Source organism: Nostoc sp. (assembly GCF_035638895.1).
In the GTDB taxonomy this organism is placed as follows: domain Bacteria; phylum Cyanobacteriota; class Cyanobacteriia; order Cyanobacteriales; family Nostocaceae; genus Nostoc.
On record NZ_DASQZC010000411.1, the window covers coordinates 1 to 56,614 of the forward strand.

The 56,614-nt window shown below is 42.2% G+C and carries 41 protein-coding genes and 1 pseudogene; 20 read left to right on the forward strand and 22 right to left on the reverse strand.

Translation table 11 applies throughout. From position 1 onward, the window contains the following. Positions 1-174 precede the first annotated feature (174 nt). Both tsaE and VE944_RS20320 read right to left on the reverse strand, forming a co-directional pair. On the reverse strand, positions 175-648 hold the full coding sequence (gene tsaE / locus VE944_RS20315; protein ID WP_324980983.1) for a tRNA (adenosine(37)-N6)-threonylcarbamoyltransferase complex ATPase subunit type 1 TsaE: 474 nt from the start codon (positions 646-648) through the stop codon (positions 175-177). Between the two features lie 46 nt (positions 649-694). Beyond that, the gene (locus VE944_RS20320) at positions 695-2,107 is read right to left on the reverse strand and encodes a gluconeogenesis factor YvcK family protein (RefSeq protein WP_324980986.1); all 1,413 of its coding nucleotides are present in this window, start codon (positions 2,105-2,107) and stop codon (positions 695-697) included. A 174-nt stretch (positions 2,108-2,281) separates the two neighbouring features. Here VE944_RS20320 and ruvC point away from each other — a divergent pair, with 174 nt between their 5' ends. Beyond that, complete coding sequence (ruvC, locus tag VE944_RS20325; RefSeq protein ID WP_324980989.1) at positions 2,282-2,773, forward strand: crossover junction endodeoxyribonuclease RuvC; 492 nt, start codon at positions 2,282-2,284, stop codon at positions 2,771-2,773. Between the two features lie 734 nt (positions 2,774-3,507). Here ruvC and VE944_RS20330 read toward each other — a convergent pair. The 14 genes from VE944_RS20330 to VE944_RS20395 are packed head-to-tail and all read right to left on the reverse strand — an operon-like array spanning position 3,508 to position 21,971. Then, positions 3,508-4,974, reverse strand: a complete 1,467-nt coding sequence (locus VE944_RS20330; RefSeq protein WP_324980992.1) for a serine/threonine-protein kinase — start codon at positions 4,972-4,974, stop codon at positions 3,508-3,510. Continuing rightward, positions 4,974-5,567: a hypothetical protein gene (locus VE944_RS20335; protein WP_324980995.1), complete on the reverse strand. Its 594-nt coding sequence runs from the start codon at positions 5,565-5,567 to the stop codon at positions 4,974-4,976. Before VE944_RS20335 ends, VE944_RS20330 begins: the two co-directional genes overlap by 1 nt. After that, positions 5,560-7,245, reverse strand: a complete 1,686-nt coding sequence (locus VE944_RS20340) for an ATP-binding protein (RefSeq protein ID WP_324980997.1) — start codon at positions 7,243-7,245, stop codon at positions 5,560-5,562. Before VE944_RS20340 ends, VE944_RS20335 begins: the two co-directional genes overlap by 8 nt. 22 nt (positions 7,246-7,267) lie before the next feature. After that, the gene (locus VE944_RS20345) at positions 7,268-8,431 is read right to left on the reverse strand and encodes a hypothetical protein (RefSeq protein ID WP_324981000.1); all 1,164 of its coding nucleotides are present in this window, start codon (positions 8,429-8,431) and stop codon (positions 7,268-7,270) included. Further along, positions 8,428-9,249, reverse strand: a complete 822-nt coding sequence (locus VE944_RS20350; protein WP_324981003.1) for a hypothetical protein — start codon at positions 9,247-9,249, stop codon at positions 8,428-8,430. The genes VE944_RS20345 and VE944_RS20350 overlap by 4 nt, the downstream gene beginning before the upstream one ends. Continuing rightward, entirely contained in the window at positions 9,246-13,544 is a 4,299-nt protein-coding gene (locus VE944_RS20355) for a hypothetical protein (RefSeq protein WP_324981006.1), read from the reverse strand. The genes VE944_RS20350 and VE944_RS20355 overlap by 4 nt, the downstream gene beginning before the upstream one ends. Further along, complete coding sequence (locus tag VE944_RS20360; RefSeq protein WP_324981009.1) at positions 13,537-14,580, reverse strand: hypothetical protein; 1,044 nt, start codon at positions 14,578-14,580, stop codon at positions 13,537-13,539. Before VE944_RS20360 ends, VE944_RS20355 begins: the two co-directional genes overlap by 8 nt. Positions 14,581-14,597: 17 nt before the next feature. Continuing rightward, on the reverse strand, positions 14,598-15,845 hold the full coding sequence (locus VE944_RS20365; protein WP_324981012.1) for a hypothetical protein: 1,248 nt from the start codon (positions 15,843-15,845) through the stop codon (positions 14,598-14,600). 9 nt (positions 15,846-15,854) lie between these two features. Further along, entirely contained in the window at positions 15,855-16,283 is a 429-nt protein-coding gene (locus VE944_RS20370; protein ID WP_324981014.1) for a type II toxin-antitoxin system VapC family toxin, read from the reverse strand. Beyond that, positions 16,277-16,504, reverse strand: coding sequence for a hypothetical protein (locus VE944_RS20375; protein WP_324981017.1), 228 nt, complete (start codon positions 16,502-16,504; stop codon positions 16,277-16,279). Before VE944_RS20375 ends, VE944_RS20370 begins: the two co-directional genes overlap by 7 nt. A 44-nt stretch (positions 16,505-16,548) precedes the next feature. Further along, on the reverse strand, positions 16,549-18,126 hold the full coding sequence (locus tag VE944_RS20380; RefSeq protein ID WP_324981020.1) for a restriction endonuclease subunit S domain-containing protein: 1,578 nt from the start codon (positions 18,124-18,126) through the stop codon (positions 16,549-16,551). Continuing rightward, positions 18,126-20,165 carry an HsdM family class I SAM-dependent methyltransferase gene (locus tag VE944_RS20385; RefSeq protein ID WP_324981022.1) on the reverse strand — a complete coding sequence of 680 codons (2,040 nt, stop codon included), beginning with the start codon at positions 20,163-20,165 and terminating at the stop codon, positions 18,126-18,128. The genes VE944_RS20380 and VE944_RS20385 overlap by 1 nt, the downstream gene beginning before the upstream one ends. 6 nt (positions 20,166-20,171) lie before the next feature. After that, the gene (locus tag VE944_RS20390; RefSeq protein ID WP_324981025.1) at positions 20,172-20,564 is read right to left on the reverse strand and encodes a hypothetical protein; all 393 of its coding nucleotides are present in this window, start codon (positions 20,562-20,564) and stop codon (positions 20,172-20,174) included. 21 nt (positions 20,565-20,585) lie between these two features. Next, the gene (locus tag VE944_RS20395) at positions 20,586-21,971 is read right to left on the reverse strand and encodes a restriction endonuclease subunit S domain-containing protein (protein ID WP_324981028.1); all 1,386 of its coding nucleotides are present in this window, start codon (positions 21,969-21,971) and stop codon (positions 20,586-20,588) included. Between the two features lie 485 nt (positions 21,972-22,456). Here VE944_RS20395 and VE944_RS20400 point away from each other — a divergent pair, with 485 nt between their 5' ends. Genes VE944_RS20400 through VE944_RS20420 form a run of 5 tightly spaced genes read left to right on the forward strand, consistent with a single transcriptional unit; the run spans position 22,457 to position 31,043 of the window. Next, complete coding sequence (locus tag VE944_RS20400) at positions 22,457-23,299, forward strand: TnsA endonuclease N-terminal domain-containing protein (protein ID WP_324981031.1); 843 nt, start codon at positions 22,457-22,459, stop codon at positions 23,297-23,299. After that, positions 23,296-25,491 carry a Mu transposase C-terminal domain-containing protein gene (locus VE944_RS20405; RefSeq protein ID WP_324981034.1) on the forward strand — a complete coding sequence of 732 codons (2,196 nt, stop codon included), beginning with the start codon at positions 23,296-23,298 and terminating at the stop codon, positions 25,489-25,491. Before VE944_RS20400 ends, VE944_RS20405 begins: the two co-directional genes overlap by 4 nt. Then, positions 25,481-27,064, forward strand: coding sequence for an ATP-binding protein (locus VE944_RS20410; RefSeq protein ID WP_322691586.1), 1,584 nt, complete (start codon positions 25,481-25,483; stop codon positions 27,062-27,064). The genes VE944_RS20405 and VE944_RS20410 overlap by 11 nt, the downstream gene beginning before the upstream one ends. A gap of 14 nt (positions 27,065-27,078) precedes the next feature. Then, positions 27,079-29,031: a TnsD family transposase gene (locus VE944_RS20415; RefSeq protein ID WP_324981043.1), complete on the forward strand. Its 1,953-nt coding sequence runs from the start codon at positions 27,079-27,081 to the stop codon at positions 29,029-29,031. Between the two features lie 41 nt (positions 29,032-29,072). Further along, the gene (locus VE944_RS20420) at positions 29,073-31,043 is read left to right on the forward strand and encodes a TnsD family transposase (protein WP_324981047.1); all 1,971 of its coding nucleotides are present in this window, start codon (positions 29,073-29,075) and stop codon (positions 31,041-31,043) included. Between the two features lie 35 nt (positions 31,044-31,078). Here VE944_RS20420 and VE944_RS20425 read toward each other — a convergent pair whose 3' ends face one another. Continuing rightward, positions 31,079-31,255: a ribbon-helix-helix domain-containing protein gene (locus VE944_RS20425; protein WP_324981050.1), complete on the reverse strand. Its 177-nt coding sequence runs from the start codon at positions 31,253-31,255 to the stop codon at positions 31,079-31,081. Between the two features lie 79 nt (positions 31,256-31,334). Between VE944_RS20425 and VE944_RS20430 the strand changes: the two genes are divergently transcribed. From VE944_RS20430 to VE944_RS20440, 3 genes are all read left to right on the forward strand, one after another. Further along, the gene (locus tag VE944_RS20430; RefSeq protein ID WP_324981053.1) at positions 31,335-31,985 is read left to right on the forward strand and encodes a hypothetical protein; all 651 of its coding nucleotides are present in this window, start codon (positions 31,335-31,337) and stop codon (positions 31,983-31,985) included. Continuing rightward, positions 31,982-32,284, forward strand: a complete 303-nt coding sequence (locus tag VE944_RS20435; RefSeq protein WP_324981056.1) for an RNA polymerase sigma factor — start codon at positions 31,982-31,984, stop codon at positions 32,282-32,284. The genes VE944_RS20430 and VE944_RS20435 overlap by 4 nt, the downstream gene beginning before the upstream one ends. A 104-nt stretch (positions 32,285-32,388) precedes the next feature. Then, positions 32,389-32,583 (forward strand): hypothetical protein, encoded by a 195-nt coding sequence (locus tag VE944_RS20440; protein WP_322690933.1) that lies wholly within the window; start codon positions 32,389-32,391, stop codon positions 32,581-32,583. Positions 32,584-32,775: 192 nt separating this feature from the next. On the opposite strand, the gene VE944_RS20445 is transcribed toward VE944_RS20440, so the two are convergent. Next, on the reverse strand, positions 32,776-35,544 hold the full coding sequence (locus VE944_RS20445) for a CHAT domain-containing protein (RefSeq protein WP_324981062.1): 2,769 nt from the start codon (positions 35,542-35,544) through the stop codon (positions 32,776-32,778). 128 nt (positions 35,545-35,672) lie between these two features. Between VE944_RS20445 and VE944_RS20450 the strand changes: the two genes are divergently transcribed. The 7 genes from VE944_RS20450 (at position 35,673) to VE944_RS20480 (ending at position 48,299) form a co-directional block, all read left to right on the forward strand. Further along, the gene (locus VE944_RS20450; RefSeq protein ID WP_324981065.1) at positions 35,673-37,973 is read left to right on the forward strand and encodes a caspase family protein; all 2,301 of its coding nucleotides are present in this window, start codon (positions 35,673-35,675) and stop codon (positions 37,971-37,973) included. 156 nt (positions 37,974-38,129) lie between these two features. Next, complete coding sequence (locus VE944_RS20455; RefSeq protein WP_324981068.1) at positions 38,130-40,304, forward strand: CHAT domain-containing protein; 2,175 nt, start codon at positions 38,130-38,132, stop codon at positions 40,302-40,304. A 138-nt stretch (positions 40,305-40,442) separates the two neighbouring features. Next, the gene (locus VE944_RS20460) at positions 40,443-41,090 is read left to right on the forward strand and encodes a tetratricopeptide repeat protein (RefSeq protein ID WP_324981071.1); all 648 of its coding nucleotides are present in this window, start codon (positions 40,443-40,445) and stop codon (positions 41,088-41,090) included. A 120-nt stretch (positions 41,091-41,210) separates the two neighbouring features. Next, on the forward strand, positions 41,211-43,937 hold the full coding sequence (locus tag VE944_RS20465) for a CHAT domain-containing protein (RefSeq protein ID WP_324981074.1): 2,727 nt from the start codon (positions 41,211-41,213) through the stop codon (positions 43,935-43,937). A 3-nt stretch (positions 43,938-43,940) separates the two neighbouring features. Then, positions 43,941-45,386, forward strand: a complete 1,446-nt coding sequence (locus VE944_RS20470; protein ID WP_324981077.1) for a tetratricopeptide repeat protein — start codon at positions 43,941-43,943, stop codon at positions 45,384-45,386. Beyond that, positions 45,383-46,636 (forward strand): tetratricopeptide repeat protein, encoded by a 1,254-nt coding sequence (locus VE944_RS20475; protein ID WP_324981080.1) that lies wholly within the window; start codon positions 45,383-45,385, stop codon positions 46,634-46,636. Before VE944_RS20470 ends, VE944_RS20475 begins: the two co-directional genes overlap by 4 nt. Before the next feature lie 622 nt (positions 46,637-47,258). After that, positions 47,259-48,299: a chemotaxis protein CheB gene (locus VE944_RS20480; RefSeq protein WP_324981082.1), complete on the forward strand. Its 1,041-nt coding sequence runs from the start codon at positions 47,259-47,261 to the stop codon at positions 48,297-48,299. Positions 48,300-48,386: 87 nt separating this feature from the next. On the opposite strand, the gene VE944_RS20485 is transcribed toward VE944_RS20480, so the two are convergent. The 3 genes from VE944_RS20485 to VE944_RS20495 form a co-directional block, all read right to left on the reverse strand. After that, positions 48,387-48,596 (reverse strand): hypothetical protein, encoded by a 210-nt coding sequence (locus tag VE944_RS20485; RefSeq protein ID WP_324981085.1) that lies wholly within the window; start codon positions 48,594-48,596, stop codon positions 48,387-48,389. A gap of 652 nt (positions 48,597-49,248) precedes the next feature. Continuing rightward, entirely contained in the window at positions 49,249-53,487 is a 4,239-nt protein-coding gene (locus VE944_RS20490; protein ID WP_324981088.1) for a chemotaxis protein CheB, read from the reverse strand. A gap of 439 nt (positions 53,488-53,926) precedes the next feature. Then, complete coding sequence (locus VE944_RS20495; RefSeq protein ID WP_324981091.1) at positions 53,927-54,211, reverse strand: response regulator; 285 nt, start codon at positions 54,209-54,211, stop codon at positions 53,927-53,929. A gap of 359 nt (positions 54,212-54,570) precedes the next feature. Between VE944_RS20495 and VE944_RS20500 the strand changes: the two genes are divergently transcribed. The 4 genes and pseudogenes from VE944_RS20500 (at position 54,571) to VE944_RS20515 (ending at position 56,171) form a co-directional block, all read left to right on the forward strand. Continuing rightward, positions 54,571-55,056 (forward strand): gluconokinase, encoded by a 486-nt coding sequence (locus VE944_RS20500; protein WP_324981101.1) that lies wholly within the window; start codon positions 54,571-54,573, stop codon positions 55,054-55,056. Positions 55,057-55,194: 138 nt separating this feature from the next. Continuing rightward, positions 55,195-55,518: a DUF1815 family protein gene (locus tag VE944_RS20505; protein WP_324981094.1), complete on the forward strand. Its 324-nt coding sequence runs from the start codon at positions 55,195-55,197 to the stop codon at positions 55,516-55,518. Between the two features lie 187 nt (positions 55,519-55,705). After that, positions 55,706-55,855: pseudogene (locus tag VE944_RS20510) on the forward strand (SDR family oxidoreductase); the annotation flags it as partial. A 172-nt stretch (positions 55,856-56,027) separates the two neighbouring features. After that, a complete protein-coding gene (locus VE944_RS20515) occupies positions 56,028-56,171 on the forward strand; it encodes a hypothetical protein (protein WP_324981097.1) in 144 nt (47 codons plus the stop codon). Between the two features lie 133 nt (positions 56,172-56,304). Here the strand turns inward: VE944_RS20515 and VE944_RS20520 are convergent. Continuing rightward, positions 56,305-56,614 (reverse strand): GNAT family N-acetyltransferase (locus tag VE944_RS20520; protein ID WP_324981099.1); only part of this gene is annotated, 310 nt, incomplete at its 5' end.

Below are 56,614 nucleotides of genomic sequence, written 5' to 3' on the forward strand. Positions count from 1 at the left end.
AATAAAGCTGCTGTTACAAAATTTTTTAATTTATTTTGGGTTGAGATAACAATGTTAGTGACTTACAGTGGTGAGCGTGGTAGTGGCAGATAGAACGAGTGTGGAGTTCTCCCTCGACTGTTTGCAAAAATTTTCTCCTATTGCATATTCTCAAGAAAGTGACATTTCTCATACTTAAGTCGGGAGATAAGCTGAAATCGCGGCAATAACTTCGCTAATGGCACAATTGAATGGGATGAGTTCGACTTGACGAGTGCCCTCATTCCCATAAGTCAAGCTCACACTTAAATAGCTATCTGGCTTGTAGGGCAATCGTTCTGCCCATTCAACTGCCACAATTCCTGGTATGACTTCAACACCTTCCCAGTAACTTTCTAAATTCAGGGCTGCAACTTCTTGTGGTTCTAAACGATATAAATCTAGGTGATAAAGGGGCAGGCGCCCTTCTGTATACTCATTAATCAGGGTGAAAGTGGGACTGACAATAGGTTCAGCGATTCCCAAACCCTTGCCAATACCTTGAACTAGGGTAGTTTTACCAGCACCTAAATCACCTTCTAGTAAAATTACACTGCCAGGAGTTAGAGATTCACCGAGAGTAATACCTAAGCGTAGGGTCGCTTCTGTATCTGCAAGAAGAATTTTCATAATTAGTGATTAGTCATTAGTCCTTTATTTAGACTAATGACTAATTTCATTTTCCTTCATTTTGAATTTTGAATTTTGAATTTTGAATTCCCCTAAGGGGCTGACCTCTACCGTACCACCGCAACAACACTTGTGCTAGTTTCTGCGGATTGTGACGGATAACACCCGTTTCATCTTCATACAAAACATTAGCTGGAACAATCCTTCGTCCAAGCTGAGTTACGGCTTCTCTGTCTAGGAAAACCGGATGGGAGTTTTGTTCGGCGTAGCGGATGAGTGATTGCTCTGAGGGGGATTTTTTGTGGATTAGTACAGCATCAAATAGCCGCCTTTCTCCACAAGCAGCATCAATTGCTCTGATGTGATCTGCAACGGTGTATCCTTCCGTTTCTCCTGGTTGAGTCATTATATTGCAGATATAAATACGGGGGGCATCTGTTTGAGCGATCGCATCGGCAATTTCTGGTACTAATAAATTAGGAATCAGGCTTGTATAAAGGCTACCTGGGCCAATAATAATGTAATCAGCTTCTTTAAGTGCTTTAATAGCTGCTGGTACTGCTGGAGGATTAGCTGGAATGCAGCCAATTTTGACAATTTTACCGCCAGCTTTGGGAATGCTAGACTCCCCATTAATGCGGCGACCATCGGCTAATTCTGCCCAGAGGCGAACATCACTGAGAGTTGCTGGTAGTACTTGTCCTCGTACTGCTAGCACTTTAGAACTGGCTGCAACTGCTTGTTCTAAATCTCCAGTAATATCACTCATTGCCGTTAAAAACAAATTACCAAAACTGTGACCCGTTAACCCATCTCCAGCCCGGAAACGGTATTGAAACAATTCTGTTAATAACTTTTCTTCATCTGCTAGTGCAGCTAAACAATTGCGAATATCCCCTGGTGGTAACACTCCAAATTCTTGACGCAACCGCCCAGAAGATCCACCATCATCGGCAACAGTGACAATAGCAGTAATATTAGCGCTGTAAATTTTTAATCCCCTCAATAACGTAGAAAGTCCCGTACCACCACCAATTACCACTATTTTTGGGCCTCGGTACAATCGATGATGTGCCAGCAAGACATCGATGAGTTCCTCTCCGCCTTCTGCTCTTAGTACCTTAGTAATTGAGCCTACAGTACGAGTTTGCCCCCAAAGCACTAACAGCAAGCCGCCAAGCAGCACCAAAGGCCCACTAACATAGTTGGGTAAAATGTTGGTGATTACTCCCAGGAAACCCCTAAACAACTCTATCGTCCAAAAAATTGGCGTGAGCTTAATCCAGATAGCTAACCCCAAACTCGCCAGCAGTACACCCCCAATACTGATCAACAACCAACGTTTTACCGATAGTCCAGGGGATAACCATTTGAACCACTGGTTAACCCGATAGGAAGTACGAGAGCGCGACTGCTTTTGCAGGGCGTTGAGGGCTTGTCTGAGAAAACCAATTGACATACCTGATTTACAGCAGTGCTACAAACAATAATTAACTGAAAATTTACACCACTTGGTTTAAAACACTTGGCGTGAAACTATTATATTTGTCTATCCCATTAGACTAAGAGCAAGTGGTCAAAATTGCCAGTATTCCTAGTTAAACAATACCCTAGCTTGATAAAAGTGAATTTAATGCAAAAACGAATTTTAGGATTAGATCCAGGACTGGCAATTTTAGGATTTGGGGCAATTAACTGCATACAAACTCCTAACAAAATACCAGAGACTACAGTAAATATGCTGGATTTTGGGGTAATAAAAACGTCGGCAGATGTAGAAATGGGACTGCGCTTATGTACTTTGTTTGATGATTTACACACCGTGATGGAGGAATTTAAACCAGATTTGGTTGCGATCGAGAAGCTATTCTTCTATCGGATGTCAAGTACAATTCTGGTTGCACAGGCGCGGGGTATAGTTATTTTAGTGTTGGGGCAGCGTCGTCTTCCTTATGTAGAGTTTACTCCTGCTCAAATTAAACAGGCTTTAACAGGGTATGGCAATGCCGATAAGTCGGAAGTGCAAGAAGCAGTGGCGCGGGAGTTGGATTTAGATTATATTCCTAAGCCGGATGATGCTGCGGATGCTTTGGCGGTAGCTTTGACGGCTTCTTATCAGCTGTAGATATTGTAAAACGAGAATAAACTTGGAAACTGAATAATAAACTTGGAAACTAGAGAATAAACTTGGAAACCAACTGGCACAGATGGGATCTTGGATCAAGAAATCAGAATTTTAGAATCTATGATGTAAAATTCTGATCTCAAGTAAATAGGTAGGCAGGATAAAACCAATATATGTTTAGTTTTGTCAAAACCGTGAAATAAGGAATTTCTAAGGTATTGCCTAAATTTATATTTCGTTACATACTTGAAATTCTCCAACACACTTACTTAGTAGCGATTATTGAAGAATAATTACCCTCTCTACTTACATTGGTGAGATGATAAGACGATATTACCTTTTGTCAATTAGAAATTATGCTGAAATTTTTGTCAAAAATGAGGTATTAACTTAACTGTTGTACTGAACTGATAGTTCAAGAATGAATGATGCCGATCAAGATGACGCGATCGCCTGCTCAACAATTCTGTTGAAAACCCCGATTTTTCGCAATATTTTAAGTACTATTGCTTATTGACAAATGGTATTCGACCTTAATCTCTCACGAATGCTCTACGTATGCCCAATAAATTAAGTAGCCGTCATCAACTGCGTTCACCAGAACGTATATGACGGCTATTTTCTATTTATTTAGGTAATGGCTCAGACTTAGGCATTTCTAAAAAATAATTTATTCAATCTTGTGCTGCGGGCATCTTGCCCACTTTTCTTTGTGGACGAAATTTATATAAAAGTTAAAGAACTCTGATAGCGTTGAGTTGATCCAGTTTGAGCCTCGCCCACTGGTCATTAGGTAGTATTTTTGCATACGCTTGCAAAAAAGCAACAGCTTTACCTGTATCTCTCAATTGCTCAAAAACCAACACAAGGCGTTTAAGGATAGCAGAATAGTTTGGGCGTTCGCGATTCAACAATAACAAAATCTTAGCGGCATCTTCATACCTTGCCTGTAAACCCAAAAGTGAAGCTTTTTTAAGTAACAGGTCTGGCAAAAAGCCCTCAATTGCTAAACACTTTTCTACCATTTCAAAAGCTTGATGAATTTGCCGCGTTTGCATGTATGCAGCTAATCCAATGCGACAAAGATCGCCTCTTAAAGGAGAATCGGCATTTAACAAGTATGGATGTGCTTCAATATCTCTTAGACAATCAAAATACCTTCCGTCTCTGTATGCTGCGGTGATCATCAGTAAGAAAGCATGGGGGTCAGAGCTACTTTCAAACTCTAAATGTGCTAAATTTTCTAGTTGAGAGTAGGCTCTTGCTTCTAATAACCGTAAAGCCTGGGTTGACCAATCTTCAGAAGGTTGCTGCCGATGTGACAAGGTACGCATGGGTTGATAATCTATTTGAGTATTAGCAACTTGTCTAAATGTGATCGCCATTGTTGAGACCGATTCCCAGCGATTTGTTGGTTCAAAGGCAAGGCAGCGTAGAATAAAATCTTCTAAAGTTGGTGAAACCGATGAATTAATCTCACGAGGACGGGGAAAAGGTGTATACCGAGCAACTTGACTGAGAGTATCGTGAGGTAGTCGCGCTGTGACTAAATGGTAAATTAATACACCCAAACTGTAGATATCAGCTTTAAAAAGGGTTTCAGCAGTACGCCCTTTTAAAGTTGAGCCTACTACTTCAGGTGCTGAATAAAGAACTGTTCCACCATTTTCACGAGTCCGGGCATATATATCATCAGGTAACACACTACAGCCAAAATCAGTCAATTTTACCTGGTCGCCTGAAACAAGAATATTTTGGGGTTTAATATCACCGTGGGACATTCCGAGTTGGTGAAGATGCTGTACTCCCATTAAAACTTGCTGGTAAATATCAAGGACTCGCTTGTAACTAGCGACAAATCCTTGTTTTCCTTGATCAAGCAGTTGAGAAAGAGTCAGGCTAGGGAAATACTCCATTTCAATGGCATACCATTCGCGCTCTGGAGGAATTCGTCCCATCCAAAACACTTTAATAACGTTGGGATGAGTTTCTGCACCCACCAATGCTGAACCCTCGGCAAGGTCTTCATTTTTTGCCCCCTGTTCTTTGGGAATTTTGACCGCAACAATTTGATTGTCTTCTAGACGCTGCGCTCGCCAAACCCAACCATAAGTACCATCTCCTAAACATTCAAGGAGTTCGTAGCGATCGCCTAATCGCCGATCAGCGCGTGCAATAAAAAATTTGGATTTGCGACTCATTAATTTACCCTCAGAATAATGTCTGACAGGTATAGTAAATGGTTACTATTTTCTTCCATCACGAATTGCAGCAGTAGTAACTGGCCCTTCATGCTGCCTTTCACCCGTTCTTTTGCTTGAGTTTCAAATCCTCTATTGATAATTTGCTGCAAACTTGACTTTTCAGGGGATGAGATGAGTTTCTTGCTCCAGTAAGCCAACAATAAAATTTCTGAGGTTTCGTACCAACGATGCTGTGCCAACAACAAGTTTTTCACCTTACTTTGTAATTTCGGCTGATCGTTTATTTTGCTGTAACGCTCAAATTCAGCAATCAAAAAAGGTGAATGACTAATTTTGTCAAACCAAACCACATCTGAGCGCACATTATCCCCAACATAAGCATAATTTCCTTGTGGTAAAGCTGGAACTTCTGCAACTCCCACGTAGCCAAGATGATTGCCCAGTAGGGTTAAGAAGGTGACTCCAAGACTATGAATTGACAAACCGAAATCTTCAACTCCCCAATTATCAGTCCAGATAGGTAACAGTTCTTGAGCCGTTTTCAGGTTTTGTAGTTCTGTCGTTATCTTACTTTGAAGGTAATCAGCCATTGAATCGTCCCCACAGATCGAGAACTTCTGGTGACTGTCCACCGTGAACCAGTGCTTTAGTACCGATTTTTACTAACAATGGTGCAGGAATTGAGCGTCCACAAATCAATGCTTCTCCGGTAGAAAGACTGGGTAATTCTTCGATATCAGCTTTGCTCACCATGTCCGAAGTTTTAGTAATAAACCTCTGATCGTCGGGATTTTTTAAGCGCATAGTAATTAAGGTATTGCATTGGGAAGTTACATCAGAATCTAGCTTTGAGGGACGCTGACTCACAATGGCAAACCCAACCCCAAATTTACGTCCTTCACCTGCAATCTTTTTGATAATGCGATGACTTACTGCTTGTTGTCCTGCGGGAGCAAAATTGTGTCCCTCTTCATAAACCAGAAAACAGGGACGAATGCGGTCTGTTTTACTGCCAGCAGCGCGGAGAATTTCACTAGATATCAAAGCTGTAATAATTTGTTTTGCTGTATCGCTTAAACCTTGTAAGTCAACCACTACAAGCCTACCGCGCTTATCACTGGGTCGGCCTACCATATCATATATATCCGTAGGTCTAGCTAAGGCTGCGGAATAAAAACTTTGGGCTTCGTTGAGAACCCGTGACAGTTTCATGGAAGCAACTGCTGCACTGCGGCTATTCAAGGCAGCAGCTTCGGCAGAACTAAGTTCTTCCCACTCCCGTAACTTTTCTAAACCATCTCCTAAGTAGTACCGTAAAGAGTTAATATCTCTTGGCTCACTTTTTTCACTTATTTTCCAGTAACGGATGGCTACATCAAGTACCCGCTGTTGAGGCTCTGTTAATCCAGGCAGAATTTCACTCACATCATCCATTTCAAAGCGGTCAAACTGAAGTGCCAATTCTTGATTTTTACCTGCATATTTCTCGCGGAATGTAGTGTTTTGAGGAGTGTAAATTACAACTCCCGCACCAGCTTCTTGCAAACGCTGAAAATTTTCTTGGATTTCGGGAATACTCTTGCGATCGCGGGGGTCATCAAGATTGCTAAAGTCAAGATTGAATTGCAAATTACCACCTTGCAGAGCGCGACCATATTCGCCGTGGGGGTCAAAAACCACAACTGTGCCATTATTGAGGGTGACAATACGCTCAATAATGCGACCAACTGTGTAAGATTTTCCCGAACCTGTCATTGCCAAGACTGCCAGATGTTCTGTTACCAAGCGGTTAACATCTAAATAGACAGGAACAATATTGTCGCCAGATTCATAACCTACTAAGTTGCCTATATGTAAACTGGTTTGTTCATCAAATTCGTAGAATGAGCTAAGGAATTGATAGTCTACAGTTTCGACTTTCGCGCCAGGGTCAAGGGCCCGGCGCGGAATTTTAATTTGACCTGTATATGGGTCTTTATAACCAACAAGTTCTAGTTTGGCAATTAAGCGTTCTCCGGTAATTTGAGCGCCTGGTAGTAGTTCTAAATCTGTAAGGGATTGCCCTATTTCTGAGTTGTAGAGAACATTGCTGCGGATGATACCGTTAATTCGTCCTAGTACATTAATTTCTGGTTCTTCTTGGCGTTCTTGGTGACAAATGCGGACAAACTCACCTCGTCTACCAGCAAACGAAGAGGAGAGAATCATTGTGAGATTGTTGGGATCGCCAGTATTACCTACCAATTTGCCTAGAATTTGATTTTTCATTGCCGTTTTTATAGATAGATTATTAAGAAAAATCATCTAGATCAGATAACCATAAATTCTCAACTTCACGCCGTCTAATTTCTGCTTGTAGACTTTGATTGTAATATTCGAGAAAATTATCTAAAGCTTGTTGTTCTCTTTCTGCCAACTGGATTGGTAAAGGAGTCCCTTGTGAGCTTCCAGTTACTGTAAGTGCCATGACTTGAGAACAAATGCAATCAAGGTTATTTTGGTTCCAGTGAGGTTCATCCCCAATTAATTGCAGTAATTGAGGGGTATTGGTTTGTGCTGCTTTGAAGTGATAACCAAGTACGCCTAAAGAAATTACATCGCTTGGTTCCATACGTGGTGTTTGCACATTCAAGCGAAAAGCTGCCGTGCGGGTGTAGCTGTTGAGAATGCCATAAATAAAGCGTCTTTCCCCGATTCCGGCGATCGCTTCTTCTGAACCGATAATTTGACGAGTTAGATTTGCATCAATTCCCTCACTACTGAGGATATGTTTACGACCTTCTACTGTGCGTAAGTCTTGTTGAGCAATGTAAACGATCGCCCCGTAACGCTCTGATGCCAAGCCCACAATAGCAGTACCATTGGGATTCCAGGGCTGTAGTTTTTGGCGGTGAGTTGACCAAAAATTAGAAATTGCTGTTGTAGCACTATCAAAAGCACTGCGATAACTAGCATAACTCTCTGCTTCTCGCAAAGGCACCATGCTGCGGTCTAATACCAGGGGACAGTCTAGCAAAATCAGGTCGTAAAAATTTTCCGATCGCATTGCTCGATCTGCCATTTCATAAGCTTGGCGTACACCGATAAGTTGCAGGCGTTTTGATTGGTTTTCGTAGTTGATATCGTCGAGTTCGCAGGTGCTATCCTGACCAACTGTGGAAATGATATTATTATCAACTGCTAAATCAACACGAACCGCCGCCGCCGCATAGAGGAAGCCCCCGATAGTTTTTGTAGTTGTGGCTTTAGTTGCAATTCCTGCTACGCAGAGGTTTAAGGGATTGGGACGGTTAACTGAGCGCACTAAACCCGCTTGAGAAAAAAACGGTGCGACGCGCTCAATATCTCTAATTTGTTTTAGGATACGACCAACTGTTCCTGCTAAATTAACCTGTGATTGAATAGCGAGCGTTTGTGCTAGCGATCGCCCCTGAGTGTTAAAAGTTTGTGTCATAAAGCTAATGCCTCCAGAGCTTCTGCATAGGCTAAATAGGAACTGCTACGAATTGCATCTTGACCAAGTTCTGTTAACTTGGCTCCCTCAACCAATCCCTGAAATTGCAGGTCAGCTAAATAGGTTTGGGCGGTTTTCCTATCCATAGAGAAAATAGTTGAATTTTGTAGTGCTGTGAGTGCTGTTGATGCATCAGCAAATTTTTGGGTAAGCAAGTGTAGCATGACAGTAAAGTGTTCTGGTTTTGGCTGAAATAAAGTTTGCTCTACTGCTTTAGCAACAGGTTGACCAGCAATACTATGTAGCTGCTCCAGCCATTTTTGCAGTTCTTGTTCTTGATCGAGTACAGCTAATGACCATAACGGTAAACAAGTAATAGCAAAGATTCCAGAGTGGGGGTGCTTACGGTAGTATGCAGTATTAATGCTGAAATCATCCCAAGCACCGCCAATTTGAGTGAGAGTTTGTAATTTTCCTTGAAGTTCATAACGTACTTCTGGAGCCAGTACCTGAAGTAAAGGTACATCTGGCTTTGCTCTCACACCAGAATGCCGCCGGATTTGCCATTCACAGGGGATAGAAGATTTTTCTGTCTCAAATGGAGGAATTAATAATAGTATCTTTCCTGGCTCTTGAGTCCAGTTGTACCATTGTTGTTGCTGTTTTTCGTCGGCTTCCTGAAAATCGCTGCCAAATAGCAGACACAAACCAGAAGACGGGAGTTGATTTTCTATAGGTTTAGCAGATATTACATCTTGTAAAATGCGGCGGCGGCGATGGGTTGCTAAGGTTCCCGCTAACCAAACGAAAGCGGTCATGATGTTTTTCCTCCCAGCCGATATGTGCGAATGAGAAAGCCTTGATTAACAAGCTTCTCCGCTTCATCTGGTTCTAATTGGGGGTCACGTTCTGAGTTAATAGCGGTGATAATTCGCTGCCAGCGAGCAAAAGAAATACCTGTAGAAGCAAGAATGTTTTCTGCTATTTTTAGGCATTCTTGGCGACGTTGTTCTTTAAGTGCGATCGCACCCTTCAAGCTTCCTGTTGCTTCCAGTTCTACCAGGGTAAACTTGTTATAGGGAGATTTTCCTTGTATTTTGAGTAAAGCATTCACACCCTGTTCTATAGCTTCTAAACTTGTATCATTTAACAGTTGCTTGTAGTAACCTGTGACTGCGTTTTCTAAAGATAAGACCTGACCTGATAAACCATCTAAGCTCCGTTTTGGTTCGGTTAGCAATAATTCAACGGCTGCATCCATCAACGGTTTAAAGTTGCCAAATTTAGCAGGCTTATCATAAGTCGAGTCACCACGGAGGCTTTCAGCATCATCTTCTTTGATGTCGGTTAAAGCATCTTCAATCAGGAGTGGTTGCGCCGATAATTTAGTAATTGGTTGTAAGTTTTTAGGATAATTGAAATCAGCAGGGGCATCATTTAGAACATCTTGCAATTTATCCAGTCTGTTTTTAATATTACTAAGTCTTTCTGTAAGTTGTTCGTAGGCTTGCTTAAGACGGCGAAATCCACTAACAATTAAACCGTCAATTTCTCCTAAAGGAGTTTGTTTCTGAAGGTTTAGGTCAATCCCAACTTCTCGCCCTAGTTGTAGTAATCTTTCAGTGGCATCAGCAACTTTTAAATCTTTCAGAGATTGACCAAGAGTTCCTGCTTCTGTTACCTGTTTTCTACCTGTACTACTTTGAGGAGAGCTATAGTGCAAGGCTCCATCTAAGATATCGCGGATTTTTTCTAAAGATAAAGTAAACAAAGACACGGGAAAACAAGATAATTCCTTGACCTCTACCTTGATTTCTTCTTTTAGGGAATCAACGCGATCGCAAATGCATTCTGCAAAATCTTGTACCCATTTAGCGAAAAGTTCGGCGCGACGGATGCGTTCCCACAAGGGTTTTGAATCATCCTCAAAATTAAGAGTCTTAATGTTTTCATCCACTTGCATACTGTTGTAATCGTCGCGGCGATAGACAGAATTGATATCTAGGAGTAATGAAAAACGGTATTTTGCTGCTGCAAGTAAAATTGTCGGCTGATTTTCAACTGCAATGCTAGTGTATTGATTTTCTTCTGCGGCTGTTAGGGCTGACAAAGAATCTTTAGCGCGTTTAATAGCAGCTTGAGCCGTGCTGGTTTTTGTGCCAACGCGTTTACTGCCCAAAGGAGCGAAAAAATCCTGTACCTTTCCTTCACCAAAAACTACCTGCATATCCTGAACAATTTTTGGGTAGTCATTTTGTAACCAGTTCTCAGCTTCTTGAATTAAATTACCCAATTCACTGCGAGTCCGCAGGCTATATTTTTTATCTTTACCACCTGTACCGTCTGCCTCAACTTTAGCGAAATCTAATTCACACGTTAAAGCCATCCACTCAATAAAAATGTCCTTGGGTTTTGCTCCTTCCCAAATGTAGCCCCAAAACCATTCTCTTTCTGCTGCGTCTAAAGTCCAGGGTTGCCCCCCTAAAAGACGGTCGAGAATTCTTTTTAAGAAAGGCGGAAATACTGCATTTGCTGTATCGTCGAGCCGATCAAATAACCAAGCACGTTCTTGTTGTTCATAACCAGCCCTCTGCGCTTTGGGGGTAATTCCCAGTTTCCCTAAAACAGCTATTAAAGCTTCTACATCTATACCACTACTGCGATCCAAGTGTGACAGTGATTGAGGCGAATTTTGTTCTATCAGTAAATAACGCCAAGCCCTAAAGAGTAAATCCTTTTCTTCATCCTTTAATTTGCCACTAGGACGCAGAGGAAACGCGATCGCTCCTTGTTCATGCAGGTTTCTCCGCCATTTGTGGATTTCCTCCATTAATGGGCGTAACAGGGAGTTAGTCCGGTTAAAAAAAGCTGTGGTAAAGCCTTGTCCATCTATTTTGAAGCCTACACACCCTGAAGTGGGTATTCCTATTTGATGCAAGACAAACTCTTCGCTATCTGATAGCTGATAAAGGAGCAAGTATTGATGAGCATTTTTGAGGGTATCTGTTGATGGCTTACTAAAAATATCTACCAACCCCCGCGAAGAGGTCAAAGCTAAAACTGGGGTTTTTCCTTCTTGATGAAATTGTGTGGATGCTTGACTACATAAAAGTTCTAGTTCTTGTGTATTGTTGACCCAAGCAATAATGAGTCTGCTTTGCGGGTGAAGTTTAAGTGCATCACAAGTTACTAATCCTCCGGTGCGTCCACTAGGAGTAGCAATTGCCATAATATCTTTTAATCCTGAGTTGACAGGATCGTATTTCCAGTTTTGATCCAGAAGACGCATAACCCCCGTTAATATTTGGATGGCTTTGTCTGCTGGAGGTTGCTTTTGCAGCTGCTTGATTACTGATTGGTGAGCAGAATTAAAATCTGGATCTCTAAAAATCAGCGAATTTTGGCTTTGTTTGCGATAACGCAAATTTAGCCGTCCCAACATAGCAATACTGGGGCCGATATGTGTTGCTTGAGATGCTTCTAAGTCTTGTTCACCAATGAAACCTCGCCACAGCGCCCGTGCTGTATCTTCAGCCGCAGCATGGGGATAGAGAAGGCTAACAAGTTGCACGAAATCAGTTCTTTGCAGAGGAACTAAGAGTGTGTGTTTACCTAAGTTATTTTGGCTGTTGCGGCTTTCGTGAATTGCGTAGGTGCTGAGGTTGGCTAATAGTTGTCTGAGGTCGAGGGGTTGATCTACACCGTTCAATTTCCAAGTACTTTTGTCTCGGACAAACTTAGCTTCTCGTAAGGCTTTAGTACAATCCACTTCATCCCAGTTGACCTGGCGATAGTACAGGGCGATGGGTTCGTCGTACTCATTTACGCCTGTTAATAAGGCGTTGAGTTCTTCTGGTTGCCATTGCGTTAAAGGAACTGGTAATTGCCCGTACAGTAATTTTTTGGCTGCTAGTAAATGAACTCGGTCTACTTTAAGTTCATTGATGGCGTTATGGTCGAGGATATGGTCGCTAATGCGGTTAGAAACTTTTACAGATGCATCAAACAGTGCAGCGACTGTTGGCTGGTCTTTTTCTCCACTAATGCCGCGATCGCGCAAAATTTGATCTACATTAGCCATAATGACGTTAAACCAGCCAAAGTTACCGCCACTCATAGCGTAAGCAGCTTCTACTAAGCCTTCGGGATAGGTTTGGCTTAAGCGTCCTTGTTGTGTGAGAGCATTGACAAAATCACTAACATCTGCAAATGCATTTTGTGAAAGTTCAACTAATTCAAAACGTCGGGCTGTAGACTGGATTTCTCTTAGTTCATCACCAATAGCTGGGGAACATAAGGCTACATACCTCAGCCAAGGTAATTTTCGCCGGGGGTCTTCTTCTTTGATAGCTTTCCCCATCAGTTTAATTGCCCGACCATCAAGACGTTTAATATCTTCAGGTTCTAAATCGTAGGTGGCAGCTTCGGCGGCTGTTTCTAGTTCATCCAGGGCAATCAAGATATATTTAATCCCAAATTGGCTTAAATAATCGTAAGCAGCTTGACAGAGATTTGTTACTAGAGAAGAGTCTTCATAGAGAATTTCATCTGAGTAGTTTTTTTCGACTTCCAAGGCTGCGGCTAATTTGCTTTCTTCAAAACCTTTAACAATCAGGCGGTCATAGACTTCTTTGGCAATACTGGCTTGGATAGAAGTATCAAAAGTCTTTTTAGTTAGGGGTAAAAGGGCTTTATACAAACCGTAGCCAAACCAGTTATCGATGTTGTGGTATTCGTTGGCAATTTGGCTGTAACGGATATAAAGACCAAGATATTGTTCGCGGTCTGCGTCATTATCAAATAGTTTGGCATCAGTTAAAGACCCAGCTTGGTCGCGTACTGCCCAACCGGGGGAAGTATCGTTAATTTGGCTGATAAGTTCGTAAGCGAGGCGAGATTTACCTACACCCCATTGGGCAATGATGGCAAAGACATGGGCAAAGCGTTCATCTTCTTGATCTATAAGGTGGATAAAGTGACGAAACTTAAAAAAGAAATCTCCTTGTCCAACAATGGGATGAGTTAAGGGATAGGAAGAAACACCAGTAGCAGCCCAGCGATAGGTAGTCAAAGTCCCAGGTTGAGTAATAATGGATTTATTAAGATTATTCATAGTTAACGGGTTTAAAAGCTGGAAATAAAGCGTCGAATTCTGGATGAATACTCCAGTTAATTAATTTGCGTTGCCTGTCACCAAATAGTCCCCTTCCATGTCTGGCTTGTCCTGGTTCGGCGGCGTGTAGTTCAATTGCGCCTTTTTTCAAAGCTGCACCCAGTAACTCATCCATCCATTTTTCAAAGCTATTGGCAGTTTCCAAAGTGGACGCGATCGCAGTATATTGGGCAAATGTTCGCATCACAGGTTCAACGGGAGAAAATCCTCTCATATCGGCGTGGGTGCTGGTGGCAATCTGGAGTTGGGCGCTGGGAGAGTCTGGAACTGGAGATAAAATAGCTAAGTCTGGTTGTTGTGCCAAATGTAACGGCAGTATTAGTTGCCCATTTCGCAACCAGTCGAGGCTGTCTAGCAGGTAAAGGCTAGCTTTAAGTGGGGCAAGTGAAATTAATTTATGTTCCGTTCTGATAATTATATTGTGCCCTTTCTGACTCTTGAATGCAGTAGTATTACTTTTATTTTCTGGAAAAAAAAAGGTAGAATCTGAGGTCATCCAAGCACCTAGACAAGCGTTTTCTCTACCTTCTGTCCAAGTTGTGGGGCGAGAATGTACTTTAATAGGTTGTTGCCAATGGCTGATTTGCCAATCACCTCTGGCTAGATGCAGCAGTAACAAGCGCAGCCAAACACTTTTTTTTAGCAGATGCACGGCTAAGGCTTCTAAGGTTTTCTGGGGGTCATTTTCGCGCCAGATGGTTAACAGTAGTTGCGCTTCCTCTGACAATTGCCAGCTTTTACCGTCGGGGGTTGATTCTAACAAGCCCACACCAAGGATTTTGGCGGGTTTGGTTGTTGTGTCTAGTCCAAAAAGTCCGGGGGTACTCCGGCGGGAAATTGTTTTAGTTAGATACTGTTCCCAAGTTGACCAGTAGCCGGAGAATGTGGTTTTTTCTGACTTTGCTAAAATCGCTAATGCGCGTAACCACGCTGCCGGGTCGCGGGGTTCTGGCCAGAAGGAGGGAGGCGCAAGCATGATAGATATTTTCTTGTTCATCTGGTTGTCACCTGGGCAACAGAGGTGTTACCAGCAGTGGCGAGTCGTTCTTTTACCCATCTGTCGCAACTGTTGCGAATGGCTGAGGTGATAGAATTGCCCAGGCGGTTAAATGATTTACTACCTAGTACCCGGTAGCAGCTATCAGAAAAATTAGAGTGGATGGTATAGCCAGAACGCCTACCGCTACTACCAGTTTCAAACCGCCAGACTTGCTGTTTTAATAAAACGGCGATAACTGGGGCTAGTCTTTCTTGTAGGGAGGCTATATATAAAGTGTCTTGGGGAGAATGGGCGGTGAGTACAGATACGCCCAACTGACTTAAGACTTGCAGCAGCAGTTCAGCGAGAGTGCCGCAAATTACCTCTTCCCCGGCGGCGGTGGTGATGACCACTAAGACTTGGGTTGGTTGGTCGAATTGGGCAAGTTGGCTATCTTCTAATTCTAGGGATAATTTACCAGAAACACGTTCTGCTGACCAGGCTTCTTGAGTAAAGACAACCTGTGCTAAAAGAAACGCCCAAGGGCGATAGAGTACCCAGCGCATTGTTCCTTGAGATGGGGTATCATCTGGGTTAATTTCCTCTGGGGTTAAATCTCCCCAGTCGCCAGATAAAACACTAGATTTTATACTAGATTTTAATTTTATCTCCCCATCTCGCAAACTAGGCAAACGCAGCAACCGCCCCCGCACCCAATTAATCGCCGGGTTGAGAGGGTCGATATCCTGAAGAGAATTTGCAGGTGTACCCTGTTTACCTTCAATTAAGGGGGCTGTTGCACCTAAGACGCGCAGCAATTTGGGAGTGGCTGGGGCTTGTTCGGCGGGTGTGTCAAACAGAGTACGTTCTAATTCTATGTAATTGCTAGAACTGAGGGCGGCTTGGGGTAAGAGTTGAATTAAAGTTTCAGATGCTTGTCCCAAGGTGTTGATAGCTTCGCTGAGTCCCTGTGTATCCCGGCGAGTTCCCAGTTCTTGCAGACGGGCGGCGATAATTTTACCCCAAGCTTGGCGGATGTCAGCTTCGCAACTGAGGAGGGCGGCGACTGTTTCTGAGAGGCTGGGTAAGCTTTGCAGCAGTTGGACGGTTGCAGGGGTGGCGATGATGCGGCTACCATCGGCGGAAGTTGTCCACATTCCGAGGTTTTGCCCGATTTTTAGGGGGCTGATGTCTGCGGTGGGAATTTCGCCAATAGTTAGGAGGTGTTCTAAGTTGCGAATGGTGGAATGTGAAAGCTTCATTTTTTCGCCTCAGTTGAGGTCAGGATTCCAAAACTCTAAGGCGGGGAAGTTGCCAAAGTCTCGATAATTAATTGTCCAAACGGGACATTTACGCACTCTTGCTGCCCAAATTACTGTCGCATCTTCCAGGCTTCCCTGCCAGTTAGGGATGGTTTGCAGTAGGGCGGAGATTTCAAGAAGGTCAGCTTGGTTGACTGGAATTAGATGTAAGCTTTCTAACATGGTGTTTAGGCTGCTTTGGGCTGTCCTGGGGTTAGTTGTGTATAACAACCATTTGTAGACTTCAAACAAAATGGGGATGGGAGTATAAGCTCTGACTTTAGCTTGACTAAGTTGTTCAAAGCCAATTCTGCATTCTCTATGTTGGGGGTCTTTAGCATATAACAAGGCAATTAAAGGCCCTGCATCAATCACCACTTGCGAGACGGGACTTAGCATGGATTAATAATATTAGGAGAGTCTTCCGCTTGGTCGCTGGCATTTTTAGGAGATTCGTTGACTATTCCGGCTAAGGTAAGTAGTTTAGATAGATTTTTACCAGCTAGTTTTTCTTCTAGGGCTTCCTGAATGAGACGTTCTAGGTTTTGATCGGGATGATCTTGTAAATATTGTTCTAGTTGTTGGGCTAGGGTATCGGGTAGGTCAATTGTACATTTCATGATTTTCTATAATTTGCTGAGTTTACCTATTTTGACTTTAGTGTTTATTCCTCCTCTGTGTCTTTGGTTATTTGGTCGATGATTTCATAAAGTGCGTCTAAGTCGGGGAAGAGGGGCGGTTCGCCTTTGATGTCTATCCCTTTGCGGGTGAGACGCGAGAGGATAGCTTTGTCTGGTTCTCTGTCGCCTTTTTGTAGTGCTTGTTGGGCGGTTTCGAGTTCTTCCTCGGTGATTTTGCCTTCGATGAGGGCTTCTACTAGGAGTTTGGCGGCAGTGGTGAGATTTCCAGATTCAACTAGTGCCTCATGATGAAAATGAATTTTATTGCCTATCTCTTGTTCAACTTTGCATCTTGGTATTTGTAGTCTTGCAATCCATTCCTGGGTAATATGTGGTTGCGCCATACCTGTTGCAAAACTAAAAACTTGGATTTGGACTACAGGATGGTTTAAAACATATTCCAAGTAGTACTTATTAATTTTATGCTCTGAACATAGACGTAATCGAGCTACTGTAGAACCAGCAGCTAAAGAATTTGACAAAAGCGGAATAACAATTGCTTTACCAATAGTTCCATCTTTAGTGAAGGCAATATCACCCTGCTTAAGATGAATTTGGGGCTGTTCATCATATTTATATTGTTTAATTGATATTAGAGAATCAAAATCAATTACTCCATTTGAAAATTCTATTCCTCGTAACAACCACGGGCCTTTATCTGTGTAATGTTCAGTAGTTAATCCTTTCCAACCAATCATTGCTGAAATTTCAGTAATATTATCTAAAAATTCAAGGATAATTTGAGAATTTCTGAAATATTGTATAAGGCTTAAACGATTAGGGGAATTGAAGTTTAAGTCTAAACGTTGTTCAAGGTCATCAACGCTTACATAAGCATGATTTCTTTTATATTCTAATTGTTTTTCCCATGAAATAGCATCTTCAAATAGTTTTTTTGCTTCTGCTTCCCTTTCCCGCGATCGCTCCCTCAACCTCTCCGCCAACCGCACCTTATCACCAATATAGTTTTGAGCTTCACGAATCTCTGGAATAGGTAACTCAATATTCAATAAGTCATCAGGAGCAAGAAATTCTACATTGAGATTTGTTCTCAAACGTGACCTTGCAATTACAGCATAAGGACAAGACAGAACTGATACTAGATAATGTGGATCTACCTGCTCTTTTTTAACTAATGCTCCCCAGATAGTGCCACTCACTAAAACTCTATTTTCTGGTGGCATCTCATTATATGCAGTAATCTGATTGGGCCCTTTTACTTTTACCAGTAGTTCATTACCTCTAAGCTGACCTTTGGGATATTGTTCAGCAAATTTAGGAGAAACCCTACGACGCGAATTTAAATTAACAAAAAAGCCATTTTCCCCAAAATCATCTGCTGTCAAAAAAGGAATCCAGTTATTAGGAGCATCATCAATTTCTAAAGTTTCAGTGCTAAAATAGATTGATCGCCGTCCTTCTTTAACAATATTTTTGAGGTGTGATATTTTTATAGATGAACTTTTGAGACGATCCTCGTTCTCAAGAAATAATGGATAATAATAAATAGCATCTAGGCGGTCGCTCAAACGTTGAGCATTCAGTCTAACAATACTTGCCATTATTCTCCCCTCACATAAGCACCAACGATCGCCGCCAAATCATTTGACACGCCGACGCTATAATCTTCCACATTATTCTTCACCAAATACCCCAAAGTCTCAGCCATACCCATAAATACATCCGGTTGCGGCTCATCCTGAAATCTTTCCGGCTCATCCTTCCTTCCCTGACGTTTCTGTAAATAAAGGATGCTAGTTTTTGCCCCCGTTCCTGACAGCTTAAACGTATCCGATGGCAAACTAATCACCGCTTTAACTATCGCCTTTCCACCATAAAATTGCCCCGTTCCTTCATCCTTCTTCCCCATAATGTACTCACGCACATATTTGTCACCGGAATTACAAAGCACCCCATCGGGTAAAACTATTAATAACCTCCCCCCCGGTTTCAACAACTGCAAACAACGGTCAATAAATAACACTGCCGGGTCGATACTCGGCGATACAGGCTTCCAAACCCCTCTACTATCCGGTTTTCCTCCCATTGCCAACCCAGAAACCGAAGGTTCATAGGTAAAAGTTCCAGCTTTATTGTTATTTCCCACCAAATCAGACCGAAACCGCGATAATATCAACTCCCGCGCCTGTTCATAAGACTTTTTCGCCTTTTCTTGATTCTTGCTAAACTTCGGCGTACCAAAAGGCGGATTAGTACAAATCAAATCGTAGCTACAGGGTTGGAATTGTTCGCTAATTAAAGAGTCATGGGTGCGGAAAATTCGCGCTTTCGGCGCACCCAACAACGCCATATTTACCCGCGCCAACGTCACCATATCCTGGGAATTATCCGCCCCCACAAAACTGTACTGGCACATATCCTGAAATAGCTTGTCTCGGCGCACATCTATTGAAGTTTCTTTGCCCAAAATATCCAGCAGCGCCCGTTCTAAATACCCCATCGCCACAGAACCAAAACCATAACTCCCACAAGCAGGGTCACAAAAGCGAAAAGCAGGTTTCCCATCTTCTCCCCTCGCCGTCAGTAATCCCGGCGTTTCTTCTTTAATATCGTGAAAAGCAATAGCCAGCATCGCTTGCTTTACTGGTGCAGGAGTCAAATAAACCCCCATCCCCTCCGGTTTAAACTTCGCCCGCAAGAAAACATCCAAAACCCGCCCCAAGACATCAGCCGCAATATCTGCCAGTGTTCCCTGATGTTTCACCACCTTATCCTGGTTGTTGGTAACAGTCCCCAAATTTTGAATCAGGTTTAATAGAGTTTCGTAGTTGCGGGGCTGGGCGAGTCTGAGGTGGGTTTGTTCATCAAAAATGGCGTGAGATTCTCCTTGGTCATCCGTCACCACATAATCAGCATGAGACTTAAAGTAATCAAAGGCTGCCTGAATTTGTGATATTGCCTTGTTCCCCTTCTGTTGGACGTACTCCAGGGTAAAAATTTGATCTAAACGTAAAATTTGGTCATCGTACTTAAACTCTAAATTTGCCCCCTCATGGTGTAGGCGAAAGGACTCTAGAAACAGAATTTTCGTAACCTCGCGGATAATGTCATTAGAACTAGAGATGTTATCCCGCACATTCTGATAAACTTGTTCATGGAATTCATCAAATCCCCGCATTAAGCGATCGTACATTTTCATCGACCAGCGATAAGTGGGGTCAGCCTTAATGCGTTTGTACTCGTTAATTTCCTTTAGCGTTGGCAAACGGTCAATTTCATAAGCGGGATAACCCAAGTCAAAAACTGCTTGATGTTCCCCATCCGTCACCACCCCAAACTGAGGATATTGGTCTTCTAGAGTATCTGCTGCTGGTAAGGTATAAGACAACTCCTGTACATAGTTAGCATTTGCCTTTTCCCACTGTCCCGGCGGTAATGCCAACAAAAAAATACGCGGTGTTTCTACACCTTGAAATTGCCCCCAAACAATAGCAGCAACTTCTTTATCTAGGCTTTTTTGTAGATAAATTACATGATCAAAATCTGCTGATTTTTGTTGTTGGCAAAGGTTAGTTAATACCTCCTGTACACCAGAAGATTCTTCTTGTGCTTGCTTGACTTCCGTTTTAGTTTTTGCCATCTTTGATTAACCCTTGTAGCGGATACGCCCTGGCCCGAATACTTCCAAAACAGGTGTCTCTTTTGCCAAAGCTTTGATTTTTTCCTCAGTGGTAACAAACCTCTTCGGTAGCTGGCGGCGAATTTCTGCTGCTAACATAGGTTTCCCAGTATTTGACTGTACCACTTGAATAATGGCTTCTACCAGTTCTTCTTTTTCTGTCCGTTGTCCCAACCTCACCAACGGCGTTTTTTCTGGCGTTGCTTCAACTTCCACCCCATCCATACAGGCTAGAAAAAGGTGAATCTGTGCTTGATGCCAATTGCTACCCCTATCCTTAGCTAGTGTATATACTTTGTCTAGGGGTAAAGGTTCGCGTTTTAATGCCGTTGTGATGGCTTCATAAATAGCTGGTGTCATATTGATATTGAACTTTCTAGGCTAGGACGAAATTTGGTGAACTTTATTAAATAAAGTTTGTGCCGAATTCCAAATATTTTGCCACTCTTCATCTAACTCTCGCTGTCTTTGGTGATGTAGCAGTAACAATTTTTCCCAATGTTGGCGCAGTGCTAACGGTACATCAGGGACTTTTAATTTGGGAATATTACCAGGATGGGTAAATTGTTGAACAGTTCCCATTGCCATCCCTTGTAACTGGGTGCGAATAGCAGTAGTATTTAGTACCAAAGCCCAAGCTCCTGATGTTTCCCGAAACCGTAACCTTTCTAAATGGTCGGTGACATATATTTTGTCCGTGGGTGCTTGATCAATAAAAGCTACCCGTGGGCTAGTGACTAAAATTGAAAGCAATACCTCCCCAGAAGTGAGAGGTTGGCGAAAAATCCGCCAAGGCGCAGGTGCTGTTTCTATTTCTTCTGGTTGTGAGAAACTTAAATCTGTGCCAATATCGCTTAATCGCAAATAACGCCCCTGTTCTGGCACATCACCATACAGACGACTTCTAGAAATTTCATCTTCTGAAAGCAAATTCTCTAAAGAAAGCCATCCTAGTTGATCCTTTAACAGTCGCATTTGGTGAGATAGTTTGACATGAGTTGGCACTAAAGAATCATTTATAGACTCAGCCGGAAAAAATTGCCCAGTTGATAGTGACTGATTAAAACCCGCCTCCGACTCATCTAATTGTTGCTGTTCATTCGCTACATAGGCTTCAACGTCAGCAATCAAACGCCTTAAAGATTCGTTATTTTCCAGAATATTGTCGTTCCATTCCCACACCTGCCCATGAAGTAAACTTGCCTCTGCAACTGATGGTAAGGGGATATGCAGATTAGACAACACCTTTAAACTGACACGAGGCAGAATAGCTGCACTTTGGCGATGGAGGAGGTAAGCCTCATAAGGCTTTTGATTGAGACAAAATGCTACCCAAACACCGAAGGGGGGTTTTACAGCTTTAATAAGAATGCAATTTGCATCTACTGGATGACGAGGTAGCCTATAAGTTGCCACAGCAGCACGTAGCGGTGGAATTTTATTCAGGACGACATCCCCTGGTTGAACACACCACTCCTCTTCAATTGTTGGTTTTTCCCAGTCTTCCGCATCAAGGCGAAATTTCATACAGTCCAAATTTGCTTGACGGTAGATACGAGTTTTTTCAATTCTGCGATCGTAAGCATCTGTTCCAGATTGAGTACTCACCCGCCAACCTTCAAGACAGTTACCAATCTCCCCAATTGCTACACGGGAAAAAGTTCCGCGAAAAATTTGGGCTGCCGCTTTGCAGTACAAGTCAGCACTCCAACAATCCTCTTGATACAAAATTTTGGGCGGAATCCGACTATGGAGTGGCGCGTTCAATTTCTTTACCTCTGCCCACGGCAAACCCGTTCTTGAATCTTTATCTCTGCCAATTCAACAAGATTATCCTCTAACTAGCAAGGTGGAGGCAGAAAATATTAGCGAGTTGTTTGCCTCAAGTCACCATTACTTTTTGTTTCTCATATCTTAGTACTCCCGTGAGGTTAAAAAAGTAGTTTTGTGAGTTCACATGGATTTTACAAAAAATGTGGTATGCTCAGAAAACTATTCCTCAGTAACCTGATGCTGAAATTAAGTTACATATCCTAGATAACCAAGTATTTGCTACTCAGCAGTGGTGATCTACTGAAGGTTGAATCTTGTCAACGTTAAGTAATCCCCTCAAGCAGAATATTTACAGGACAAGATTCCTAGCAGATTGATTAAACCTAACGTAGAGGAAAAACCAATGTTGTCAGACTACTTGCTTGATTTTTGAGCGACTGACATTTGCGAATATATCCACTTTAATTGGAGGTAACTAAATGGCTAAACGTAAGAGAACAACCAATCAGGCAGTTATTGATAGGTTTATCAGCGAGGGTCGTGGGCAGGGTGTAGGTTCTAAGTACAAACCCTGGCTATTGATTCAAGATGTGGCATCCCAAGGTCTTGCTAACAGGATAAAGGGTTGGAAAACCAATCGAGTTCACCACCTACACAGCAACCTTGAACTTAATTATTTCTACATACTAGAATGGTCGCCTATTATCTGTGACATCCGAGAGCAATATCCCCTGCTACCTCTGGAAGAAACATTAGCGATCGCTGAACAGATTGGTATATCCCATCCTAAAGACCCCAAAACTCAAGAGCCAATCGTGATGACCACAGACTTTGTTATTACTGTGCGTCAGAAAATAGGAGTTACTGAACATGTACGCACAATTAAATCCGCTAAAGATTTGCAATCAGAGCGCACAGTACAAAAGTTAGAAATTGAGCGTCAATACTGGCAGTCCAGAGATATCAATTGGGGAATTGTAACGGAACATGAAATTCCTGAAAGATTGGCTAGAAACATTGATTGGGTACACCCTTTCCTCAATGTTGAAGACCTCTCCACCATATCAGAATCTGAGATTCGTCGAATTACAACAGCCCTAACTTTGAGAGTAGTCGAACAGCATGAGTCTCTAGCAAGCATAGCTGCTGATTGTGACGACAAACTTGGTCTAGAACCCGGTATAGGTCTCTCTGTTGCTCGTCATCTGATTGCCAACCGATCGTGGTTGGTTGACATAAATAAATCAATTAATCCTAGTGAGCCATTAGTTCTCCTAACAAATCCATTGGCAGTAAACCAAAAATTAGGCGGTGTAGGATGAGCCTCTTGGTGAATATGCTGCTGGAGTGGCAAGATACTAAGACAGACATTGAGATTGAGCGTGTACTGTGGATTGATCCATCCGGTACAGACGTAGTGACAATAGAGATTAACAACTCCAAGGCTCTCCCAAAATGGCAAAAATGCAAAGATTTGGAAGTAGCGATCGCATCCCAGGAAATTTGTATCCTCAAAATTGATCCATACGCAGAGTTGCTTCGTCCTGAAAATGCAATTTCAGAGAATCACTGCAAGCGTAGAGACCGAGCATGGGAAGTCATTGGCCCATTAGTTGAGGGTGACATTGAGCTAATTTTTAATCCCCGCGATCGCGGTCAACGTATAGAAGCAACAGTCGAACGCACAGGCTGCATAAAAAAGACGATTTATAATTATCTACGGCGTTATTGGCAAGGTGGACAAACAAAAAATGCCCTTCTTCCCCTTTTTGATAGATGTGGTGCAAAAGGTAAGGAAAGAAAGCCTTCTAATTGTAAGCGTGGTCGTCCAAGTAAGCTCTCAAAAGTAACCGAGATACCCATTGGGGTTAATGTTGATGATAAGATTAGGAAAAAATTTTACCGTGGCATCGCATCATTTTACAAAAACCGACAAGAAAGAACTTTAAAAGATGCTTTTCAGAAGACATTGGAAAAGCACTTTCATGTCGGTTATGAAATGAAAAATGGGGCATTGGTTCCCATACTACCTCCTGCTAGAGAACTTCCCACATTTGCTCAGTTCCGATACTGGTATGAAAAAGAACGGAATATTACCCAGGAAAAAATTTCCCGTGAAGGTAAGCGCAGATTTAATTTACGTCATAGAGCATTACTTGGAAATTCAACACAGATGGCCTTTGGCCCAGGCTCAATTTATCAAATTGACGCTACCATTGGCGATATTTATCTAGTAAGTTCCCTAGACCGAAACCGTATTATTGGTCGCCCTGTAATTTACTTTATTATTGATACTTTTAGCCGACTCATCACAGGATTTAGTGTCAGTCTAGAGGGGCCAAGTTGGCTAGGCGCTATGTTAGCTCTTGAAAATGCAACGAGCGACAAAGTTGCATTTTGCTATGAATATGGCATTGAAATTGATGAAGCTGATTGGCCTACCCATCACCTACCTGAAGCTATCCTGGCAGACCGAGGCGAACTAGAAGGTTATAATGCCGATAATTTAGTAAATGCTCTAAATATCAGAGTATCCAACACACCTCCCTACCGAGCAGATTGGAAAGGAATTGTGGAACGGAATTTTCGTTTAAGTAACGAAAAGATGATTCACTGGATGCCAGGAGCAGTTAATCGAGTACGAGAAAGAGGCGATCAAGACTATAGACTTAATGCAACTCTTGACCTCCAACAATTTAGAAAACTTATTATTTTGTGCATACTTGACCATAACCAACACCACCGGATGGATTGGTATCGAATGGACGAGTTTATGATTCAGCAATACGTTGAACCATACCCTATCGAACTTTGGAATTGGGGAGTCCAAAATCGAGGTGGTCACTTACGCCAAATTGCACCTGAAATTGTCCGTTTAAATTTGCTACCCTTTGCTGAAGCTTCAGTTACCCCTCAAGGTATTTACTATCAAGGTTTGAATTACACTTGTGAACTAGCTTTACGAGAACAGTGGTTTGTCAAAGCAAGAGCAAATGGTAGATGGAAGATTCTCATTGCCTACGATCCACGCAGACTTGACATTATTTATTTGCGTCTTGATGACAGTAGAAGATTAGAACCTTGTCAATTAATTGACACTCAAAAAACCTTTCAAGAACGGGACTGGCATGAAGCCATTGACTATTTTGAACTGCAAAAACAATCCAAAGAAGCAGCTTCCACTCGCCAACAACAGCAAAAAGCAACATTCCATGCTCAGGTAGATAAGATTGTTGCCGAAGCTAAAGAAAAAACAGAAAAAGTGCTTACTGTCCAGAGTAAGCGATCGCGCATCCAAGGTATTCGGGAAAATCACAAGTTGGAGCGTGAGAACGAACGAGAAGTACAAGCATGGCAACTAGGGGTTAAAGAAATTTCCGATCAACCAGGACAATTAATTCCAATGCCTTCAGTCACTGAATTAGAAGAGGATGACGAAGGTTATGTAGCTCCACCAAAGCCTATTGATAAGTTACGTAAATTAAGAGAGAAGAGCTGGAACAATGACCAATAGTAATTTGACACCATCTGTCTTGGTTGGTAAAGGGGCAGTTGTAGCAGCTTCATACTGTGACCCCTTAATTGCTAGTTACCAGAATAATCCTTTGATTGAGGCGTTACCAGAAATTCTTGCAGAAGAAGAAGCTATGACGCTTCTAGCACGCTACCCAAGTTATGACCAGAAGGAGCGATCGCTACCAAATCACTTGCGTTTACATTTGGTACAGAACGCACTGCAATTTGTTGAACCTCTTCCAATTCATGTGGATTTGGAACAGCGTTTATCACGCATGATTCGATCTGGGTATCAAGCACGCAATCCATTAACACCAGAGTTTAAGAGAGATTTCCAAAAGCGAATCAATACTCTGAGTTCTAGTGAAATTACTTCAACTCATCTGCGCTCAACAGCCACAGGTTTCACAATTATTGGTATTAGTGGTGTCGGTAAGACAACTGCTGTGGAAGCAATTTTGTCTCTTTATCCCCAAATTATTATTCATAGCCACTATAAAGGACAAAATTTTACATTGATGCAAATTGTTTGGCTAAAGTTGGATTGCCCTTTTGATGGCTCTATTAAAGGATTGTGTTTAAATTTCTTCCAAGCGGTTGATGACCTTTTGGGAACTAATTACTCAAAAAACTATAGTGGCCATCGCTTTACAGTCGATCAATTGATACCAAACATTGCTCGTATAGCTTCACTACACTGCATTGGAGTATTGGTAATCGATGAAATTCAACACTTAAGCGAAGCTAAAAGTGGTGGCTCACGCAAAATGCTCAATTTCTTTGTCCAATTAGTCAATACCATTGGTATTCCTGTTGTTCTCGTAGGAACTTATAAAGCGATGTCTATTTTGAGTGGCGAGTTTCGCCAAATCCGTCGCGGTAGTGGTCAAGGCGATCTAGTTTGGGACAGAATGGCAGAGGATGATGTGTGGGAATTGTTTGTCGAATCACTTTGGCGATACCAGTATGTCCGAAAACCTATTCCATTAAAGCCAGAGTTAAGTCATACCCTGTATGAAGTAACCCAGGGAATTACTGATTTTGCCGTTAAGGTTTATATGTTGGCGCAGATTCGGGCGATCGCTACAGAGAAAGAAACCGTAACCGAAAGCATTATTCGATCTGTTGCAAAGGACAGCCTTCGTCTAGCTCAACCGATTCTATCAGCGTTAAAAACAGGTAACATCCAATTACTGCAAAGAGTAGAGGATGTTTATCCTATCGATCTTAATTCTTTCTTAGAAGCATCTCAAAATAGTTCACAAGTTATAGGTAAAATTCGTTCTTCACCCGTAATTAAAAAAAGTCTGGTAAATGATCAAGAACATGTCAGCACTAATCCTCAAAATTTAGCTTTTGACTCTTCTACTTCAGAATTAGCGAACAATCTAACAGATGTTTCAATTCCTACCCATACTGAAACGAATAAGAACCAGAAGAAATCTCGTAACACAGCTACAGTAAATAATGGCTTAGTTAAGGTTGTAGCTCTTGGTGCAAAAAAAAGAATTAGTGCTTATGAAGCTCTTAAACTAGAAGGCTATGTCCGATCTGCTACTGAATATCTTTAAAAGGAAATTGCAGTATGATTGGTTTTTTTCCCGATCCTTATCCAGATGAAGTGCTTTACAGCATTTGTGCTCGGTACCAAGATAGGGTGAAATATGAAAATGCTCAAATTACAATGAGGGAATTGTTTGGATACGACGAAGCAGTAGCCACTATCGACTTCCCAAAACGTCTCAATTACCTTATTAAGGTTCTACCGCAAGGACATCACTATACAGTTGAACAGTTAATTAACAACCATACATTACTACCTTTTTATAGCCCTTTTTGCCCACCTGAGCGAGTGCATCTTGTTCGAGAACATATGAAAGGTGACAAAAAATTTGCAATTCATTTTCACTTAGGTGTCTTAAGCATACCAAGAAAAACTTGGATGCGGTTCTGTCCCTTGTGTGCAGTAGAGGACAAAAGGCAGTTTGGCGAATACTATTGGCATCGCCTTCATCAAGTACCTGGTGTAGAGGTATGTCCAATCCATGCTGTTTTTTTAGAAGAAAGTAATGTACGCATACGTGAACAGACAAAAGTTTATGAGTTCATCTCAGCAGAGAAACAGGTATGCCCAACCTTACCTCGTTGGCTTAATCTGTCAAATACTGAGCATGAAGCTCTTCTCAAGATTGCTCGTGATGCTGCTTGGCTACTGAAGCAAAATGATTTAAACCCAGGTTTAGAATCTTTACATAAAAGATATATTAAAGTGTTAGTTGAAAAAGGTTTGGCAACTCACAAAGGAACTGTTTATAAACGTAAAATGATAGAACAATTTAATAATTTTTATTCTTCTGATTTTTTGAATTCACTTCACTGTGAAATAGACTATAAAAGTAAAAATCCCCTACCGTGGATAATTTTAGTAGTGAGGAAGGCTTTAGGTATGGTAAAGCATCCCATACGGCATTTGTTAGTCATCCACTTTATTGGATACACGGCTGAAGAATTTTTTAATTTATCTGATAAGTGGAAACCTTTTGGTGACAAGCCCTGGCCATGCCTTAATCCTGTTTGTGATAACTTCCAGAAGTTATGTATAGAAGAGTGTCAAATTAGTTATAGCTATAAGCGTAAGTCTAAACCTCCCGTAGGAAAGTTTTGCTGTACCTGTGGCTTCACCTATTATCGTGTAGGCCCTGACCTTTGTGCAGAAGATATATTTCGCTATAACAGAGTAGAGTCTTACGGAACAATATGGGAAATGGCTCTGAAAAATCTATGGGAAGATTTAGAAATCAGCCTCAGGGAGATAGGACGCCGTCTGGGAATTAGCAAAGACGCAATTAAATCTCAAGCGATTCGTTTAGGTTTACCATTACCCCGTCTAAGCTCCAAGCCGACAAGAATAGATAAAAGGCTACTGCATAGCTTAAGTAATTCTCAGTCTCAAGAACAGAATAAACTGGAAACTTATCGAAGCCAATGGTTATCTTTGATAGAAGCAAACCCCAATGCTAATCGGGAATTTCTTATAAATAAACTTTCAGGCATTCATAAGTGGCTTGCAAGATACGATTCTGAGTGGCTGGAAGCACATAAGCCACCACGCAAAAGAGTGAAGGTTGTACCAACAGTTCGCGTTAACTGGGAAAAGCGTGATGCTGAGTGGACATCTGCATTAATAGCTTCCGCCTCACGCATGAAAAATTCTCCTGGACACTTAGTAAGAATCACAAAAAATCGACTCTGTAAAGATATTGGTCAAACATCAACTATTCGCGAAAATCTCAATAAGCTACCATTAACATGCCAAACATTAACAGAATTGGCTGAAAGCTACGATGAGTTTGCTATTCGGAAAATTTTACGGGTAGCAGAGTGCTTTCGCCAGGAAAATATACATCCAACAAGTAAGCAATTAATTCAGCGAGCTTGTGTTAGTCAAAAAATGGCGGCAACACCCCAGGTTAATGAAATAATTGATGCTGTTCAGAAATCTTTTATTACCAAAGATTGTATTAGCAGTGCAGACTAGAAAGTTCATATCAGAAAATTTGATATTCATAAAAAGGTGTAATGCTTGGTTGTTTTCCCGATCCCTATCCAGATGAATTGTTTTACAGCATCTGTGCCAGATTTCAAGACCGATTACAGTATCCTAGCCAAAGATCAACAGTTCAGGATTTATTTCAAACAAAAAATGCGATCGCAATTGTTGACCTGCCAAGCAAGCTGAATAAACTTGTTGCTGGCTTACCTCCTAACTCAGGTTATACAGTTGAATATTTCATAAATAATCACACTCTATTACCTTTTTACAGGCCTTTTCTACCCCCAGAACGACTTCATCTTATTCAGGAAGATATGGGTGGGGATAATGGCTCGAAAATTCATGCACGTCTAGGAATTGTGGCTGGCATCATTAAGATACCTGATCATCTGCGCTTTTGTCCTTTATGCATACAAGATGATAAGAAGCGATTTGGTGAGTGCTACTGGCATCGTCTTCATCAACTACCTGGTGTTGAAGTCTGCCCTACTCATGAAGTTTTTTTAGAAAACAGTAGTGTATTAACGCAAAATCGTAGACGCATATATGAATTTATTTCCGCAGAACAGGCATCCCAAATAGTATCTCCTTGCCCAATAGACCCTTTGAATCCTAGTCACCAAATTCTGTTGAGCATAGCTAGAGAGGTAGATTGGCTTTTGAAGCATTGCCACATAGTTCTTGGCTTAGAGAATTTACATAAAAAATACCAATCTTTAGCGATGAGGAATCCAGATTGGGTAACTTACGCTGGCAGAATTCGTATTCAGGAATTATTGAAAGCATTTAAAAATTACTATCCTTTGCAAATCTTAGATCGGGTTCAGTGCCCACTTGATGAACAGATCCGTGATAACTGGCTCGCCCAATTAGTGCGCTTTCCTCAAAGGGTTCACCATCCCCTACGTCATTTGCTACTCATCAAGTTTTTGGGTCATACGGCCAAAGAATTCTTTGAGTTACAAGAAGCGCCACCTCCATTCGGTCATGCTTCTTGGCCATGCTTGAATCCTGTATGCAAACACTACAAAAAACTGCAAGTTAAAGAATGTCAGATTACATACAATCAGCAGAATTACAAACCAGTTGGTACATTTGGTTGTACCTGTGGTTTTGTCTATTGTCGAAGTGGCCCTGATGAATCGCCAGAAGATTGTTTTCGATACTCTAAGGTCACGTTTTATGGTTCTGTGTGGGAAGAATCTTTGAAAGCTCTTTGGGAAGATTCATCCTTGACCCTAAAGCAGATGGGTCAGCATCTTGGAGTTGACTTTAAAACGGTTCTACGTCAAGCAAGTAGATTACAGTTGAATTTCCCACGGTCGAATACTAAGGCTACAGCAACAGAATTATGCCCCTCTCTCAAGCCTCGTAAAAAGCCATTGAATCTCAACCAAGATGTTATTCAATCATCCCGAAAACAATGGTTGAAATTAATGGAAGCAAATCCAGGCATGGGAAGAACCCGATTACGAAGTAAAGCTCCAGCACTTTATGGGCAATTATACAACTATGACCGGAAGTGGTTACAGGAGCATTTGCCATCACCAAAAACAAACAATGGCACTCCAGATGTGGATTGGGATAGCAGAGATGATCAAACAATGGAAACTGTTAAGGATGTAGCACAGCAATTGAAGCAAGATTTTAACCGCCCTATTTGGATTAGCAGAACAGCGATCGCTAATTCTCTTGCTCATCCTGCAAGTGCTTGGGTCAAAAGACATCTCAAAAGGCTGCCAAAAACAGCAGAAGTTCTAGCTCAACTGAGCGAAACTAGAGAAGAATTTGCAGTCAGAAGAGTTCAATGGGCAGTGAATTGTTTCCGTCAAGAGAATATTGTTCCCCAGAGGTGGCAATTGGTGCGTCGTGCTGGGTTACGTCCAGAGATACGAGAGTTACCTTTAGTTCAGGAAGCGATCGCAACTGCTTTGGACTCTTTCAACCTGTTGGGTACAGTTGAGGATGCAGAAGGCAAAATTAAGGTCACGCTTTGAACATAGATCAATACCTCATATACTGCATGATCCCATTATTTGTCTTTCCCTTGATCTGAAAGGATTTGTCCTTCATTTTGCGCTTTTTTAATCGCTTTTTTCAGAATTAACACTGCCATTTGAGACAAAGAACGCTCCTCTGCATCTGCTAGTTGTTGCAGAGCTTCTTTGTCTTCTTCTTCCATGTAAAGAGTTACTGTTACTTTTCCCATGTGATTATCATAAGCGCTATTGTGTGCTTTTAACTTAAACGCACATAAACACATAAATTAACACAAAAGCACACTAAATATGCGTATAATTACTTATAAGTCAAAAGCCAGCGATCAACTTTCTCAGAGACGACGCTGGCTTTCGGCCCCCATATCACAGGAGACATTTTCCATGTTAAAGCCTGTTAGCTACAAAATAGATCAACACAGAGCTTATCAACAAGCTCTAGATGATTTCGGTATCACAGAATTACTGGCAAAACTCAGCAACTACTCTGATGCTGACTTTGATAGCACTTGGATGCAACTCAAGCAGCAAGAAATAGAAATGTTAGCAGCGATTCTAATTTCTCAGTTGACTGGTAGCATTAATGGTAAGTTGATTGCTGATTATCTCAATCTCATCCGACACATTAACCAGGATGTAGTACCTGGCTTAATTAATCTAAAATTCCCAAACACATCTATTGAGCTTCCAGCCAATTTTCCTGATGCAGCGAATACACCTAGATTTTTATATGGCGATCGCTTGCGTTGGCTCTCTGCTGAAAGCGATACTGACTGGGGTATTGTCATTGGTAGATTCTATAGCTATGCGCCCCATCATTGCTGTTGGACATGGTGCTACCTAATTTGGTTAAGCAAAGACAGTCCCAGTGCATCTTGGACATCTGCTGACATTGCCTGGGAAGAGGATTTGGAACCAATCAGCGAGGAAACAAACTTATGAATCCTCATCCATTGAAGCAGCGAGAGCAAGATTTAATTCAACTCTACAGTTACTGTGAGTTGGGAATGACTCCCAAGGAGTTTTACTCCAAGTGGCAGGTAAATTACGAAGAAATTGCTCAAATTTGTTCTCGCTCACTTTCCACTGTTCGGCGCTGGTTTTCTAGGGGACGCAACTACCGTCGCCCGATGCCTAACGATTTACGCCACCTTGCCCTAATGAGTTTTTTACTTGAACACTTCGAGGAGATTCCTGAAGAACTCTTGAAAAAGTTTTGTTTTCCAGACAAGAGTGAGTAGGACTTAAACCCAATTTCAATATCATTCTGATATTTTTTGCCAGCCACCATCACAGTAGGCTGGCTTTTGTCTTGGAAAGTACAGATACGACCTAGAGAATTTTTATGACTTACTCCGAAAAGCTCAGTCCTTGGTGTGTTATCCGGCTTCTACCTAATATGCAGCACCGGATTTTAGCCCGTTTTCGTCGCCGCAGTGATGCGGAAGCTCATCTACAAGTTTTACACCGATTGATTCCAGGAATGAGTTTTACACTAATTTTCAATGTAGCGTCGGAGAAACAAGACCAAACTACTTGAAATTAACCATCAGGTATAAAATACTCGTTGCAAAACTCTTCTTCATTTTGTAGATAGGAAGGGTTTTGTGTATGAATAAGCTCTTGGATAGCAAGTTAACTTAGCAGCGATCGCAGTTATACAGCCCCACATAGCAACCTCGCAACTGCTTTAGAAACTTTACAATTGTATGATTCCTGCTAGCTATTTACTCTACCATCCATTACCAATGAGGATGAACGGTGCCCAGTAGTAGGGGTGGCTAAGATTACGGGAAATAGATTGTTCACTTTGACCCAATTTATAATTAACGCTACTCCGGTTGCTGTCGCTGCCTTGGCTGTTGCTTTTGAGCATGGTGAGTTGCGCTTGACGTAAAGCTTCTGTTTTGGTCATCTGACCTGTAGAAAGATTCTGGTAAAATTGTTGCATTAATTGGCTGGTGCTGGCATCGTTGACGAGCCAAAGCGAGGCAATAACAGATTTAGCGCCATTAGTAAGAAAGTAAAAACTCATACCAGACATTTCCAAGCCATCAGCATTTTCTCCACCCAAAGCAGTTTCGCAAGCGGAAAGTACAACTAAATGGGTATCTGCCATGTAGTTACCTAGTGTTTGAATTTTATCAACGGTTAATTTATCACCACTACCAGAGAGGAGGTAAGAGTTTTCCGGGCGACCAGATTCAAATTTACCGTGGGTAGCTAGATGCAATATCTTATTACCTGTGAGATTGTCGCGCAAAGAGCTAAAAGTAAAGTTTTCATTGAGGAACTCTGAGCCGGGGAAAATGCCTTGTTGTGCTTTTCCCGACTGCTGAATGATTGTGGCTAATTCATTGGGGACATTTGATAAAGCATTAAACCCAGGAAAGGCTTTAGAGACTCCCATTGCTAAGACGCGAATCTCTTGCTTGTTGTTGGGTAAGCGCTCTTTGACATCTGTTAAACCTGCATTCAGAATTGTGGAAACAGAATAACGCTCAATTAAATATTGTTGCCCATCAAATAGGGCTGCCATTGGGATGTAGCGGGTGGAACGGTCAAGGGAAAATACTAAATGATGGATATTTTTATCTTTAATTTCCTTTTCTAAGGGTTGGAGCAGCCAGTTATATAATTGTTTACTTGTGGCTTTGACGGCTGTCTCATCTTCAGGGCTGGACAGTTGGGTTCTGAATTGGTTTACCGTTTTCCAAAGTTGCTGTTGGTTGACAGGTGTTTCAAAGCTGCGGAAAACCACGCCCTTTTCTCCGGCTCTACTAGCTAGGAGAATCCGAATTTTGTCTTTCAAAACCAGGGGATAAATTAGGATTGTACCTGGTTCAGCAGTGACAATTTTGGCAGCAGTAGTGCGGAGTTGTTCGGGTTCAAGGAGTGCGGGGTCTTTGGCGAGTCGGTCTTGGAGGGTTTTACGAAAAGCATTAGTGTCTTGCTGGAATTTTTGGGTTAAGACATCAAGTTGATCTCGTAGTTGGCTGAGGGTGCTACATTTTTTCTGCTCGCATTCATAAACCTGTTGTCCAAAGACGATGAGGGTGCCATATTTGTTGAGGATTTCTTCTTCGATGCGGGCTAAGGCAATTCCAGAGGTTTCGCCACCTGCTCTAGCATTGCGGGTAAAGTCTCGCAATTCTTGGATTTTCAGGAGTTCGAGAACTTGTTGAGCTTCTAGTAGTCTTCCTTGAGAGAGCAGCAGGTCAGCTAAACGGCGATAGGTATGTGCTACGGTTTGGGTGTAGGACTCTTGTTGCTCACGGGGTAATGTGCGAATATTGTTGCGGATGCTCTCTCGCACATTGACTGATTGCTTGTAAAAGACAATGGCTAATTCTGATTGCTGCTGTTTTTCTAGTGACCAGGCAATATTATTGAGAGCGGCTCCCTCGCTTTGGCGGTCTTTGATTTCTCGCGCGATCGCTAACTGTTGTTGTCCATACTCAATGGCTTTGGCATAGTTGCCCAATTGAGAGTAAGCAATTCCCAGATTGCCCAGAGCGGCTCCCTCGCTTTGGCGGTCTTTGATTTCTCGCGCGATCGCTAAGTTTTGCTGATGATACTCAATGGCTTTGGCATAGTTGCCCAAAGAGAAGTAAGCAATTCCGAGATTGCCCAGAGCGTTACCCTCGCTTTGGCGGTCTTTTATTTCTCGCGCGATCGTTAAGTGTTGCTGATGATACTCAATGGCTTTGGCATAGTTGCCTAAATTTTTGTAAGCAATTCCGAGATTGCCCAGAGCTTTACCCTCGCCTTGGCGGTCTTTGATTTCTCGCGCGATCGCTAATAATTGCTGATGATACTCAATGGCTTTGGCATAGTTGCCTAAATTAGAGTAAACAAGTCCGAGATTGCCCAGAGCGGCTCCCTCGGTTTGGCGGTCTTTGATTTCTCGCGCTATCGCTAAGTGTTGCTGATGATACTCAATGGCTTTGGCATAGTTGCCTAAATTAGAGTAAACAAGTCCGAGATTGCCCAGAGCTTTACCCTCGCTTTGGCGGTCTTGGATTTCTCGCGCGATCGCTAATAATTGCTGATGATACTCAATGGCTTTGGCATAGTTGCCTAAATCAGAGTAAACAAGTCCGAGATTGCCCAGAGCGGCTCCCTCGCTTTGGCGGTCTTTGATTTCTCGCGCTATCGCTAACTGTTGTTGTCCATACTCAATGGCTTTGGCATAGTTGCCCAAAGAGAAGTAAGCAATTCCGAGATTGCCCAGAGCCTTACCCTCGCTTTGGCGGTCTTGGATTTGTTGATAGAGTTTGAGCGCTTGTTGCCAAGACTGGAGTGCTGCCCCAAATTGACTTGTATTAAGTTGTTGAATTCCTTGTTGTAAAAGTTTGTCTGCTTCTGCTTTGGGGTCTTGGCTAGTCTGTGCTTGTGCTGAGGTAGAGAGTATGTAACTGGGAATGGGCAGCAGGTAGGGAAAAAGCACCAGTAGCAGAGGTGGCGCGATCCAGCTAACTAATCTGAGGTGCAGGGACATTACAGTTAAAATGGGGGAGATTACTGAAGATTTTACCTAATTCATTGCCAGGTTGGAGACTAAAGAACATGGCAATCTGTATTTTGAGATACTGTTTAATCCTTAATTCAGGTTTGAGAGAGTGAGGTATGTCTTCTATTAAACGTCGTCAGTTTCTACAATCGCTCAGTGCATCCCTAACAGTTCTGGGTATCAATCAACTGGGTATGCAGCAAGCGGCTTTACATTATGGCAAGGTTCTCGCACAGGATACACGCCGGAAACGAGCGCTGTTAGTGGGCATTAATGACTATCCTGGGACGAGTGCCCAAGACTTAAAGACACAAGGATTGTGGTATCAGTTAAAGGGGGCAGTAAATGATGTGGATCTTCAGCGAGAACTGTTGATTCATCGCTTTGGGTTTCATCCAGATGATATTTTGGTGTTGAGCGATCGCCAAGCAACTCGTCAAACTATTCTAGATAAATTTGAGCAGCACCTAATTCAATGGGTTAAGTCGCCAGATGATGTAGTAGTCTTTCACTACTCAGGACATGGCTCGAATGTGATTGACCCAAATCAGGTATTCAAAGATAATCTTAACGGAACCATTGTCCCAGTTGACGCAGATTTACCTGATGGCTATCCCCAGAAAGGTGGTGAAGTTAATGATATTACCGCAGGCACTATATTTCTGCTGCGGGAAGCACTTGGGCGCAAAACTAAAAACGCTACATTCATTCTCGATAGTTGCTACTCTGGCGGTGGAGTGCGCGGGAATTTAATTATCAGGTCGCGCCCCGGTCATGTAGAATTGCGAGGCGACAGAATCACACGATTGGCAGCTAGTCAAGAAGAATTGGCATATCAGCAGCGCTGGCTGACTGATTTGAAGCTATCTCAGGAAGAATGGATTGCTCGACGTAGAAAAAATATTGTTAACGGTGCAGCAATTTTCGCAGCCCAGCGCAATCAGGAAGCAGCTGATGCAGCATTTGCTCGTGATGTTCATGCAGGTGTGTTTACATACTCGCTGACTCGACAGCTTTGGCAGCAAACGAGTAATCAGGCGATGGGTAAAGTAGTCGTGGCTGCTGCTGCGAAAACTGAGCAGTTTCTGAAAACTATACAAAATTCTCGTGGGCAAAAGCCGGATATTGAGGTAAAATCCGGTAGCAATGATGATCAGCAGCCGATGTTTTTTGCCCCGATGCAGAAACCAGCAGCAGAGGCTGTGATTACAGAAATCATAGGAAAGACTGTAAAACTGCTATTAACTGGTGCAGAACCCCAAGTTTTGGAAGCTTTGGGTAAAGGGGCAATATTTACTATTGTGGACGATCGCCGACAAGCACAAGGGACTGTAAAAATAGAGTCACGCGATCGCCTAAATGCAACTGGCTTACTTCAAACTAATTCGGCAATCAAAATTGCTCCGGGAACCGCCTTACAAGAACAAATCCGAGCAATTCCTACTAATCTCAAATTACGGATTGGGTTAGATAAATCACTCAACAGTGAAGCTGCAAAACAGGCATTGCGATCGCTCCCCCGGATTGAAGTAGCACCTTTACTAGAGCAGGAAGTACATTACATCTTGGGTAAAATGCTACCTCGTTACCGCCAGGAGTTTGAGAAAAGAGCGATCGCAGATTTGCCACCTGTAAATAGTATTGGTTTATTCTCGTTGGGATTTGAGCCGATTCCTGGCTCATTTGGGACAAAAGATGAAAGTATTAATGAAGCAGTCAATCGGCTACAGACGAAATTTAAGTTATTGTTAGCAGCCCGACTGATAAAACTCACACTCAATACCAATTCATCTCGGTTAAACGTTGTTGCTAGTCTTGCAGGTGCAAATACGCAGTCTTTGCTAGCGGAGTCGTTTACAATCCGTGGGGGTAAGAGCTTATCTCCAAGAATTCCGCCAACGGTAAAATCTCAAACTCAGTCGATTGCTCAAATTGAGGTTGACAAACCCGTACAAATCTCCGTTGAAAATCGAGAAAGGCGTGATTTGCATATAGGAGTATTAATCTTTAGTCCTGATGGGGATATTGATATTTTATTTCCCTTGAGTGAGAGCAAGAATGCTGCACTTGTTTCAGCAGGGGAAACACTTAAAATCCCAAGCGAGGCAGAAATGAAAACAGGAGGAAAGATATCTTTTGGTAAACCTTTGGGGATTGTAGAGGTGTTGATTGTGGCGAGTACAGTACCAATTAACAAAGCATTGAAACCGCTACAGGCATTGATAATGGAACATAAGAACGAACAAAGAAGTGCCACTGAAGTGGCTCAGAAGGCAGAAGATGCAGTAGCTAGTTTACTAGATGACCTGGCTAGCGAGACTCGTGGTGAAACAAAAACAAATATTCGCCAGTTTGATGTTCAACAGATGGCGGCGTTATCTATGACGTTTGAGATTGTTGACCAAAAAAGAAATTAGTAATTGCACTCTTGCGATCCTTTGTTTTATTTTCGATTCTACCTATACCTATAAGAGTGGTTTAGTTAATTGTCTGAGCGACAGCCTAAGCATCTAAATTCTACCTAAGATATAGTGAGGGTAGAATTATCAGTAATTTCCCTGATATTAACCGCAATGCCTTTAAGACTCTGGCTGGTTAGCTTATTCACATCGCCACTGCTGCTGACGCTTATTCCCTCACTTCTGCAAACTTCCAGTTATCCCTTCTCTACCTCAGTACAAGCACAGACAAGCCAAGACAAAACAGCAGAAGCTGACAGGCTATTGCAGCAAGGAAAGCAACAATTTGATATCAGCCAATATAAAGCGGCTATCCAATCTTGGCAACAGGCGTTAGCAATTTATCGAGAACTTAAAAATCGCTTAGGCGAATCCAACTCGCTGATAGGTCTGGGCAATGCTTACAGTTCCCTTGGGCAATATGCCAAAGCCATCGAGTTCTACCAGCAGTCTCTGAGCATTCAGCGAGATATCGGCGATCGCAATGGCGAATCCAACTCGCTGATGGGTCTGGGCACTGCTTACAGTTCCCTTGGGCAATATGCCAAAGCCATCGAGTTCTACCAGCAGTCTCTGAGCATTCAGCGAGATATCGGCGATCGTGAAGGGGAAGGGCTTACTCTAGCTAACATTGGCGAAACACTAGAAAAACAAAAGCAGTCAGAATTAGCCATTGTCTTCTACAAACAATCAGTAAATGTGCGTGAAGGTATCCGGCAGAATATCCGTACATTACCCCGTGAGCAGCAAGAGTCATATACTCAAACTGTGGCAGATACTTATCGCAGTCTCGCTGACTTGTTACTCTCCCAAGGACGAGTTCTCGAAGCCCAACAAGTTTTGGAACTATTAAAAATCCAGGAACTGCGGAACTACACCAGAGATACTAGAGCAGGTGGTGAAACTCAAGGAAGTCCCCTAACTCCGGTGGAATCGCGTGTAGTTCCACCTTACAATAATGTGGTGAATCTAGGTTTAAAGCTGACTGAATGCGAACGTAAACCACCCTATTGCTCAGAACGCGAGCAACTGCGATCCCTACGCGATCAAGCTAATACAGAATTTAACAAACAAGCAGACAAACTCAGAGCTTTAGCCAAGGAACAACGCGAAAGAGATCCGGCTCAAATTCAGCAAGAAGAACTCACAGTTGCAGCCCAAAAAGTAGTTCAATCCCAACCCAAGACGGTGTTAATTTATCCCTTAGTGCTAGAAGATAAACTCTGGCTAGTTTGGGGTACTCAAGCCGGAAAACAGGGGGTTGTTTTTAACAGCAAGGTTGTACCAGTAGGACGCAAAGAACTAGCTACAACAGTTGTGGAGTTTCGGCAATTGCTGGAACAGCCAGGGGATGTCAAAGAGTTACAAAAAGTGAGTCAGAAACTTTACCAATGGCTAGTTAAACCGTTACGAGCCGAGTTAGACAGTAATCATATTCAGAATTTGGTGTTTTCTCTTGACCGTTCCACCCGCTACATCCCAATGGCTGCGCTGTTCGACGGCAAAAAATATTTAATTGAATCCTTTAATACTTCTACTATTTTGACTGCGGGGTTAACCGACACGAGCGATCGTCTTTCGCCAAAAATTGATAATGATCATGTACTGGGGTTAGGTTTATCTGAGAAGGTTGGCAATTTTAATGCACTCCCCAATGTTCAAGACGAAATTAATGGCATCATCCGCAGTCAGACCAATCCCAATGGTATTTATCCAGGTTTGCCCCTGATCAACAAATATTTTACCAAAGATGCTTTTAAGTATCTGATTGATTATCGGATTTTGCATATTGCTACCCACGCTCAATTTATCTCTCAAAACCCAGAAGATTCATTTCTACTACTGGGAGATGGTAATCAGTTCAAGATTCCCGAAGTGAAAAACTTAACTGATTTAGGCGGAATTCATCTGGTGGTGCTATCTGCTTGTGAAACGGCGCGGGGTGGAGAAGATAAAGAAGGTATTGAGGTATCTGGACTAAGCTACTATTTTCTTACCAGTGGCGCTAAATCGGTGATTGCTTCTCTGTGGTTGGTAAATGATGCCAGTACCAGCCAATTAATGCGGTATTTGTATCAAAATCTCGCCACTGGTAAGATAACCAAAACAGAATCCTTACGTCAAGCACAACTCACCATGATTGCAGGTAAGAATCAAAACAGCGACAGCAAAGACCGAAGCAGTGTGAGATTGACACCAGGGAATAGCGGACAAACTGCAATCATTTCCCGGAATCTTAGCCACCCTTACTACTGGGCACCGTTCATCCTCATTGGTAATGGATTGTGAAAAAATCTATTGTCTCAAACAAGCCCTATTAAAAAATGTAATTTTTTGTTTACTGATTTGGTGTGAGTAAAGCCAATAGATAATTAATGGTAAGATCACCGATAGGCTAAGTAAAATCATAGGAAAGTTGAGTTAAAAATGCCACCAGAAGATTCTTTGCTAGAAAGCAAAACTAGAGCGAATCAGTTATTGTTAGAGGGGACTACGAGTTTTGATAATAAAGATTATGAATCTGCGACCACCTTATATCAACAAGCAATAGAAATTTTTCGGGATCTGCAATTAAAAATAGATGAGGGACTGGTACTTAATGCTATAGGATTGTCTTATTATTATTTACATTCCTACACTAAGGCTAAACAATCGTTTGAAGAATCATTAACTATCTTTAGATCAGAAGACACAAGGGATAGACAGCAAGAAGGACGGGTTTTAAATAATCTCGGCATACTTTATGATGCTATGGAAAATTTTGCTCAAGCGAAAGCAAGCTATGAACTGGCTTTGAAAATTTTTGAAGAGATTGAGGATCAAGTTGAGCAAGCCAAGGTCATCAATAATTCCAGCTATAGCCAGTACCTTCAGCAAGATTATAAATCAGCTTATGAAAGGCTCCCTATGGCATTTAATATCTTCCGGGAAGCAAACGCACAACCAGGACTAGAAATTGCCCGTCGTAACTTGATCAATACAGCAATGCGCCTAGTAGCAGAAGAACCAGGCAGAGAAGATGGCAATCACGATCCATCTCCTCCACCTCCTCTTAAACGTCGCGACGTTGAATAGTTATTACTGTTATTTCAGCACTAGATTCATTGCAAAATCCTGAGCCTTAAAAGTATGCGGGGTTATTGTCAGCACTATCAAAGTTATTGCATTAGTTTAGGTTGTGTACTAATTATTGGATTGATTTTTATTAGAAATACTCCAGCATATTCACAACCTGCTTTCCAAACAAACCACAGTTCGGCAGAGTTAATCGTTAAAATTAAGGCGCATCAACTATTAAATCACGGAGTACAACAATATACGGAAGGCAAATATAATGCTGCAATTAATAGTTATAAACAAGTTTTATTGTTGCAGGATCAACTTAATGATCGTCAAGGCATAGGGCGGACATATAGTGTTCTGGGACGTGCTTATTACAAAGCTGGCAAATATAAAGATGCGATTATTGCTCACCAAGAAGCTATAAAAATTTTTACCGAATTAGGCGAGAAGGCGCTAGCAGCAAATCAATTGAATAATTTAGGGATTGCCTATGATTCTTTAGGCAAATACTCTACAGCTTTATCATACTATCAAAAAGCACTAAGTATATTTCAGCAATTAAATGATCCTGTTGAATTAGGTAGAACATTAGATAATATGAGTTTTACCTACTACAACTTAGGTAAGTATGCCGATGCTTTGAACCAGTATCAAACTGCTTTACAAATTCGTCGAACTTTAAATGATAAAAGAGGAGAAGGCATCACTTTACAAGGAATAGGAAATATTTATATTGAATTAGGGCAATATTCAAAATCTTTAGAATATTATCAACAAGCTTTGGTTGCGCTAAAAAGTATTGATGAAGCTAAGTTGCAAGGATTTGTTATCAGTGGCATTGGCTATGTTTATGCCCAACAACATTTATATGCTAAAGCTTTAGAATATTATCAATCGGCATTAACTTTATATCGTCAAGCTGGTAGCAGACGAGAAGAAGGACATACTCTTAATGGGATGGGTGATGCTTATTTATATTTGAAAAAATATGACAAAAGCTTAAAGTCCCTAAATCATTCCTTAGAAATTTCTCGTGCAATTGGAGATCGTCAATACGAAGGCATAAATTTAAATAGTTTAGGTAAATTTTATAAACTAAAAAACAACTTTAGCAAGTCTTTAGAATTATATCAGCAAGCTTTAGCGATTAGTAAGGAGATTGGCGATCGCCCAGGTGAGCGAATTACTTTAAGTGCGATTGGTGATTTGCTAGCCCAACGCAAACCAGAACTTGCTATTATTTTTTACAAACAAGCTGTGAATGTCACAGAAAACATTCGTCGAGACTTACGAGTTCTTTCCCGCGAACATCAAAAATCCTATACACAAACCGTAGCAAATACTTATCGCAGTTTGGCTAACCTTTTACTCTCTCAAGGACGAGTTCTCGAAGCCCAACAAGTCTTGGAACTATTAAAAATCCAAGAATTACGCGATTTTACCCGCAATACCAGAGTAGGAGGCGAAGCCACAGGCATCGCCTTAGCCCGTATTGAAGAAGACATCCTCAATAAATTTGGCACACTGATCGCCTTTGGTGCGAAAGTTTACGAATGCGAACAGCAAAAATGTAGCAAACTAAGCCAACTGCGCGACCAACTCGATGCCCTAACCACAAAATTCAATCAGGATTCTAACGCCTTTCGGAAAACCCTACAAGATAGACTAGCTAGCGACCCCGCCCTCCTCGAACCCGCCCAAATGAGCAGTACCGCCGCCAAAATTGTCACGGTTGAACCAGGCACTGTATTAATTTATCCTCTGGTCTTAAAAGACAAAATCCGTATCCTTCTGGCGGCTAGGGCAGGAGAAGAAGGAGTAGTTTTCCGCAGTTTTGAAACACCTGTCAGTCAAGAGCAACTCTGGAAAACCGTTGCTCAGTTTAGAACCCAACTATCCAGTTCTGGCGATATGGTTGCGGTGAAAGCCACCAGTCAACAACTATATGATTTGCTTATTAAACCCTTAGAAAACGAACTCAAGGATAAGACTGTGCAGCATCTAGTGTTTGCCCTTGACCGTTCCACCCGCTACATCCCGATGGCAGCCCTGTTTGATGGGCAGCAATATCTGATTCAACGCTATAGAATTTCAACGGTTCTGAATGCAGGGTTAACCAATGTTAGCGATCGCCTTCCCCCTAACAAACAAGATAACAATGTTCTGGCAATGGGTGTATCCAAAGGGTTTTCGGGGTTTAATCCCTTGTCTAATGTGCCACAAGAATTAGATGCGATTGTTCAGCAGTCAGGAAATGAACAGGTCGGTATTTTTCCAGGGTTGAAGTTGCTTAACGAAGCTTTCAATTTCCGAGCTTTGCGAGATAATTTAACAGGCAATAAGATACTACACATCGCTACTCACGGCAAATTTGAAGCAGGTCGTCCTGAAAATTCCTTTCTTCTCTCCGGCACTGGGGATAAATTAACAGTCGAACAAATTCAAAATCTGCAAAATTATATGAAGGATACCCATTTAGTAGTGCTTTCTGCCTGTGAAACTGCCCTAGGTGGTGTAGATGCTGATGGGATTGAGATGTCTGGCATTAGCTTCTATTTTCTCACCAACGGAGCTAAGGCGGTGATTGCTTCCCTTTGGCTAGTTAATGATGCCAGCACTAGCCAACTGATGCAACAATTTTACCAGAATCTTTCTACTGGCAAGATGACCAAAGCTGAAGCACTCCGGCAAGCTCAGATCACTATGATCACAGGTAAAAACCTAAGCAGCGATACCCAGGGTCAGAGAAGTAGCGTGAAGTTTACACCGGGGACAAGCGAACAATCTACACTCATCTCTCGCAATCTCAGCCATCCTTACTACTGGGCACCGTTCATCCTCATTGGCAATGGATTGTAGATTATGCCCCAATCCAACATTTCACCAACAACCCTAGAACAGGCAATTGAACAGTATGCTACTGTTTTACAAAAATTGCTGCAAGCGGCAAAGGCAGTAACACCATCTGCCACTCCCTCTAAATCTGAGGATACCGAACAGCCTACTGATACTAAAAAATTGTATCTAAATGTAGAAACTGAGAAACGAGACACAGATAATTCTCCAGATGTGTTATCGCCAATAACACCTGTAAATGAAACTGCGGCAGAGAATCAATCTATACCTGCTCTCGTATTGGAAGTGCTAGTCATGCGCGATCGCGTACAGGCTGTACTAGAAATCATCAAAAACTCACTAGAATTAGCCCCTCCTTCTGGCGAAAGCTTAGAAAAACTTAGCCACCTTGATGAAACCTTGAGAAAACAAGCAGGAGCGATCGCACCTTTTACCCAATCTGCTGATTGGAGAGCCAGCTTTAGCCCCAAAGAAACCTATTGGTGGTGGTTTCTCAAAGCTCCCACAACGCCGTGGAGCGATCGCCTCAATTGGCTATGGAGTGCTGTTTCTGTTACCTTCCTCACTGTTTCCCTCGGCTTAATGGGTGATATTGCTCCCCGCTTTCTCACAGGTAGCCCCGATTCCTTTGGAGCCTTTACAGTCAGTGCCCAAAGCGTTCTCACCCTTTTAGTAGCAGGTGGCGCACTGACAAAAGCTGGACAAGAAGCCCTCAAAAGCTTTCTCAAAGCTATTAATGTCCCAGAAAAGTATTGGCATGAGCTAGGTGCATTCGGTTCTTTGACAGTAGTATGTATCTTCTTTATTCTTCGCCAATCTTTACCACAAATTGGCACAACCTTTTATACCAATACCGGAATTGAAAATCGTAGAATCGGTGACTGGAGTAGTGCTGAAGAACAATTTAAACGAGCAATTCAACTCAATGCTGATGATGCTCAAGCACATTTCCAATTGGGCTTACTTTACGAAGACTTACAACTGATAGATCAAGCTCGCCCCCAATATCAACTAGCGATTCAAGGAGGTATTCCTGCGGCTACTAATAATTTGGCACGACTCAACATTGTGAAAAAAGAGTATACTGCTGCGGTTTCTTTATTACTCAAAGCATTAGATACAGATAAAAAACAACCCTTAGATGCGAAAACTAAATATGCGGTTCTCAAAAATCTTGGTTGGGCAAGGCTCAAGCAGGGAAACTACCCAGATGCAGAAGCAAAGTTATTAGAAGCAATTAACTTAAAATCTCCTAAGCCTAAGCTAGAAAATTATGAAATTGCTGCTCCTCATTGCCTCCTTGCACAAGTAATGGAAGCTCAAAAAGATAAAAAAGCAGCGCTAACAGAGTGGAAAACTTGCAATCAGTATGCCAACATTACCATTCCTGAACAAGATGAATGGGCTGCTATCGCTCAAAAGCGCTTAACACCCCAGGAGACAGATAAATGATTCATCACGGGAAAACGCCAAAATTTATAGTCTTGGCATTTGCAATCATTATGCTACCTTTATCTGCGATTGCCCAAACTGCCCGCATCCAATCTATTTCTGGTACAGGGAAAGTGAGAGTTCAACGCGAAAAACGAACGGATTGGCTCCCTGTTCGCTCTGCAACGGAGTTATATCAAGGCGATCAAATTTTTCCCGACAAAGGAGTTAGAGTTTATCTCAAGTGTCCTGAAGTGAGTAACCCTGTGCTTGTGAGAACAGGGGTAGTCTCAGGTATGGGTTCGCTTTGTATTAACTGGTCAAATACAGAGTCCAGAGGTTCTCAAGCTGCGGAAACATTGGGTGGAGTTGATGCTTCTATTCCCTATCTAATTTCTCCCCGCCATGCTCTGTTGCTGAGTGCTACTCCCTTACTTCACTGGAACCCAGTATCTGGAGTCACAGAGTATAGCGTTGAGGTAATAGGGACAAAAGGCTTAATGTGGAGAACCAAAACCAAGACAAATCAGATAATTTATGCTGGTAAGCCTTTAGAGGCTGGGATACCTTATTCTATGATTGTACGCACCAATACTGGAAAATCTTCTCAGCAAGATAGTGCCCCCAATCGTGAGCAAAAGGCTTCTAACCTAGAGTTTGTTATCCTACATCAATCTGAAGCCGCTTCAGTAAAAGCTCAAGCTGCCAAAATTTCTCCCACACCTTTGACTAACGAAGCTTCTGCTTTAAGTTTGGCGAATTTTTACGGTAACTATGTTTTGCCTGAATCTGTTATTTCAGCCTATAAATTGCCTGCCAATGTCTACAAAACCTATAGCTTAACTAGCGAAGCGATAGCGATTCTAGAATCTTTGATTCAACGAGGAAAGCAATCGCCCTTAATTCACCGTACTTTAGGCGATCTCTACTGGCAAACTGGGCTTCTTCGTCTAGCAGAAGCCCATTATCTCAAAGCAATCGACTCAGTTCAGGGATTAGAAGATATGGAAGATTGGACACTAGCTCAGTATAGTTTAGGGCAAATATATGCAGCGATTAACTACCCTAAGCAAGCGTTGGAACATTATAGCCAAGCAAGAGTAGGCTATATTTTCCTTGGGGATTCACGACATGCAGATGCTCTCCAACGCCGGATAGAAAGACTCAAAAAAGCCGCAGTTACAGCAGTTTTCGACCAAACCCGCCACAAAATAAATCGTAGAATGAATTATATCACTGGCTTTGATTATTTCCTTCTGTGGCACGATTGATAGCAAATTGCTGTAATTCAGCAAATATAAAAAATTAGGTTGGTTTTCAATTGTACAGACTTGGTAAGTTTGACTAAATGCCAAGATTAACACCAGAACAGTTAAACGAGGTTGCCAAGGCATTGAATTGTTCAACTGATGAGCTTTGAGAATCTGAACCAAATGATAGTGATGGGAAGGAATTTTCTATTGTAGATATACAGTGAGTGCGATCACACTTTATCTTCTCAGCCAAAAGCTCAATTGTCTGGCACAGATTAGTACTTATACTTATGTGACAGTTTCCAACTTTATTATTTGCAGCGAAGACCAGATAGAAGACAAATTGGATTAGAGTTTCCAACTTTATTTTTTCAAGCCTGTTCAATATCAAACGGAAAATCAGGGCTTTTAGCCACTCTGAGTATCCAACTTTATTCTCGTTGTACAGATATATACATAAACAATAAAGTTCATCAGAATCAAGACGCGACGCTCGTTCCTCTTTACGAGACGCTGCGCCAAACCTTTATCTTTCTCATACTTAAATATGGTTTAACGTATCTTCATACAGGAGATGTTTAATTATTCAGAAGACATTAGATAACATTGACCTGCTTTTATTCACTAAGAAAAGGTATTTATGCTTAAACAGAACGTTATTGTGATTGGTACTTCCGCAGGTGGACTCAAAGCGCTGGGCGCAATGTTGAGCGCTCTGCCTGCTGACATTGATGCTGTCTTCTTCATTGTTCAGCACCTTGCAGCAGATAAGCCCAGCATTCTCCCCCAAATTCTTACAGATGTAGGCTCTCTCCCAGCATCTCACCCGGCAGATGGAGAGCCAATTCAAACCGGGCGAATCTATGTTGCACCGCCCGATTATCACCTGTTGGTCAACCAAGGCTTGATGCGTGTCGTGCGTGGGCCTCAAGAAAACCGCTTTCGCCCCGCGATCGATACGTTATTTCGTTCAGCCGCCCACGCTTATGGTACAAGGGTAGTAGGTGTGATCCTCACCGGCTATCTTGATGATGGCACGGTGGGGTTGCAGGCAATCAAGAAACGGGGCGGAGTGGCGATCGTTCAAGACCCGAAGGAAGCAGAATACCCCAGCATGGCAAAGAGCGCCTTGCGGTATGTGAAGGTCGATTATTGCTTGCCGCTTGCAGAAATCCCAGACTTGTTAGTGCGGTTGTCAAAAGAACCCGCCGCCAAGGAGGAGGCATACCCCATGACCAAAGAGATCGAAATTGAATCCAAGATTGCACAACAGCAGATGAATACCCAAGAGTTTTTGGAGAGTGTAGAAGCGATCGGGACTCGAACGACATACACCTGCCCTGAATGCAACGGCACCCTCTGGCAAATTGGCAAAGGAGAGCCGCTACGGTTTCGCTGTCACACGGGGCATTCCTTTACAGCTAATGTGTTCCTAGCAGAGCAAACTCAGAATCTTGAAAATGCGCTGTGGTCGGCTGTACGAGCAATGGAGGAAAAGGTTACATTCTCGCGTCAAATGGCAGAACGGATGAGAAACTACAATTTAACTAGTGCTGTAAAAAAATATGAAGATCATGCAATGAATTTGGATAAAGAGGTGTCTTTAATTCGAGATATTATTCTTAATGGCTTGGCCACGAAACGATCTATTGCCGCAATGGAGGAAGATCAGCCGGAGTAGCTGGAGGCTGAACATTCTTTAATCACTATCGCTATAAAAATCCAAAACCTTAAGGAATACTAGGTTGTAGCCCTGTAAAAAGCCTGCTTATGTCGTCCGCAAATCTGCCTCGGTGAGGAGTATCATCGTTTCTGCACCAACTCTGCCAAAGTCAGGCTCTAGCCCTAATACCATCTCAATAAGATACGTCCATGTGCCAGATTCAGGTGTGTAGCTGCGTACAATACCTTCTCCACCAATAAAGCTTACCCATTGAATATTGCGAAACTTAGGCACTTTCATGAAGGTTGCAGTCATGCGTAAAACTCCTCAATTCACAGTTGATACTTTCTGTTTTAATGGAATAAATTAAATATGTTTTGTATCTTTTTAAGTAAAAACGTTAAATATTATCTATAACTTTTAAATGTTTTAGATGCAGATTAAACAATTTATACGTAATTCAAACATTGATTCAAACATAATATATAGCAGTCCTAAATCATTCATGAACAATAAATAAGATCCCCGACTTCTTTGAGAAGTCGGGGATCTGAGTCTCTCGATTTTCACAACTCATTTAGGATTGCTATATAGCAGTGCTAAATAATATCATGTCCGCCAAATTACCATAAAATAACCCCACCCCAAACCCTCCCCGATTGCCTACGGTGTACACACAAGTGCTGTCCACATACGTTTCAACTCTTTTACCCACATTTTTGTCAGAGTTAAACTGTCACACTTACCGACATCCCGCCCAGAACTAAAGTTCAGTGGCTCTGAGACTCGGAATTCATTCCGAGGCGGGATAGAAACGTAGTGCGAGATTTATTAATAAAGATATGGCTGCGACAAGACTTGTGTGTACACACAACTACTTTCGTTCAGAACACGAGGACTTTCGTTCAGCACTACAAATTACGTTAGCGTAGCGGGACGTACCCCATTACGAATTACGAATTACGAATTACGAATTATCTATGACTCGTCCACTCAACTTTGCAATCATCAATACCAATTCATTAAGCTGAATCGGTTTAGCTAGATGCATTTGGAAACCAGAATCAATTGCCATTTGCCGCTCTTGCTCGGTGACATAGGCACTGATTGCTGCTGCTGGAATTTGTCCCCCAGCTTCAGCCTCAAGCTCTCTAACCTGACGAATTAGAGTGTAACCATCCTCCTCTGGCATCCCAATATCTGCTAGAAGCACATCGTATTTGCCAGGAGATTCAGTTAGAGCCGCGATCGCTTCCCTTGCCGATGTAACAACCACTACTTCAGCCCCGAACTCTTCCAACATCCACTTGATTAAGTCGCGGCTATCCCTTTGATCGTCTACAGCCAAGATGCATAACCCTTCAAAGGTAAGGGGTGGATTTATACCATCTAATGAGTTTGGAGTCTCAGATAAAATGCTTGGCTCTAAATAAGTTGGCGGTGTAATTTGCGGCGGCATTGAGCGCAGAGGCAGCCTGATGATAATTGTGGTTCCTCGTCCCTGTCCTGGACTTTGCGCTTGAACTGTTCCACCGTGAAGTTCGACAATATGACGGACGATTGACAAGCCCAATCCAAGCCCCTGAGTCGTTTTACTGCTGCTGGAATCTCCTTGGCGGAAGCGCTCAAACACATACGGCAGCAAGTCTGCCGAGATGCCAATTCCTGTGTCGCTGACTCTAATCTCGGCGTGACCATATACAGCTTCGAGCATAACTCCCACTCGCCCATCGGGTGGAGTGAACTTAATCGCGTTAGAAAGTAAATTCCACATAACTTGCTGTAAACGGTCAAAATCTCCGACAACTGTTGCCGAGTTCAACTGTGAAACAATTTCAATGCCTTTCGCCTCTGCGGAAAATTCTATAGACTCAATGGCGGCATTCATTACTGGAACTAGATCGATTAGACGAGTCTTTAAATGAAGCTTTCCACTCGTAATTCGTGAGAGATCCAGCATATCATTGATTAATTGAGCCTGCACATTAGCACTCCGCTCCACCACTTCCCAGGCACGATTGACTGCTGCTTCACCTAAATCGCGGGTGCGAACGAGTTGCGCCCAACCAAGTATAGTATTGAGCGGGTTACGAAGTTCATGGGAGAGGTTCGACAGGAATTCATTTTTAGCTTGGTTGGCAGTTTCCGCTTCTTGACGGGCTGACTGCTCCTGTGCTAAAAGCTTAGATCGCTCTAACTCAAACTGCTTGCGATCGCTAATATCTTCAATCGCCAGCAAAATCTTTTGGCCCTCTCCCTGTTGAAGAATTTTCCAACCATTAAGCAGCATCGTTTTCTGCCCAATCTGCTCAAAATGATGCTCAACCTCCCAGTTTTGAATGGTGGTATTGTTGGCAAGAATGTCTTCTAGAATCTGTTGTAGTCCAGGTAAGTTCCACTGACCATTCCCTAATTCAAAAATTAGAGATTGCGCTGTCTCGGATGGTGAAACCTGAAATGTTTCATAAAACGAGCGATTGGCTTTGTTCACCCGGAAATCAGCATCAAGCACGATTAACGGCACTTGTACCGTCTCTACAATTGCTTCAGCATAATTTCGGGCTTGTTCTAAGCTTTCTGCATTGCGTTTAAGACCATCAATATCTATTAACACCAACACTATTCCGTCAATCTGGTTTTCTGTGGTGCGATAAGGACGGATGCGGAGGTTATACCAATATCCCCCAAAGGTTTGGACTTCTAATTCTTTGGTGGTGAGTGTCTCAAGTACTTCCAAAATTAGAGGTTCTAAATCAGGAATATTCAGATTGGCTCTGATATCGCTCAAAGGTCGTCCAGCATCGGTGGGAATTAAATTGAAAAGCCGTTGCGCCATCGGCGTAAAACGTCGAACCCGTAAGTCTAAAGTCAATATCAAAATGGGAATATTGATACTGCCAAGCAAATTCGTCAGATCGTTGTTAGCTTGGTGTAATTCCAGATTTCGAGAGCGAAGTTCTTCATTGGTTGTGTTGAGTTCTTCGTTGGTTGCCTGAATCTCTTCTTTGGCAGTTTCTAGCTCCTCATTGGTGCTTTGCAACTCTTCATTGCTGGAGAGGATTTCTTCATTTGCAACTTTCAGGTCTTGATTGATGTGCTCTTGATCTTGGATCACCGCTTGCAGATACTCTTGAGTCGCAGCCTTCTCTTGATTGGCGTTTGCGAGTTCAAACTTTAGCTGAACCATCTCTCTCTCTAAGTCTGGCTGCTCTTGGCTCTCAGGATTTCCCGTGTTGAGATTGTTAACCGTGGGTGGGGCTTCTTCAAATAAAACCAAAAAGTAGAATTCTTCGTCAGTCGAAGCCTTAAATGGAATCACCTCAATATTGATGATTCTTGAAAGATCACCCTCTTTAATTCGTAACCCTTGCTTTTTAACTATAATTTTTTGCTGTTGTGCCTGATAAATTGTGGTGCGTACCTCTACAAGCAAGCCTTGGCGCACCATTTTAAATAAGTTGAGACTCGGTTTTCCAGGTGAAACTTTTAGGTAGAGATCGATTTCTCCCCGAAGTTGCAGCACTTCCATTTTGTTGTTGATTACTACAGCCACTGGGGCATAGCGATTCAAGATCAGTTGGTCAGTTTTTCTGTCTAAATCAAACTCATTTGATGAATTTTCATTGGTCAGCTTAGATTCGTCCGCTTTTGCGATCGGATAATTGCTGGGAACAAACGAAAGAATTGGACGAACTGCGGTTAGCTTCTTGGCATAAATTTTATACTTTTTGTCAATCACAGTAAACGACTCTGAATATTTACCTGTGGTTTCTGAAGTTCCTAGCAGTAAAAAGCCAGTCGGGTTGAGGCTGTAATGAAAGATGGGCAATATCCGTTTTTGCAGGATTTCGTCCAAGTAAATCAGTACATTCCGGCAGCTAATGAAATCTAAGTTAGAAAAAGGGGGGTCGCTACCCAAGTCTTGTCGGGCAAACACACACAGTTCGCGGACAGCTTTGCTAATTTGATAACTACCACCTTCAATGGCATTAAAAAATCTGCGGCGGCGCTCCGGTGAGACTTCTATCATTTGATTCTCTACATAAATGCCCGATCTTGCTTTCTGAATCGCGTTCTCGCTGATGTCTGTGGCAAAAATCTGGATCGGCGGCTTGGTTATTTTATCCGACAAAAACTCCAGCAAGGAAATGGCGATCGAATACACTTCTTCACCTGTGGAACACCCAGCTACCCAAATCCGAATCGGCAACTCTACTGATTTGCTTTGGATGATAGTGGGAAACACTTGCTCTTTTAACAGTTCAAATGCTTCAGGCTCGCGGAAAAAATAGGTGACGTGGATCAGAATTTCTTCATAGAGCGCTTTGACTTCACTCGGATTTTCTTGCAAAAATTGGGCATAATCCTGCAAGCGTTCTAGTTTATGCAACAGCATTCGGCGTTGGATTCGGCGATCGAGAGTATTGGGCTTGTAGTGGCTAAAGTCAACGTTAGTTAGCGATCGCAACAACATAAAAATAGTCGCAAGGGCATCACCCTGTTCGGGCGGCAACTTCTCAACCGCGATCGCTGGCAATGATTCACAAATAAAAGGATTGCGACTGAGGTTTATCAGTTCCTCGGCGATTTTTTGAGGCGGCAGCACAAAATCAACATTCCCGGTGGCAATAGCAGTATTGGGCATACTATCGAATTTTGCTGTGTCTTCACACTGAGCAAAAGTCACACCTCCGGCTTCCTTAATTGCCGTTAGTCCTAGTGAACCGTCTCCATCCGCTCCAGATAAAACCACTGCGATCGCTTTGTACCCTCGATCTGCTGCCAATGAAGTAAAGAACGCATCAGCAGGCATATATTTACCCTGAATTTTCTCTCGCGGCGTGAGTTTCAATACTCCATTAGATAATATCATCTTAGTGTTAGGTGGAATAACGTAGACATTGTTAGGTTCTACACTCACACCGTTTTGCACTTCAGTAACGGGCATTTGAGTTTCTCTTCCCAAAATCTCACTCAACAGACTCTTATGCTGGGGGTCTAAGTGTTGAATCAGCACAAATGCCATCCCTGTATCGTTAAGCAAATATTTGAGCAACTCTGTAAACGCCTCTAATCCACCCGCAGAGGCGGCAATACCAACGACAGGAAATAAAGCATCTGCAATAATGTCTTGCTGCTCTACGTCGAACGCATCATTACCGATAGATTCAGATGTAGGTTGATCAAAGGGTTGATTAGATGTCATAGGATGAAGTTTAGCACTGCAATAATTTAGCAGATTAAGTTTATATTTTAGATCAGATTACTTACTTGCCTTGTATATAATAATAGTTTAAATACAAGTTAAATAAACAACCTAAGCTTCCTAAATCAAAGTCATTGCCAATAAATAAGAAGCTAGAATAAATGCAATATTAATAATTCCGCTACTCATAAGCAAAACTAATTGAGTTAAAATATACATTTGATAACTCGTGAGATTAATTTTATCGTTTATTAAATTTCTTAGTAGTCTTTTAATAAAAATTATTTCTACCGAATAGCGTTTCCTAATCATACGAGGTACATCATAGTCCCCTCTCGTTGGCGCAGCCTTTCGTAGAGAAGAGCGGGGAGAGGGTTGGCGGTAGAGTTCTTGTACCTTACTTAACCGAAAACCGCTATATTTAAGACATTAATTAAAACTAGTTACCATGAGGATGAGGATTATTAGTAATTGCTAAAATGCCAAGCACCGCAACAAAATCATCAATAACTACGGGTTTAGCAAAACATAGACTAAACCCAGCTAAAAGTGCGTGTTGATACATATCTTCTGTTACAGTGCTTGTTAGAGCGATCGCTGGTACTACTTTGCCTCGTTCCGTAAGTGTTCTCACTTCGTGAATCAGAGCATAGCCATCTTCATTTGGCGTGGAAATATCACTTAAGAGGACATCAGGTTCCCATTGCACAAATATTTCCACCACTGGTAACAATTATTAATTATGTCTAAAGAAGTAGAGTTTTTATATCGTTCAGTAGTAGTTAAAACAACTTTCAATAATATCAATAATATATATAGGAATCCTACTTGAATCTTGCTCAGTATGCTGAGAATTTAAGCTTTGTAAGTAGTTGGACAAAAATATTTACAGTCATTGCGAGCGGAGCGTTCGCGGAGCGTCTCGTTGGCGCAGCCTCTCGTAGAGAAGAGAAGCAATCCCAACCCTTGCGATTGCTTCATTACGCTTCTCTACGAGACGCTTGTTGTATGGAAAGGAGTCTTAAATTCAGCCTCCATTTCAATAACTTAACTTTTTTGAAGAAAAATATGATTAAGCAGTCAATGATTATTATCCTAATGGGCGTATCCGGTTCTGGCAAAACCACTATAGGAAAACTGCTAGCAGAATCGTTACACTGGGAGTTTAGCGATGCTGACGCTTTCCACTCACCAGAGAATGTTGAGAAAATGCGGCGGGGTATCCCTCTGAGTGAAGCTGATAGGACACCTTGGCTGCAAGATTTGCAAACAGCGATAAAACATTGGCTACAAGAAAATAACAATGTGGTGCTGGCGTGTTCTGCTCTAAAAGACAGTTATCGGCAATTTTTGGTATTGGATAGCGAACGCATCAAACTAGTTTACCTCAAAGGGTCTTATGAGTTGATTCAAATGCGGTTGCAAGAGCGTAGCAATCATTACATGAGCGAAAAACTGCTCAACAGCCAGTTTAATACTCTTGAAGAACCATCAGGAACCATATCTATGGATATTGCACAACCACCCCAGGTAATTGTCCAAAACATTAAAACGGCTTTGGGAGTTTAGCTTATTACTTAGAATCAGAACATTAAGATTAATCACGTCTTTACGAAAACACGAACTTTGAGCAAGCAAATTACATCATATGTAAATCTAAAGAAATTTTAAAAGCAACCACATAACTGGAGTGGTAGGAGAAAATAAGTGTTTCTAAGATTAGCGCAACAACATCAGGAATTCATTCAAGATTTGGTAATGAACCTGCAAGCCTTGACAATTACCCTTGACGGGCGTGGCTATACTGCGTCTTGTTATACATGCGGTGATCAAATGCAGAGTGCTTCATTTATGGTTAGCCTGGGAGACAAGCACCTGATTCGGTTTTTAGTGTCTGATTATGGGATTACTTGGATGGAGTTATGGGGCGATCGCGAATTAATGAAACTGGAGGGTGCAGAAGCCATCACCCAGTTACAAGAGTTAGCTAATATTGTTAAGTATTCTCATGCTATACAATTAACCAATTAACGTTCCTCTTAGTAAAATTGACAAAAATATTAAACAATTCGCAATTCGCAATGACGCGACGCTCCTGCGTCGCTAACGCGGACTCGCCTTGCGCGTCGCTAACGCAATTAAGTTTCGAGATGGGGATTTAAACCCCTTTCTCATTACAAGCAATTCTCTTTGGGGATGGGGAATTAACCCCTCTTGTTTGTTAAAAAATATTCCCCTTGGTCGCCTGGGTCAACCGCAATATGTTGCTTCTTTAGTAGCGTTTTTAGGTTCTGATGATGCTGATTACATTACAGGTAGCACTTTCTTTGTGGATGGTGGACTACTTTGGAACTATCAAGAACAGTAGGGAGAAAAACTATGTCAGATTCATCCTTATTTATTCCAGTTATTTTTGGTAAGCTGTTACGTATATAACTTGCATTATCAGGGCGGGCAGGATGCCCACCCCACAATCATCTTGAAAAAATATTAGTGCAAATTAAAGGCGCAACAGCTTACTTATCATCAAGGTCGTCAGAGTGAACACGTTGGTTGCTAAATTTATCGTTGAGCAGGTTGCACTACGCGATCGCTCAGAAACCGAACTGATAGATATTAGAAATATAGCGATCGCTAATGATGATGCAGGTGAACCACTCAAAGACACAAAGACACTGCCCTGAAATATGGGCGACAAGAAGTCAGCTTGGAGAAACCTGTATAACTTTTAGAAGTTGTCTTTAAATTTTATTTTTCTAGAGTTATGTAGAAGATTGATCTGTTACAGCGATCGCATCAAGCGGGCGCTTATTGCTTCTAAGCGAACAACGCCTTGCGGTAAACGATTTTGTCAGCGCCCGCTTGGTAGAAGTCGCGTATCCGTGCTTCCTCCTCATAACCGCACTTGCGGTAGAAAGCTCGCGTGCGCTTGAAGTCCGGCGTACCTGAAGTTTCCACTAGTAGCACACGCCCACCGCGTGCCATCAATGTTTGCTCAACGTAGCGTAGCAGAATCGCACCACGTCCTTGTCCTTGGCGGTCGGGTCGGATAGCAATCAACTGTAGATTCCACGTCTGATCAGTCATCCGTTCCATCTCACAGTAAGCGACCCCCACCGCCCCGTTG

Coding starts and splice junctions, on each gene's coding strand:
- tsaE (WP_324980983.1), bottom strand. CDS start 648: ATGAAAATTCTTCTTGCAGATACAGAAGCGACCCTACGCTTAGGTATT.
- VE944_RS20320 (WP_324980986.1), bottom strand. CDS start 2,107: ATGTCAATTGGTTTTCTCAGACAAGCCCTCAACGCCCTGCAAAAGCAG.
- ruvC (WP_324980989.1), top strand. CDS start 2,282: ATGCAAAAACGAATTTTAGGATTAGATCCAGGACTGGCAATTTTAGGA.
- VE944_RS20330 (WP_324980992.1), bottom strand. CDS start 4,974: ATGAGTCGCAAATCCAAATTTTTTATTGCACGCGCTGATCGGCGATTA.
- VE944_RS20335 (WP_324980995.1), bottom strand. CDS start 5,567: ATGGCTGATTACCTTCAAAGTAAGATAACGACAGAACTACAAAACCTG.
- VE944_RS20340 (WP_324980997.1), bottom strand. CDS start 7,245: ATGAAAAATCAAATTCTAGGCAAATTGGTAGGTAATACTGGCGATCCC.
- VE944_RS20345 (WP_324981000.1), bottom strand. CDS start 8,431: ATGACACAAACTTTTAACACTCAGGGGCGATCGCTAGCACAAACGCTC.
- VE944_RS20350 (WP_324981003.1), bottom strand. CDS start 9,249: ATGACCGCTTTCGTTTGGTTAGCGGGAACCTTAGCAACCCATCGCCGC.
- VE944_RS20355 (WP_324981006.1), bottom strand. CDS start 13,544: ATGAATAATCTTAATAAATCCATTATTACTCAACCTGGGACTTTGACT.
- VE944_RS20360 (WP_324981009.1), bottom strand. CDS start 14,580: ATGCTTGCGCCTCCCTCCTTCTGGCCAGAACCCCGCGACCCGGCAGCG.
- VE944_RS20365 (WP_324981012.1), bottom strand. CDS start 15,845: ATGAAGCTTTCACATTCCACCATTCGCAACTTAGAACACCTCCTAACT.
- VE944_RS20370 (WP_324981014.1), bottom strand. CDS start 16,283: ATGCTAAGTCCCGTCTCGCAAGTGGTGATTGATGCAGGGCCTTTAATT.
- VE944_RS20375 (WP_324981017.1), bottom strand. CDS start 16,504: ATGAAATGTACAATTGACCTACCCGATACCCTAGCCCAACAACTAGAA.
- VE944_RS20380 (WP_324981020.1), bottom strand. CDS start 18,126: ATGGCAAGTATTGTTAGACTGAATGCTCAACGTTTGAGCGACCGCCTA.
- VE944_RS20385 (WP_324981022.1), bottom strand. CDS start 20,165: ATGGCAAAAACTAAAACGGAAGTCAAGCAAGCACAAGAAGAATCTTCT.
- VE944_RS20390 (WP_324981025.1), bottom strand. CDS start 20,564: ATGACACCAGCTATTTATGAAGCCATCACAACGGCATTAAAACGCGAA.
- VE944_RS20400 (WP_324981031.1), top strand. CDS start 22,457: ATGGCTAAACGTAAGAGAACAACCAATCAGGCAGTTATTGATAGGTTT.
- VE944_RS20405 (WP_324981034.1), top strand. CDS start 23,296: ATGAGCCTCTTGGTGAATATGCTGCTGGAGTGGCAAGATACTAAGACA.
- VE944_RS20410 (WP_322691586.1), top strand. CDS start 25,481: ATGACCAATAGTAATTTGACACCATCTGTCTTGGTTGGTAAAGGGGCA.
- VE944_RS20415 (WP_324981043.1), top strand. CDS start 27,079: ATGATTGGTTTTTTTCCCGATCCTTATCCAGATGAAGTGCTTTACAGC.
- VE944_RS20420 (WP_324981047.1), top strand. CDS start 29,073: ATGCTTGGTTGTTTTCCCGATCCCTATCCAGATGAATTGTTTTACAGC.
- VE944_RS20425 (WP_324981050.1), bottom strand. CDS start 31,255: ATGGGAAAAGTAACAGTAACTCTTTACATGGAAGAAGAAGACAAAGAA.
- VE944_RS20430 (WP_324981053.1), top strand. CDS start 31,335: ATGCGTATAATTACTTATAAGTCAAAAGCCAGCGATCAACTTTCTCAG.
- VE944_RS20435 (WP_324981056.1), top strand. CDS start 31,982: ATGAATCCTCATCCATTGAAGCAGCGAGAGCAAGATTTAATTCAACTC.
- VE944_RS20440 (WP_322690933.1), top strand. CDS start 32,389: ATGACTTACTCCGAAAAGCTCAGTCCTTGGTGTGTTATCCGGCTTCTA.
- VE944_RS20445 (WP_324981062.1), bottom strand. CDS start 35,544: ATGTCCCTGCACCTCAGATTAGTTAGCTGGATCGCGCCACCTCTGCTA.
- VE944_RS20450 (WP_324981065.1), top strand. CDS start 35,673: ATGTCTTCTATTAAACGTCGTCAGTTTCTACAATCGCTCAGTGCATCC.
- VE944_RS20455 (WP_324981068.1), top strand. CDS start 38,130: ATGCCTTTAAGACTCTGGCTGGTTAGCTTATTCACATCGCCACTGCTG.
- VE944_RS20460 (WP_324981071.1), top strand. CDS start 40,443: ATGCCACCAGAAGATTCTTTGCTAGAAAGCAAAACTAGAGCGAATCAG.
- VE944_RS20470 (WP_324981077.1), top strand. CDS start 43,941: ATGCCCCAATCCAACATTTCACCAACAACCCTAGAACAGGCAATTGAA.
- VE944_RS20475 (WP_324981080.1), top strand. CDS start 45,383: ATGATTCATCACGGGAAAACGCCAAAATTTATAGTCTTGGCATTTGCA.
- VE944_RS20480 (WP_324981082.1), top strand. CDS start 47,259: ATGCTTAAACAGAACGTTATTGTGATTGGTACTTCCGCAGGTGGACTC.
- VE944_RS20485 (WP_324981085.1), bottom strand. CDS start 48,596: ATGACTGCAACCTTCATGAAAGTGCCTAAGTTTCGCAATATTCAATGG.
- VE944_RS20490 (WP_324981088.1), bottom strand. CDS start 53,487: ATGACATCTAATCAACCCTTTGATCAACCTACATCTGAATCTATCGGT.
- VE944_RS20500 (WP_324981101.1), top strand. CDS start 54,571: ATGATTATTATCCTAATGGGCGTATCCGGTTCTGGCAAAACCACTATA.